Consider the following 57671-nt stretch of genomic DNA (forward strand, 5'->3'; position numbering starts at 1 on the left):
ACCGCCGACGAGATCCTCAAGTCCCTCGCCGACTACCTCGCCAAGATCAACCCACCCAGCCAGCCATCAAAGAAATATTTACCCTCTATATTTGTGGCGCATCACACTAGGTCTGGGACCGGGCCGGGTTCCGGGACCGGGCCGGCCCGGGAGCCGCGCTTGGAGAGTGCCCGCACGACAGGTCGCCGGCCGGGCCTTCTCCTCTTCTCCGAGGCGGCTTCGTCACCGTCACCGGGCGAGTCTGGCGAGCATGTCGGGTAGTTCCGCTTCGTGCACCACGGCAAGGCGCCTGGTGGCTCGGGTGATCGCCACGTAGAGATCGTGACCCCCCTTGGGCGACTGGGCGAGGATCTCGTCAGGGGCCACGACCACGACGGCGTCGAACTCCAGCCCCTTGGACTGGGTCACGGTGAGTACCACCACCGGCGTCTCGAGATCGACCTCGGCGAACCCGGTACGACGCGCGTCAGGAACGATGACGGCCAACCGCCCTTCGCCGATCGCGGCGAGCTCGGACTCCACGACGTCCGCGAACCCGAGTGACGTCCGGCGGACGGCGCGAGGCGGAGTCCCGCCGGTACGGACCGACCGCGGGGGGATCTGGTCAGGAGCCACGACGCTCAGGACGTCGGCGGCCACGTCCATGATCTCGGCCGGGGTCCGATAATTGATCATCAGTCGCTCCTCGCGCCAGCGGCCCTCGGCATAGGGTGCCAGCACCTCTTCCCAGGTGCGGGCGCCCGCCGCCGATCCCGTCTGGGCGATGTCGCCGACGACGGTCAGCGAGCGGGTCGGGATGCGCCGCATGACCGAACGCCAGGCCATCGCCGACAGCTCCTGGGCCTCGTCGAGGATCACGTGACCGTAGACCCACGTCCGGTCGGCGGCCGCGCGCTGGGCGGTGGTCAGCGCCGGGCCGCGGTCGTGGTGGCGTTCGGCCAGGGTGCCGACGTCCAGCAGGTCACCGAGCCGCGCCCCGGCCTCGTCCAGGATCTCGAAGTCGTCGTTGTAGGTCAGCACGTCCTGGGCGTAGGCCCGCTCGTCGCGCCGCTCGGCGGCGCCGGCCCGGTCCCGTTCCGGATCGCCGGTCAGGTCGGAGCCGAGCAGCTCGGCGGCCTCGTCGAGCAGCGGCACGTCGCCCACGGTCCACGGCGCGTCCGACGGACGCAGCAGCTCCCCGGCCTCACCGGCGTCCAGACCCGCCGAGAGCATCGCCTCCCAGTCGGCCAGCAACTCGCCGACCAGTCGCTCCGGGGTGAGGACCGGCCACAGCTCGTCCACCGCCCGCCGTACCGCCGGCTGCTCCCACAGCACCCGGCACGCCTCCCGCAGCGTCTCCTCCTCCTCGACCCGCATCTCCTCCTCGTCCGGCGGCAGCTCCAGCCACGAGTCGCCGTCGTCGGGCAGTACCACCCCCAGCTCCTCCTCATCCGTCAGCCACTCGTACTGCTCGGCCTCAGCGGTGGCCAGCGCCCGCAGCATGTCGAGGACGAACACGTGCCGGGCCTCGTTGTGCGGGCTGCGCAGCGCACGGGCGCGGTCGCGGGCGACGACACAGGTGCCGTGGTCCACGCGGAGCGTCGTCCAGTCGACCACGACCTCCTCGCCGCCGCGCACCGAGGTCCGAGCGGGGATCCTGACCTCGAGGTCCCCTTCGGGAACTCGCTGCCGATCCCGTACGGCTCTCGCCATCACCTCGGCCATCCGCAGGTCACCCTTGATCAGAGCCTGGGACGGGCCGTCCTCCGCCGTCGCCACGATGCCCGGATAGAGCCGTCCGAGCGTGGTCATCACCATGTCGCTCTCGCCGAGGGAGGGCAGCACCTGCTCGATGTAGCGGGAGAACAGGTCGTTGGGCCCGATGATCAGGACACCCCTGCGCTCCAGGACGTCCCTGTGCGTATAGAGCAGGTAGGCGGCCCGGTGCAGCGCGGCAACCGTCTTACCGGTGCCGGGACCGCCCTGGACCACGAGGATCCCGTGCAGGCCCGAGCGGATCACGCGGTCCTGCTCGGTCTGGATGGTGGCCACCACCTCGCTCATCCTGCCGGTCCTCGCCCGGCGCAGCGTCGCCAGGAGCGCCGCCTCCCCGACCAGCGACCGGCGGTCGGCGTCGCTCATCCGATCGAGGTCGAACACCTCGTCGTCGACGCCGATCACGGTCCGGTCGCGAGTGTGCAGGTGGCGGCGCCGTACCAGTGAACCCGGGTTGCCGGGCGTGGCGGTGTAGAACGGGCGGGCGGCGGGCGCCCGCCAGTCGATCAGGACCGGCTCGCCGTCGCCGTCGCGCAACCCGATCCTGCCGACGTAGAGGGTCTCACCGCCGGAGTCGTCGATCCTGCCGAAGCACAGGCCGTGCTCCACCCCGTTGAGCCTGGCGAGGCGCCTGGCGTACTCGCCGGAGAACACCTCCCGCTCGACCATGCCCCGGGCGGTGCCGGCCCCGGGACTCCGGTGCGCCTCCTTCAGAGAGGTCTCGGCCCGCTCACGCGCCTCGTCGAGGTGGCAGTACAGCATGGTGACGTAGGACTGCTCGGCCTCGATCTGGGGGCTTGACACTTGACGGCTCGACATTTCCTTGGTACGCTCCTCTTAGTTGGGGACGTGTTTTCTTTTTCATGTGAGAGCGCTAAGAAAACGAGTATAGACCGTCCCGTACGCCGACGCATCGATCTGACGCCGCCCGCCGTACAGCCACCGGCCTCGGGCCGCGAACCACCCCACCGGGCGCGCCGCCCACCCTGTCGGGCGATGACCGGCGGGATGATGGGGCGGCGCAGCCGTTCGCAGTGTCCCCCGTGGTCAGGGGCTCGGCCGACACACCCGGACCTCGCCCGTGCGACGACCCGGGGTCGCCGGTGTGCCACCGGTTTGACCCTCACGCGACGTCAGTCCGTACGGTCGGCGTCATGAGTGACAGGAAGATCAGGTCCCCGCTCAGCGACGAGGAGAAGCGCGAGGTCTGGGGCGAGTTCGCCGACCGGGAGGACGAGTACCTCGCCGAGGTGGAGCGGCGATGGGGGGACTCCGGCGCGTACGCGCAGTCCGCGAAGCGCGTCGCGGCCTACGGAAAGGACCAGTGGGAGCGGATCAACCGCGACAACGCGGCGATCGAGGCGCGGATCCGCGAGCTGATGGACGCCGGCGCGGCCCCGTCGAGCGAGGCGGCGATGGACGTGGCCGAGGCGCAGCGGCGGCACATCGCCCGCTGGTTCTACGACATGACGCACGAGTTCCACGTGCGAAAGAGCCACCTGTACGTGGAGGACCCGCGTTTCCGGGCGGGCATCGAGACGAACACCCGGCCGGGCGCGGCGGAGTGGCTGCGGGAGGCGATCGTGGCCAACGCCTCGCGCGCGGTCGGCGCGCCGCCCGAGGCCGGGTGACCGGCCCGTTCGGGGTGTGGGGCGTCCGGCGGTTCGCCTCCCCCGCCCGAGGCCGCGCGGCGACCTTCCCGGGGACCGGGGGTGTGGGCTGGCCAGGCCGGGAGCCGCGATAGCGTTCCCCGCGTGATTCAGAACGACGAAGCCGAAGGAACCGAACGGGCGGCGATCGAGGAGTCTCCCGGACGGCCGGGAGACTCCTTCCGCGTGACCTTGAGTCCGATCACCGGCGACGACCGGGAGGAGTTCCTCGGCCTGGTCCGCGCCAGCGCCGGCCTGCACCATCCGTGGATGTCCCTGCCCGGCACGGCCGAGGAGTTCCAGGCTCTCCTCACCCGCTATGCCCGGCCCGACGAGGAATGCCTGCTGGTCCGCCTGCGCGACACCGGGGCCATCGCCGGCGTGATCAACATCAACAACATCATCCGCGGACGCTTCCAGTGCGGAGCCCTCGCCTACGCGGCCTTCGCCCCCACCGCCGGCCAGGGCTACATGTCCGAAGGTCTCGAACTGGTGCTGAGACACGCCTTCGAAGACCTGCGGCTCCACCGCCTGGAAGCCCAGGTCCAGCCCGGCAACAAGGCATCCCTCAAGCTCCTCGAACGACACGGCTTCAGGAAGGAGGGCTACTCGCCCGAACTCCTGTTCATCGACGGCGCCTGGCGGGACCACGAACGATGGGCCATCACCGCGCGGATGACCGACACCCGGCCGACGCCTCCGCACCACACCCGGCCGGCCCACTGAACCGCCGCGGCCCCCGCCGCCCCGGCACCACCCGGCCACTTTCCGTCGAACAGGCGCCACTCCGTGTGATCCCGACACGCCCGTGAGCCCGGCGACGACGACCGCCAACGGGACCGGTCGCGGCATGAGCCACCCCCGCTTTGCATGACCATGCGCCGTAATGCATAATCTTGTTTCATGTCCAAGGTTCTCACCTCCCTGCCCATCGGCGAGCGGGTCGGCATCGCCTTCTCAGGCGGCCTCGACACCTCGGTCGCCGTCGCGTGGATGCGCGACAAGGGTGCCGTTCCGTGCACCTACACCGCCGACATCGGCCAGTACGACGAGCCCGACATCGCCTCGGTGCCCGGCCGCGCGCTGACGTACGGTGCCGAGATCGCGCGACTGGTCGACTGCCGCGCGGCGCTGGTCGAGGAGGGCCTGGCCGCGCTCACCTGCGGCGCGTTCCACATCCGCTCGGCAGGGCGCCCCTACTTCAACACCACGCCGCTCGGCCGTGCCGTCACGGGGACCCTGCTGGTCCGGACGATGATCGAGGACGACGTGCAGATCTGGGGCGACGGCTCGACGTTCAAGGGCAACGACATCGAACGGTTCTACCGGTACGGCCTGCTCGCCAATCCCCACCTGCGCATCTACAAGCCCTGGCTGGACGCGGACTTCGTGTCCGAGCTCGGCGGCCGCAAGGAGATGTCGGAGTGGCTGCTCGCCCACGGCCTGCCCTACCGCGACAGCACCGAGAAGGCCTACTCGACCGACGCCAACATCTGGGGCGCCACCCACGAGGCCAAGACCCTGGAGCACCTCGACACCGGCATCGAGACCGTGGACCCGATCATGGGCGTGCGGTTCTGGGATCCCGAGGTCGAGATCGCCGCCGAGATCGTGACCATCGGCTTCGAGCAGGGCCGCCCGGTGACGATCAACGGCAAGGAGTTCGCCACCCCGGTCGACCTGGTGATGGAGGCGAACACGATCGGCGGACGGCACGGCATGGGCATGTCGGACCAGATCGAGAACCGGGTGATCGAGGCCAAGAGCCGCGGCATCTACGAGGCGCCCGGGATGGCGTTGCTGCACGCGGCGTACGAGCGGCTGGTCAACGCGATCCACAACGAGGACACCCTGGCGAGCTACCACAACGAGGGACGGCGCCTCGGCCGGCTGATGTACGAGGGCCGCTGGCTCGACCCGCAGGCGCTGATGCTGCGCGAGTCGCTGCAGCGCTGGGTGGGCACGGCGATCACCGGCGAGGTGACGCTGCGGCTGCGGCGCGGTGAGGACTACTCGATCCTGGACACCTCGGGCCCTGCCTTCAGCTACCACCCGGACAAGCTGTCGATGGAGCGCACCGAGGACTCGGCGTTCGGCCCGGTGGACCGGATCGGCCAGCTCACCATGCGCAACCTCGACATCGCCGACTCGCGCGCCAAGCTCGAGCAGTACGCCGGCCTCGGCATGGTCGGCACCACCCACCCCGCGCTCATCGGCGCCGCCCAGGCGGCCTCGACCGGGCTGATCGGCGCGATGCCGCGGGGCGGCGCCGAGGCCATCGCCTCCCGCGGCGAGGTCTCCGGCGACGACGAGATGCTCGACCGCGCCGCGATGGAGTTCGGCACCGACTGACCGTGGAGATCTCTCTCGCGGTGGTGCCTGACCGCGCCGGCACCACCGCGACGGCGGGGAGGACCAGGAGAGGACCGGAGGAAGACCACCCGGCGCGCCGGCCACGGTCGCGGCGCTGAAACTTTCAGAACCCCGAGGTCCGCGGACGGGCCGCGGGGCCGGCGCCGCGGGCGGCGCCGGGACGCCGGGAAGACGCAGGTCGCGCGCGGCCGGCCTCCGGTGGGAGCAGACCGGGAAAGCCGCGCGGGACGCCGGCCCCGCGCGCCGGGCCCGCCGGGGATCCCGCCCGCGCTTGACCGCCCCGAGACCGCTGCCGACACTTGGCACACATTTGCCTTCATGCCTGTGAAGAGCCCGACATCCAGCGGAAATGTTAACGCTAACAGCAGCCGTCGCGCGTTCGTGGAGCATCGTCCGCAACGAGAGGCACCCCCCTGTGAACAGACTCGCAAGCCCTCCCCCGCGAGGCGTCCGCCGCCATGCCGGAGCCGTTCTCGCGGCAGCCGTCCTGGTCCTGCTCGCGGTGTGCCAGTCGCTCGTGGCCGCCGGACCGGCCGCCGCCGCGACGATCGACACCAACGCCTGGTACGTCCTGGTGAACCGGCACAGCGGCAAGGCCGTCGACGTCCTCGATCTCGCCACCGGCGACGGCGCCCCCATCGCCCAGTGGTCCCGCAACGACGGCGCCTGGCAGCAGTGGCAGTTCGTCGACTCCGGCGGCGGTTACTACCGGCTGCGCTCACGTCACAGCGGCAAGGTCCTCGACATCTACAACCACTCCACCGCCGACGGCGCCCAGGTCGTCCAGTACACCGACCTCAACGGCGGCAACCAGCAGTTCCGCGTCGTCGACACCGACGGCGGCCACATCAAGCTGATCAACCGCACCAGCGGCAAGGCCCTGGAGGTGTGGGAGCGGTCCACCGCCGACGGCGCCCGCGTGTCGCAGTACACCGACCTCAACGGCGCCAACCAGCAGTGGCAGCTCGTGAAGCTCGGCGGCACCGACCCGGTCCCCGGCGACGCCAAGCAGATGGAGGACCTGGACCGCGGCCTGATCAGCGTGCGCTCCGGCAGCGGCAACCTGGTGTCCTGGCGCCTGCTGGGCACCGAGTCCCGCGACACCACGTTCAACGTCTACCGGGGCGGCACCCTGGTCGCCGGTGTCACGAACTCCACCAACTACCTGGACTCCGGCGCCGCGGCCGACGCCTCGTACACGGTGCGCGCCGTGGCCGGCGGCAGCGAGCAGGCCGACTCGGGGACCGCGTTGCGCTTCGGCAACGGCTACCTGGACGTGCCGATCAGCCCGCCCAGCGGCAACCACACCGCCAGCGACGCGAGCACGGGCGACCTGGACGGGGACGGCAGGCTGGACCTGGTGCTCAAGTGGGAGCCCAACGACGCCAAGGACAACTCCCAGTCCGGGGTCACCAGCCCGGTCTACGTCGACGGGATCAGGCTCGACGGCACCCGGCTGTGGCGGATCAACCTGGGCCGCAACATCCGCGCCGGCGCCCACTACACCCAGTTCCAGGTGTACGACTACGACGGCGACGGCCGGGCCGAGGTGGCGATGAAGACCGCCGACGGCACGGTCGACGGCCGCGGCACCACCATCGGCAACGCGAGCGCCAACCACGTCAACTCCTCCGGCTACATCCTGGCCGGGCCGGAGTACCTGACGATGTTCAACGGCCAGACCGGCGCCGCGATGTCGACCGTCGGCTACGAGCCGCCGCGCGGCACCGTCTCCTCCTGGGGTGACAACTACGGCAACCGGGTGGACCGGTTCCTGGCGGGCACCGCCTACCTGGACGGCCAGCGGCCGAGCCTGATCATGGCACGCGGCTACTACACGCGGGCGGTCATCGTCGCCTGGGACTTCCGCAACGGCTCGCTGACCCGCCGCTGGACGTTCGACTCCAACTCCTCGGGCAACAGCGGCTACGCCGGCCAGGGCAACCACCAGCTGTCCATCGCCGACGTGGACGCCGACGGCAGGCAGGAGATCGTCTACGGCGCGGCCACGATCGACGACAACGGCGCCGGCATGTACCGCACCGGCTTCGGGCACGGCGACGCGCTGCACGTCGGCGACCTGATCCCGGGCCGGTCTGGCCTGGAGGTGTTCACCATCCACGAGGCGGGCAACCAGCCCGCGGCCGACGTGCACGACGCCCGCACCGGGCAGGTCGTCTGGCAGCGGCCGAACAACGGCGGCGCGGAGGGACCCGGCCGCGGCGTGGCCGCCGACATCTACGCCGGCAGCCCGGGAGCGGAGTTCTGGGGCGCGGGGACCAACATGGGCAACCTGTACAACTCCTCCGGGGCCTCGGTCGGCCGCAACCCCTCCTCGGCCAACTTCCTGGCCTGGTGGGACGGCGACCCGGTGCGCGAGCTGCTGGACCAGACCCGGATCGACAAGTACGGCACCGGCGGGGAGACCCGGCTGCTGACCGCCTCCGGGGTGCACTCCAACAACGGCACCAAGGCCACCCCGTCCCTGTCGGGCGACATCCTCGGCGACTGGCGCGAGGAGGTCATCTGGCCCACCACCGACAACCGGGCCCTGCGGATCTACTCCACGCCGACCGCGACCACCACGAAGATCCACACGCTGCTGCACGACCCGCAGTACCGGGTGGCCCTGGCCTGGCAGAACACCGCCTACAACCAGCCGCCCCACCCGAGCTTCTTCATCGGCGACGGCATGGCCACCCCGCCCCAGCCGAAGATCTACCTGCCCTGATCCCTCGCGCACGGTCCCCGGCACCCCCCGGTGCCGGGGACCGTGCGCGAGGGCCACGGAAATGCCGAGGGCCCTCCCCCACCGCCCTCACCGGTCGTCAAGGATCACTTCGGGTCCTTCCACCCGGAGAGGATGTCGGTGGCCTCCCCCTTCCCCGAGCCGCCGTCCCGGTTCGCGGCGTCGATCAGGCGGCCGAAGTCCTTGCGCGACATGAGCTCGTCCGGAGTGGTGGTCACCCGCTTCCCGGTCTCCGGATGGGACGGGCCGGCGCACTCGGCGTGCTCCGGGGTGCACATGCCGTACGCGCCCATCTGGTCCAGGGGCCCGTCCCAGGCCTTGCGCCTGGCGTCCTCCGCCCTGGCCCGCAACATCACCCCGTAGGCGATCAGGCCTCTCGCCGCGTCCTTCGCGCCGTCGTCGTCGTGGTCCATCGCGTTGGCCGCCACCATCCCGGGGGCCTCGTAGGTGAGGCCGTCCGCGCTGGTGTAGGTGGTGACGTCGGCGCCGGTCAGCAACCCCCCGGTGCCGAAGATGCCGACCTCGGCCTTGACCTGCCAGGTGCCGCCGCTCTCCGCGTCCGGGATGGCGGGTCCGTACACGGTCACCAGCATGGCCTCGGCGGAGTTCCCGTCGGCGACGGAGGTCTCCAGGTGGCCGACGTCCAGTTGCGCGGAGGTGCCCCAGGTCCGGCGGCCCGCGGAGATCTCGGCGTTGGTGGCGTTGACCTCGACGTGCATGAGGGTGCCGACGCCACCGCCGTTGTAGTGGGTCTGTCTGGCGAAGGTGGAACCGTTCACCGGCCGGTCCTCCAGGCCGTCCGGGTCGACCAGGCCGACCGGGTTGTTGCGGGTGTAGGTGTAGAGGTTCGCCCGCCGCGGGTCCGCGGTGTCCGGTGTGAAGCGGTACTTCGGGTCGGTGGAGGTCCACTGCAGGGCCAGCGGGTCGTAGTAGCGGTATCCGTAGTAGTGCAGCCCCGCGGTGGCGTCGCGGTCCTTTCCGTTGAACTCCCGGGAGTACTTCCCCGCCGGGGTGCCCGCGGCGAGCGTCTCGGTGAGCAGCTCGCCGAAGGCACCGTAGGAGGCGGTCCGCAGCACCGGGGCCTGGCCGGTGGCGTCGGGCGCCGCGCCGAGGGTGAGGACCTGGTGGCCCTGCACCGAGCCGACGTGGTGCTCGACGGTGCCGGTGGCGTGGTCGCCGTCGACGCGGGCCACGGCGTCGCCGCCGATCCGCACGAGGTGGCGGTACTCGGCGGCCGCGCCGGGCCGGTAGCGGGCCTCCAGGTCGCCGAACCAGCGGCGGACCTCGGCGAGGGTGCCGTCGGCGTCGTGCCGGACCGCGGCGATCCGGGTGTTGCCGTCGTAGAAGAAGGTCTCCTTCTCCCCGTCCGGCCGGGTCACCCTGCGCAGCCGGTAGCCGTCCCAGCGCTGGCCGACCACGGTGCCGTCGGGCAGCGCGCGGGTGAGCGTGTTGCCCGCCTCGTCGTAGGCGTAAACGGCCAGGTCGGTCCCGTCGGCCCTGCGCAGCGCGACCAGCCGCTGCGGGTCGCCGCCCGCCCGCGGGTCCTGGTAGACGTGGGTGACGTCACGGGCCACCGGCCGGGCCGCACCGGTCGCGGAGACGTCGGCCGCCGCCATCCGGCCGCCCGGGGTGTACCGGAAGGTGCCCCGGTAGCCGGTGCCGCCGGACTGCGCGGCGCCGGTGAGCTGGTGGCGGTGATCGTAGCTGTAGGTGGTGGTGCGGACCGGCTCGCCGGTGCCGCCGAGCTGCTCGGCGATCTCCTCGACCTCGCCGTTGTCGTGGTAGCCCAGCGTCTGCCGGTACCGCTGGGTGCCGCCGGCCTTGCCCATGACCTGCAGCGAGGTGGCGCGGCCGAATCTGTCGTGGCCGTGGAACACGACCGGGCGGGCGAACCCGGCGGTGGCGTCCTGGTTGGTGGACCTGACGGTGACCAGGCCGAGCCGGTTGCGGAAGGACTGGATCGTCATGCTCCTGCCGCCGACGGTGAACCGCGCCTCGGAGGGCACGCCGTCGTGGTCGTAGCCGGTGTGCACCGACGGCCCCTCGTAGGTGACCGTTCCGTGCGCCAGCACCGCGGAGTACGTGCCGCGCTCCTCGTTGCCGGCCGCGTCCCGCTGGTGGTCGACCGCCAGGTCGTCCGCCGTGACCAGTCCGGACAGCGCCGGCACGATCTGCCGGGCGCCGGCCAGGTGGCCGTACGGGGTGTAGCGGTTGACCACGGTGACCGACGGCGAGCCGGTGTACGACAACCGGCCGACCTGGTTCGCGGCCTGGACGGCGGGGAGCGAGGAGTGCGCCCGGTCGTAGCCGTACTCCTTCGGGCCGAGCTTGAACTCCTCCCGCTCCGCGGCGGTCAGGTCGCGCACCGCCGGGATCTCCTTGACGACCCGGTTCAGGTCGTCGTACTCGGTGGTGTGGGTGTAGGCCGCGGCCTGCGCGCCGGCCGGCAGCGGCTCGGTGATCGACGTCATGTTGCCGTTGGCGTCGTAGCCGTACGACCAGGTGCGGCCCGCGCTGGTGATCGACCGGCGGTTGCCGGAGTGGTCGTGCACCAGCGTGGTGGTCACGCCGTCGGAGTCCGACACCGAGGCCGTGCGGCCCGCGCCGTCGTAGGCGTGGAAGGTGGTGGCCCAGAGCGGGAGGTTCTCGCCGTCGGAGTCGCGGGTGCCACGCCGCTCGTCGATCGTGGAGACCTGCCCGGCCGCGTCCCGCCGGGTGATCGTCTGGGACGGCGGCGAGCCGTCGGCGGTCTGCTGCGACACGGTGTGCGCGAGCCCGTCGTAGGTGTGCAGTTCGAAGACCTGCGACCCCGACCCGGTCTCCTGGACCCTGACCGGCCGGTCCAGCGCGTCGTAGGTCGTGCGCACGCCCACCGAGCCGGACTCGCCGTCGCCGCGCGGCACGAACACCTGGTACGCCCGGCCCGCGGCGTCGTAGTCGTAGCTCGTCGTGAAGTCCTGCTGGGTCCGCTGCCGCACGACGCTGCGGAGGGTGCGGCCCAGGCCGTCGAGCTCCGTCGTCGTGCTGCTGAACAGGCCGTCCCCGACCAGTTCCCGCGTCACGCGCGACACCGGCGCGCCACCGGCGGGCGCGTCGTCGTAGGTGGCGCGGGCCACCTCGACGCCGGTCGCCCCGCCCGCGCCGGCGGCGTGCCGCAGGGTCTGCAGCGGCCGGCCGAACCCGTCGATCCTGACGACGGTGCGCTCCCGGAACTCGGCGTCGCCGAACGCGCACGCGGTCGCCGGGTCCGGCTCGCCGCCGGCGTCCGGCCCGTCCGGGCAGACGTAGTCCGGGCCCGCCACGTCGAGCGCGACCCCGGTGCCGAGGTCCACGACGGACGTCGTCACGTGGCCGGCCGGGTTGGTCGTACGGACCACGTGCACGCCGTGGGCGTCGTAGGCGTACTCGGTGAACCCGGCCGCGTCGTTGGTGTTGCCGTACCTGGCGACCTGCGCCGGCTGCCACGTCCGGTACGGCAGGCCGCGGTGGGCGCCGTCGCCGCCGTGGTACTGGTACCGGGTGGTCCGGTCGGGCACGCCCGCCATGGCGTCGTCCACCGTGACGTTCTTCGGGTAGTGGAAGTCGCCGTCGTGGTAGGAGGTGCGGGTCACCCCGAGCGGGGTGGTCACACCGTCGAGCACGCGCTCCTCGACGGTGGTGTCCGGCGCCACCCGGTACACCGCGCTCGTCCAGGCCACCTTGTGGGACGGCGAGGCGCGCCGGATCTCCTGCCTGCCCTGCCCGTCGACGAAGCGGGTCTCGACCTTGCTCGGCAGGTCCGCGACGAACGTCCCGCCGACGCTGTTCCCCGCCCAGCCGGTCTCGACGACCAGCGACGGCGCCGACGCGACGCACGCGTCCGCGGTCTGCCCGAGGGCCCCGGTGCAGGTACGGGTGGTCGTCGCCCTCGGCAGCACCACCCGCGGCGAGAAGCCCGCCACCATGCCGGGCGCGCGCAGCCAGAGTTCCCGCACGTGGTAGGTCTCGTCCACCACCCGCATCACGCCCGTCTGGCCGGCCGGGTCGAACGCCGGGGCCGCGGTGAACGCCGTGTCGCCGCGGACCGTCGCGGTGCGCCGGGGCAGCCCGCGGTGGTCCTGGTCGAAGGCGTACAGCCGGACCGTGGTCAGGTCGTCGCCGGCGTCACCCGGGTCGCCGGCCCGCAGCGTCCGCACCTCGGCGAACCCGCGGAACCGGGACTGCCCGTACGGGCCGGGCGTGAAGGCGGGCAGCCGGAAGTGGTGCCGGGTGGTCATCTCCGGCTCGCCCTGCCCGGGACGCACGGTGACCCGCGTGGCCGTCCACTTGCCGGCGACCGGGTCGTAGCCGTACGACACCAGGGACGTGGCACCGTAGCCGTTGCTCACCGTGCGCAGCAGCCGCGCCGGGGCGTTGTGGTTCTCGCCGGTGTCCAGGATCGCCTTGGCGTACCGTACCGTCACCGAGCCGTCGCCGTCGCCGTCCTCGACCAGGTCCAGCAGGCCGTCGGCGTTCACGTCGGCCGCCTTGTGCGCGTAGGTGTGCAGGTAGTCGGCGCGGTCCACGAACTGGTTCCGCATGGCCCCGCCGGTGACCCGGCCGCCGAGCCGGTCGGCGAGGGCGGCGTCCACGCCGGTGGCCCTCACCCAGGCGGCGCCGCCGCCCAGGTACAGCTTGGCCGCGGTGCCGGCGTTGTGGAACAGCGCGTCCGGCACGCCGTCGTAGTCCAGGTCCACCAGCCGGGTCCTCACGTACCGGGTGCTCGCGGTCGGGTAACCCTGCCAGTCGTGGGAGTCCTCCACCAGCCGGAACGACTCCAGCCGCCTGGTGTCGGCCGCGCCCTCGCTGAACATCGCCTGGCCGCCGCCGGCCGCGGTGCCGAAGCCGAACCCGGTGTTGTAGGTCACCCGGGTGCCGCCGTCTCGCACCTCGATCCGGTCGGGCAGCCCGTCGGCGTTGACGTCCGGCTCGACGCCGCCCCGCATGTAGCCGGTGTAGGTCTCCAGGCAGCCGGGGCAGCCGGAGCCCTCGGCCCGGTCCCTGCCCGGCGCGAAGTCGGCGTTCTGCGCCCCGTCCGGCAACTTGATCGGGTCGCCGAAACCACCGCCCTTCGTGCCGGGCAGCACGTAGCCGCTGTCCACCGCGAAGTCGCCGTAGCCGTCGCCGGTGATGTCGGTCAGCGTGCCGAGGACCTGCTTCGGGCCTTCGAGGGAGGCGTACGGCGCGTGGAAGGCGCCCACGAACCCCGGTTCGGGCACCGTGACGATCCGCTCGTTCAGCCGGGTGTCGGTGGTCCGGCCCGCCGGGACCTTCGCCGGGGTCGCCTCGAAGCCGGTGCCGGTGTTGCGGTACACGTACCAGTACGCCTGGCGCGCCGTCACCTGGACGGGGTCGATCGACGAGTTCGGGATGCGGAATTTGAACTCGGTCCGCCAGTGCGGGTCCGCGGGCACGCCGTCCCGCTCCGGGTCGTCCCAGAGCGGCGCGGGCACGCCGTGCGTGCTCGCGTACGGGCAGTGCACCGAGGCGATCGGCTGGGAGACCAGATCGGGGCGGCGGTCGCCGTCCACGTCGTAGAAGCCGTGCCGCACCTGCTGCATGGAGCCCCAGCCGGCGCGCGCCCCCCAGTTCGCCACCGTGTGACACGGTTTGGACGCGTCGCCCTGCCAGCCCGCCGAGGTGGAGCTGAACGAGCGGTTCAGCGAGCACAGCAGCTCGCCCACCCCGCTGTCGCCCGCGCCCGCGCTCACCGGCACGTCCGCCATGGCCTTGGCCAGGCTGAACGACGCGAAGAGGGCGTCGTTCCTGGCGAAGCCCGCGTCGCCCCGGTTCACGTACACCTCGACGTGGCAGCCGCCGGTGAACGGGCCGTCCGTGCTTGCCCGCGACAGGTTCATGTCGCCGGACTCGCCCGAACGCCTCAGCAGGTCCACCCGGCCGTCACCGTTGATGTCCAGCCACATCCGGGTGACGCTCTCCCCGGACGCCTGCGCCGCCGACGCCTGCCAGGACAGGTGGTAGGAACTCGGCAGGTTCGCCGTGCCGTCGCCCGGCACCGCGCAGAACCTCGCGTCGCAGGACCGGAAGCCCGACGTGGGCGCGAACAGCCCGGCCGTGTCGCCGAACTGGTCGACCGTGTTGGTGTCGACCGACTCCGGCATCCTCAGGTTCGCCACCGTCACCGCGGGCTGGTAGTGCTCCTCCCTGGTGTACGCGGCCGCCTTGCCGTACGTGAACCGGGTGGCGGGCAGCACCGTCGTGCCGCCCGTCCCCGAGCCGATGTTCGGCGAGTACGCGGTCTGCTGGACGCTCGCCAGCTCGCGGAACGGCGCGGCCGTCCCCGCCGCGCAGTCGTCGGTGCCCGAGTAGCCGAGCTGGTACTGGCGCACGTGGAAGAACCCGGTGCCGTTCAGGTTCTTGCGCTGCGTGATGATCCGGTCCAGCTTGCGGGTGCCGGACAGCAGTCCCGTCCCGTACCGGTAGTCGAGCCTGCTGCCGACCGGCAGCAGGTCCGAGGTGTCCGGATTGCCGCAGAAGACCGGGTCCAGGTGGTCGAACACCACCCGGGCGTACGGCTGGTCGCCGCCGGCCTGGGACGAGCCGGGCGACCAGTAGTCGATGCTCGACAGCAGGAACTCCCGCGGGTGCCCGGCCGCGGGCGCGGCCGTGGTGCGCCCCACCACGGTGTAGTTGTACCTGAGCTGATGGCCGGTGTGGTCGGTCTCGCTGACCAGCGGCGCGTACCCGTACGGGTGCTGGCTCTTCACCCCGAACCGCTGCACCGTGCCGTCGCCGCGGAACGCCTTCCACCAGTACGGCTCGGAGGCGACCTCGCCGAGATATTCGAACCGGGTGTAGCCGGTGTCGTTGAGCGCCCTGTACCCCACCCCGCCGGGCGAGACCGGCAGGCTCTGGTCCGGCACCATCGGGCTGCCGTCCGGTCCGGCGAAGTTGCGCGGATCGGCCGTGCCGCCGCCGTCCGGCCGCTCCGGGCGGAACGTCCCGGCCTCCGGGTCCACCGTGACCGCCCGCACCGGCAGGCTCCACCCCGCGGCCACCCCGCCGTGCACCGGCGCCGACGACGCGTACCGCAACGCCACCGCCGGGCTCTGCCCCCGCCGTCCCGGCGGGACCTCGATCGGGTACGAGTACGTGAAGTCACCGTCCGGGGCGGTCTGCCCGGATCCCCCCGCCTGCGCCGTCGCCTCCGGCGCCTTGTTCGCCCCCGCCATCAGGGCGGCCGCGTTTCCCGGCCGCCGCGCGTCCGCGCGCGCGGGCGCGCTCGTCACCAGCCCGCCCGCCAGTACGGCCACCGCGGCGACCACCGCGACCGGACCCCCGGCCCGTCTTCGTAACACGTGGAACTCCTTGGACAAGAAGAGGAGGGCCTGCCGTCAGGACAGCACCCTCATGTCCACAGAAGTTTGTTCTACGACGCCCGCGACCAGGAGGCAGCAATACGCACAGCGAGCGCGTATTACTGCACATTCCCCTTCCCGTCGAAGCCCGCGCCGCCGAACCCGTCGCCGGCCCGCCACGGGCCACGGTTCCCCGGCACGCGGTCAGCGCGCGCGAACACCTGACGGGCCTGCTTCGGCCCGTCCCGGAAGTTGTGCTCGCCCCCATGCGGAAGCGGCCAGGCGGTGCCCTTGTGCCAGACGTGGTCGGGCGGCCGGAACAGCTACGTCGTCACGCCGCCGAGGATGCGGATCGGATGGACGCAGGGCTTGGGCGACTCCGGCACGGGGGTGCGGGGCCGGTGGACGCAGGTGAACGGCTCGACGTCACCGGCGCCGACGGTGACCGACCGGTCGAGCGCGCGGCAGGCCTGGAGGGTCACGTGGTCCTCCCCTTCCAGGGAGCGCCGGTCCCGTCCATGCGCAGCGCGAACGGGCTGTCGGGGGTGACCTGTCCGGCGCGTACGCGCTCGCCGGTGAAGGCGGAGGCGTACAGGGCGGCGATGAACTCCATGGTCCGCCTGGCGTCCTGGCTGGTCACCGGGGGTGCCTGGCCCTGGTCCAGGGCGTCGAGCACGGCGGCGAACCAGTCCTGGTGACCGCTTCGCGCACCGCCGCCTCCGCCGTCCCACAGGGGGGTCACGTCCTCGTGGCCGGGGGCGGGGGTGAGGATCCAGTCGTCGTCGGTGTAGCCGTAGAGGTGTTCCACCTCGACGGTGGCGCGCTCGTAGTCGAACCGCAGCGCGCTGGTCTGGCGCGGTGAGAGCACCGAGTTGACCACGGTGGCGAGCGCGCCGTCCTCGAACGTGACGATCGCCATCGACACGTCCTCGGTGTCGATGGAGCGGGCCCGGCGGGCGGCGACGGCGGTGACCTCGGCCCACGGGCCGAGCACCGACAGCAGCAGGTCGAACTGGTGGATGCCGTGCCCCATGGTCGGCCCGCCGCCCTCCGACTCCCAGGCCCCGCGCCAGGGCACCGCGTAGTAGGCCTCGTCGCGGTACCACCGGGTCTCGCAGGTCGCCAGCAGCGCCCGTCCCAGCGCGCCGTCCTCGGCCAGGCGGCGCAGCCGCAGCGCGCCCGCGCCGAAGCGGTGCTGCAGGACGGTCGCCACGTGTGCCGTCGAGCGGCGCTCGGCCTCGGCCAGGGCGTCGAACTCGGCCAGCGAGAGCGTGGCCGGCTTCTCCACCAGAGCCGTCACGCCCGCCTCCAGGCACTCCAGCGCCAGCAGCGCGTGCAGTGCCGGCGGGGTGCACAGGTGCACCAGGTCCACCTCGTGCTCGCGCAGCAGTTCGGTCAGGCCGCCGTGGGCCGCCGGGACGTTCCAGGTGCCGGCGAAATCCCTGGCCCGGCCGAGGTCCACGTCGGCCACGGCTACGAGCGAGGCCCGGCCGCCCGCGCCGGTTACGGCACGGGCATGGGCGTCGGCGATCGCACCGGTACCGACGATCGCGGCCCGGTGGTTGCGTTCGGACATGAGTTCCTTCACTAGGGGGTCAGGCACCGTCGATCTCGGCCTGCGGTTCCTTGGCGAACGACGCGGCCGCCCGGTCCGGCGCCACCTTCCGCCCACTCGGCGCTTTCGCCGCCGCTCCGGGTCGGCTCGCCCTCGGCCATGAGCTCAGCACCGTACAAGCACTCGGCGAAATCGTCACGCGATGTATGGAAGCTGCTCCGGCTGCACCCGTCCCAGCAGCGGTGTGCCATTGAGGAACCGGCTCACCTCGGCCACGGCGAACTCGCCGAGACGCCGCATCTCACGGCCCTGCGCCCCCGCCAGGTGCGGGGTGATCAGGACGTTGGGCAGGCCGAAGAGGGGGTGCCCGGGCGGCAGCGGCTCGGGGTCGGTGACATCGAGGACGGCGGAGATCCGGCCGGTGGCGCAGAGCCGGGTCAGTGCCTCGGTGTCGATCAGGGCTCCGCGAGCGGTGTTGATGACGGTCGCTCCGTCGGGCAGGAGGTCCAGCCTGCGGCCGTCGAGCATGTGGCGGGTTTCCGGGAGAGCGGGGGCGTGCACGGTGACGAGGTCGCTGCGGCGGCAGAGGTCGTCCACGTCGACCGCCTCGGCACCGAGGCGGGAGGCTTCGGTGGCGGTCAGGTACGGGTCGTAGAGCAGGACCTCGACGTCGAACTCCCGCAGCCGCCGCAGCACGAGACGGCCCACCCGGGAGGCTCCGATCACGCCCACGGTGCAGCCGTGCAGGCCGGTGCCGTCGCCGGAGAGCCAGTCCACGGGCCCGCCCTCGACGGCGGTGGCGTAGCGCCTGGCGCGGCCGAACACCTGCTTGGCGCCCAGGACGAGCATGGCCATGGTGTAGTCGGCGACGGGGACGGCATTGGCCTCCGCGGCGGTGGACACGAGGAGCCCGCGCTCGAACACGACGGGGTCGACGGAGGTCTTGACGGTGCCGGCGGCGTGCACGAGGGCACGCAGCCGCGGCGCGGCCTCCAGCACGGTGGCGTCGATGCGCGGGCACCCCCATCCGGTGAGCAGGATGTCCGCGCGCGCCAGGACCGCGGCGGCGGACGGCCCTTCGAAGGAGGTGAACGTCATCGCCGGATCGATGTCGACCAGGTGTCGCAGTCGAGTGACGAGGTCGGCCGGGAAGACTCCGCCGAACGCCCAGGGGGCGATGGCGAAAGCCGCGACGGGTCGCCGTGGCACGGAGTGGACTCCTATCGGTAGATCGGCGGGGAGAACGAATGTAAACGGTTCCACAAACAGAGCAACCTTACGCTCCGGATGCACTGCCCACAACGGTTCGCTACGAGGATAACCACTGCAGAAACGTGGAGATTTGCCATGCTCCGGGGAGTCGCCGAGCTATTGACGCGATTATGTAAACGTTTTATGTTGATGAACATTCTGTTTCGGCTCGGTACCGCACGAAGGGCGTTGGACGTGAGCATGACGCGGGTCCGCGGCGACGCTGGTGGCACCAGCCCACCCATTGAGAAGGCACCGGCCTCGTCTCCCGCCGACGGCTCCCCCGCCGGTCGCCTGCGGCGCGTCCGGGCCGACCGCGTGCTGCTGGTCATCGCGGTACCGGGCCTGGTGTACTTCCTGTTCTTCCACTACGGCGCGCTGTTCGGCAACGTCCTGGCCTTCAAGAACTACATCCCGTTCCTCGGTGTCTCGGGCAGCGAGTGGGTGGGCCTGGCGCACTTCGAGCGCATGTTCGGCGATCCGGCGTTCTGGAACGCGGTGGAGAACACGCTGATCATCGCCGCCCTGCAGCTGGTGTTCTTCTTCCCCGCCCCGCTGGCCCTGGCGCTGCTGCTGAACAGCCTGGTGGGCGACACCGTCCGGCGGTTCGTGCAGAGCGTGATCTACCTGCCGCACTTCCTGTCGTGGGTGATCGTCATCGCGCTCTTCCAGCAGATGCTGGGCGGCGCGGGCGTGGTCAACGGCTGGCTGTCGAACCTGGGCGCGGGCATCTCGATCATCGGCAACCCCGACGCCTACGGGCCGCTGGTGATCGCGCAGCTCATCTGGAAGGAGTGCGGCTGGGCCACGATCATCTTCCTGGCGGCGCTGTCTCAGGTCGACGAGCAGCAGTACGAGGCGGCGGCGCTGGACGGCGCCGGCTGGGGACGGCGGCTGTGGCACGTCACGCTGCCCGCGATCAGGCCCGTCATCGTGCTGCTGCTGGTGCTGCGGCTGGGCGAGTTCCTGTCGATCGGGTTCGAGCAGTTCTTCCTGCAGCGCCAGTCGGTGGGACCGGAGACCGGCGAGGTGCTGGAGACGTTCGTCTACTTCACCGGCTTCGCGGGCGGCGACTTCGGTTACGCCGCCGCGGTCGGGCTGTTCAAGGGCCTGATCGGCGTGGTGCTCATCTACACCGCTAACAAGGTGGCACACCGGCTGGGCGAGCAGGGGGTTTACAAGGCATGAGCGTGACAGCCGCACCCGCCTGGAAGGGCCGCCCCGGCCCGGCCGTGCGCGCCGCCAAGGCCGTGGCGCTGACCGTGGTGGTCTCGTTGGTGGTCTTTCCGCTGTGGACGGTCCTGGCCACCAGCCTGGCCAGTCCGCAGAACGTCATCGAGAACGGCGGCTGGGTGATCTGGCCGACTGAGTTCTCACTGGACGCCTACGCCGACATCCTGGAAGGCGGGATCATCACCCGCGCGCTGCTGGTCAGCACGGGCGTCACCCTGGTGGGCACGGCGCTGAGCCTGGCGTGCACCATCGGCCTTGCCTACACGCTGAGCAGGCCGCGGGTCTACGGCGGCAAGCCGATGCTGCTGCTGGTGCTGTTCACGTTCCTGTTCCCGCCGGGAATGGTGCCGCTGTTCCTGGTGGTGCAGGGCGCCGGGCTGTTCGACCAGTACGCCGCGCTGGTCCTGCCCTTCCTGATCAACGTGTTCAACCTGGTCGTGATGCGCGGCTTCTTCCAGGCCATCCCGCAGGAACTGCTCGACGCCGCGCGGATGGACGGCGCCGGTGAGCTGGCGATCCTGCGCAAGGTCGTCCTTCCGCTGTCCAAGGCGGTCATCGCGGTGATCGGCCTGTTCTACGCGGTCGCGTACTGGAACCGCTTCTTCGAGGCCATCATCTACTTCAACGACCAGACCAAGTGGCCGATCGGCACCGTCCTGCGGCAGTACGTCACCGGAGGAGCCTCCCTGTCCGAGAGCGCGGGCGAGCTGGCGGCCACCTCACCGCAGTCGGTCCAGATGGCCGTCGTCATGCTCGCGACGCTGCCCATCGTGTGCGTGTACCCGTTCCTGCAGCGCTACTTCGCCAAGGGCGTCCTGACCGGCGCGCTGAAAGCCTGACCGGCATTCTGGCCGGTGCCCCGAAGGCTCGAACCCCCATGAGAAACACTCCTTTCGGCGCGATGCCGAGAGAGGAACCCTTGCCATGGATCACCGCATCGACCGCCGTTCCCTGCTGCGCCTGGCCGGCACCGGCGCGCTCGGACTGGCCGCCACGCCCCTGCTGTCCGCGTGCGCTGGCCAGAGCCCGTCAGGAGGCGGAGGCGTCTCCAACGCGGGCAAGAGCCTGGCCCCCTGGCCGGCCTACGTGCCGTTCACCGGACCCGCGCCGGACCTTCCCGGCGACGCCTCCGGCGTGCAGCCGCTCTACTTGAAGTACCCGGAAAAGCTCGTACGGTCGGTGAACGACACCGTCGGCGACGGCTCCGAGGTCAGGGCCATGGTCGTGTCGTTCGGCGCCCCGCCGAAGCCGGTCGGCCGGAACGAGTACTGGCAGGCGCTCAACAAGGCGCTCAACGTCAATCTGAACGTCACCGTCGTGCCCGACCCGGAGTACGCGCAGAAGATGGCCACGCTGATGGCCGCCGGCGACGACCTGCCGGACATCATCATGTTCAACAACCTGGCGCTTCCGCACGCGGCCGAGTTCATCCAGGCCCGCTGCGCCGACCTGTCGGAGTTCGTCGGCGGGGACGCGGTCAAGCAGTTCCCGAACCTCGCCAACCTCCCGACCTACGCCTGGCAGGGCATGGGCAGGATCGGCGGCAGAATCTACGGGGTCCCGCTGGAGCGGCCGAAGCCGGCCAACAGCCTGTTCGTCAACCGCTCGGCCATGGACGCGGCCGGCGTTCCCAAGGACTGGACGACCGAGCAGTACCTGGACGCCATGAAGGAGCTGACCGGCGACCGCAAGTGGGGCGTGGGCTGGTTCAAGACGCTGTTCGGCGGCCTGGGCGGGATCACCTACCACGCCGGCTCGCTGGGCGCGCCCAACACCTGGTCGGCGTCGGGCGGCACGTTCTCGCACACCGTCACCACACCGCAGTTCGAGCAGGCCCTGGAGATCATGCGCAAGCTGGCCGAGGCCAAGACGCACTACCCCGACAGCCTCACCGTCAGCTCCACCGACATGCAGAGCTACTTCCACAACGGCACGGTCGCCTCGATCAACGACGGCTTCGGTTCGGTGAACCTGGGCTTCATAACGAAGATCAACGACCGGTTCGACCTCGACCTCGGGCGGCCGTACGGGGAGAACCCCACACCCTGGCAGAGCCCCGGCATGTTCGGCTACGTCGCCTTCAAGAAGGCCTCCCCCGAGCGGATCAAGCTGCTGCTGCGCATCTGCGACTACCTCAGCGCGCCGTTCGGAACCAGCGAGTACGAGCTGGCCAACTACGGCGTCGAGGGCAGGCACTTCACCAAGGACGCCGACGGCATCAAGACCACCGAGCTGTACACCCAGGAGAACAACACCCTCCTGCCCGTCAAGTTCCTCGGCGCACCCCCCTCCGTCCTCTACCTGCCGGGCTATTCCGACGTGGCCAAGTCCGTGTACGAGTGGCAGAAGGCGACCCTGCCCGACAGCGTCCGCAACCCCGCCGTCGGCCTGCGCTCGGCCACCGAGGCGAGCAAGGGCGCCCAGCTCGGCCAGATCCTCGGGGACGGGATCACCGCTGTCACGTTCGGGCGCAAGCCTCTGTCGGCGTGGAAGGACGTCGTCACCCAGTGGCGGCAGGCGGGCGGTGACCAGGTCGCCGCGGAGCTGGCCAAGGAGCACGCGGCCAACCAGTAGACCGGGAGCGCACCGCGAATCGGCTGGCCGACCCCTCCCGGGGCGTTCGGGGCAATCCTCTCCCCTGCCGGTTCCCCGGCACGTCGCCGTCCGCACCCGCGTGGCCGCGAAGGTCCCGGACACCACCTCAGGCGCGGGGCCCCGGCCGTTCGCAGGTGGGAACGCCGTCCAGACGCACGGTCACCGTCTCTGCGCCGGGCAACGTCAGGACGACCAGGTCGCCCCGCACCCGCACGTCCGGTGCGGGCGGCCGCTGTCGCGTCACCGCCAGGTGCACGAGGCTGACGTAGACCGCGGTGCCGCCGGGGTGGGCGTCGGCGACGGCGTACGGCGTGATCGAGTACTCGCCGAAGGCGTTGGTACCCTGCCCCGTCACCATGCCTGTTCCCGTGTAGCCGTGCAGGGCGTACACGGCGCTGCTCAACCCGTCCGGGCGCCGGGCCAGTGCCACCCCTTCCCCCACGCTCGGCTCCGGGGGAACCACCGCGGCCAGGGCGTGGCCGCCGTCTCGGACCCGGTATCCGGCGGGGGCCGTGACCCGGTGAATCCTGATCTCCGCCGGGCCGTCGACGACCGAGGCCGTCACCACGTGGACCGGGCCGTCCTGGTAGGCGGAGGCGGCGAACCGGTCGGAGACGGCCAGGGGCTGGATGCGCCGCCTGAGGGAAGGCGTCCCGTCGGGCGCGATGACGGCCAGGTGGTTGTCCACCCCCTGCGCCTTCTCCCCCAGCTCGGGGCCGGTGTGACTGGTGTAGGCGAACTTCAGGTAGTGCGGGTCGGGCGGCCCGTCCGGGTCCTGGACGCGGTCACGGTCGCTGCCGTGGTTGACGAGCCGCACGACGCCGTCCGCCCGGGTGGCGTGCAGCAGCCAGCCGGGCGCGGGCATGGCCACCGTCTGGTCGGCCAGGTCGACGGGCGCGGCCTCCTCGGCGTCCGTCCAGACCGGGTGCTCGGGCGGCAGCAGCAGGCCGAGGAAGGCCTTACTGGCCCAGTAGGGTGACGCCGGCCCCGAGTAGTCCTGCGCGATGGGCGGGAACGGGTCGTACCAGCCCAGGGTGAGCAGGCCGCGCTCGTCGGGCGCGCCGCGCTCGGCGAAGTGGCTCAGGACGCCGCTGGCGATGCGCCGGGTGCGGCCGGGCGGAAGGGGCGAGGCGCCGGTCAGCGCTCCCAGCCACAGCGGCGCGACCGTCGCGAACCGGTAGGTCAGCGAGCGCCCCTGGTTCACCGGCCCGCCGTCGGCGGCGAAGAAGTGCTGGTACTGGCCCAGGAAGCGGTGAAGCCGCGCCGCGTAGAGTTCCTGGCGGGCGGTGTCGCCGGCCATCCTCGCCCACAGCGACGGGTACAGGTGCATCGCCCAGCCGCAGTAGTAGTCGAAGTTCTTGCCCCTGCCGTCGGAGTACCAGCCGTCGCCGGCGTACCACTCCTCGATCCGTTCCAGCCCGCCGGTGATCTCCGCCGGTTCGTGCGGCCCGCCCACTTCGGCCAGGAACTGCTCGACGACCACCTGGAACAGCACCCAGTTGTTGTCCGGTGTACGCCGCCCGGCGAATCCGGCCAGCCAGGCCACCACCCGCTCCTGCTCGGCCGGCGACAGCCGGTCGAACAGCCACGGCCGGGTCTCGTGCAGCGCCAGCGCCACCGAGGCCGCCTCGACGAGCTGCTGGGACATGTCGGTCAGTGCGGGCCAGGCGTACGGGTGGGCCGGGTCGGTCCCGGCCGTCAGGCCACCGGCGTAGCGCTCCAGCAGCGCGGGCGGCACCGCGCCGCCCGCTCCGGCGATCCTGAAGGCGGCGAGCAGGAACGTGCGGGCGAAGCCCTCCAGCCCGTCGCTCACCGGCCCCGACCGGCTCGCCCTGCCGGGCAGGCGGAACTGGGCGAAGCCCTCCGTCGCGTACGGCACCACGGAGGCCAGCAGGCGATCGGCAGCGGCCTCCCAGTGCGCCCGGGTCCAGCCGGTGTGGCCGGACAGTTCTTCGTCGGACGATGAGAGGCCGCGTATTGACATAAAACGGATACTACTGTTTTTACATGCGTTTTATCAGAGGTATTCCGGCTATCACAGTAAGCGTTTTAACTTTGGTGTCTAGCCGCCCGCGTAGCTGATGCTCGGCCTGGGCGGCGTGGTCATGCCGTTGCCGAGGAAGTAGTCGAGGTGGTGGGACTGCATGTAGCCCTTGAGGGTCATCGCGTTGCGGTAGGCGGGGTTGTGCGCCAGCGTGTACAGCCGGGTGCCGGTGGGCCGGTTGGTAGTGAAGATGATGAGCTCGTTGTGGCTCGCGTTGGTGTAGACGACCTCTTCCCGCCAGTCGCCGAGAAGGTCGCCGACCAGGGTGGGGTTCACGCCCTGGGCCGCGCTGACCGCACCGTACTGTGAGATGTTCAGCAGCCGGGGGACCCGGTTGGTGGCGGTGGGGTTGTTCGGGTCCCACTTTTCGAACTTGCCGTCGTTGAGCAGTTCCATGGTGAGGTCGCCGTCCCACCACAGGCCCATCTGCGGCCAGGGCCGCAGCGAGGTGTTCGGTTCGGCGAGCCGGTTGGCGGGCGCGTTGTACAGGCCGGAGAAGGACCAGACCTCCATGCCGGGATGGCGGGGGTCGATGTCACCGGCCATGCCGCGCCCGACGTCGGCGGTGCCGGACTCCACGTGCCGCCAGATGATGCTGCCGTTTCGGGCGTCGTAGTAGTACTCGCGCAGGCCGCTGGGGTTGACCTGCTGCACGCCGTAACCCTGCAGGCCCGGACGGGAGGGGTCCATCTTCGCGATGTGGAAGCGGTCGCCGTGCACGACGCCCGCGGGCCCCAGCGAGTAGCGCAGGGTGCCGTCGCCGTTGAGCACGAACCCGATCTCGGCGACCTCGTCCCTGCCGTCACCGTCGACGTCGATGATGCGGGTGTTGTGCCCGTCAGGGGCGTTCTGGTTGCCACGCAGCCATTTCCACTGCTGGGTCAGGGTGCTGCCGTCGAACCTCCAGGCGGCCATCATGAGGTTGAAGGCCCCGCTGCCGATCCGGTTCTTCATGAAGGCCACCAGGCTCGGCGTGGTGCCGTCGAGGTAGCCCACCCCGAAGCGCGCGTACATCGGGCCGTCGGACAGATAGTCGGTCGGCACCGGGGCCGTGGCCCGGGCCGCTCCGGTCTGGCCGTCGAGAATGGCGATGAACTGGCGGTTGTCGTCGCTGTTGGTGAACCTCGTCCCGTTGCCGAAGGTCACGCCGTTGGCGATGCGCACGGCGACCTCGGCCCGGCCGTCACTGTCGAGATCCTGGACGGTGACCCCGTCGTTGTGGCCGACGTCGATCGTGGACGACCCGCCCTCGATGTTGTTCTGGTTGGTGCTGTTGGGCCCCATGTCGACCTGCCACAGGAAGCGCCCGTCGCTGCGGTAGGCCTCGATCTTCTGGGGGGAGGTCTGTCGGTCGAGCACGTAGTCGTACTCGCCGTCGCCGTCGAGATCACCGGCCCAGACGAACTTCACCGCACCGCCGGCGCGCAGCGGCACGCGGACCACCGGCTCGGTGGCGTGGTTGGCGGTCAATGTGAACGCCGCGCTGGGCGCCTGCTCCGTACCGCCGGTCACCGGCCGCACCTGGTAGCTGTTGGACCGCGTCAGGTCGGCCGTGGAGTCGACGTAGTTGGTGCCGCCGGTCAACACGCCGGAGTTGAGCTTGACGTACGAGCCGCCGGCGGTGGAACGGTAGACGTTGAAACCGATGCCGTCCGGGTCCAGTCCCAGCAACCGCCAGCTGACTAGGACGTCTCTGCTGCTGGAGCGCACGGCCACCACGCCACGACCCAGATTCTCCATCGGACGGACGGGAGCGAGCGCCGAGGCGCCGGTCGAGGCGGTGGTCGCGGAGGTGGGACCGGCGACCAGCGCCGTCGTGGCCATCACGATCGCCGAGGCGATGACGGCCGGCCGGCGAGCGGCTCGCCATCGACGCATGACACGCATGAAGATCTCCTTCACTGTGGGGGGTGGGATTACGCGGGAAGCCGATCTCCGATCAGGGCGAGGCACTGGATGGCGGCCAGACCGTACTGCGCGGAGGCGTTGACCGAGGCGAAGGCGGCCTCGTCGACCGGTTTGAGCACCTTCGAGCCCTCCAGCCGCGCCGACGTGAACTCCAGGGTCCGCGGGTACCCGGCGTGGCCGGTGTCGAATTCCTGCCACGCCCGGGTGGCGAGGCCCGCGTCGCCGAGCTTGACGGCGGCGTAGGCGGTGAGGCGGGAGTGGGCCTGACGCAGGTTCTGGTTGCCGAACGACTGGCCGGCCTCGGCCTGCTGCTCGGCGGCGGTGCCGTTGTACAGGCGGCAGTACTGCAGCCACGCCCCGGTGAACGCCTCGTCGCCGGTGAGGGAGATGAGTTCGCTGCACAGCTCGACCAGGCCGAACACCGCGCCGAGCGAGCCGACGCTGACCGCGGTGGCAGTGGGCTTGAAGGTGCCGTCGTCGAGGTCGTACAGGCCGCTGCCGCGGATGAACCCGTTGGGCATCGCGGCGATGGTGCGCATGCCGTTCAGCAGTTTCTCGCGGGCGATCGGCGCGCCGCCGCGCTCCCATTCGGTCAGCCAGGCGAGCGCGAGGCCGCTCCAGTCGGTCCCGGTGCTGACACCGAGCGCGTGCGGGTCCGGCTCGTACGGCCCTGTGCGGATCTTGCGGATGGGGTCCAGGACGAGGAACGTCCTGTCGACGTCCACGAGGTCGCGCAGCAGGTCGCCGATACGCTCGTCGGCGGTGAGGAAGTAGAGGAAACGCCGGTAACCGGCGTTGCTGATGCGGGCTTGCTTGGCACTGTCGGCCCAGTGCTGGACGCCGTGCCGCGTCCCCAGATCCCGCCATTTGCCCAGATGGTAGACATCGACCTCTCCGGTGTGCCGGGTCATCGCCTCGGCGAACCTGAACGCCTCGGCCTTGCCGGTGCGCAGGTAGTGGTACCAGAGCCACAGGTCGGTCGACAGCTCGGAGTTGTCCCAGGCGTAGCCGCCGACGTCATAGCGCCACACGTGCCGGTCGGCGTCGTAGCTGTGCATGATGTCGCCGTAGTCCCAGAAGCCGTACCAGGAGCGCTGGTCGACCTGTTCGCGGTGGTAGTCGAACAGGAAGTCCAACCGGTCCTCGATCCGCTTCCTGGCCGGGGTCGAGCGGTCGACCGGCGACCAGTCGCCGAACACCCCGGCCGCGTGCAGGTGCGCCGGTGGCGCGACGATCAGCGGCGGCGTCCGCACGGCCTGGGTCAGCTCCGCCACCCGCTCCGCGGCCGGGGTGGACTCCAGCGCCCAGAACATCAGCTCCGTGGTGCGCGCGATTCCGTACGGGGTGCCGAAGCCCGGCTCGTAGTCCTCGTAGGTGATCTCCAACCCTTCGAGCTGCTCGGGGTAGGTGTCCTGGCCGAGCCCGTCGTGGTAGAAACGCAGGTCCATCGGCCCGGCCTCGGGCGACCACAGCCACACGGTGACCTCGGCCCTGTCGCCGGCGGCGCGCCGTACGTCGAGCTGGGTGGGGTGCAGCTGCCAGAAGTTGCGCATGCCGAAGGCGAATCCTCCGCCGGGGCCGCCGACGTAGCCGAGCCCGCCGGCCCGGCCGCCGGAGTCGACGGGGATCCAGCCGTGGCCGGCCTTGGTGCGCTTGCGGATCTGGAAGCCGTCGGCGCTGATCTGGCGCAGCGAGTAGTCGCCGAAGGCCGGGATGAGGTGCAGCCGGGAGGAGACCCGGGTGTCCCAGGTCGCCACCGGCGGGGTGGCCTGCCCGGTGACCTGTGCCTGGCGGACCGCCGCGCCCGGGTCGCGGCGCAGGCCGGTGATGCCGCGCACCGCCTCGGACAGCACGCCGTCGCCCTGCCCGGCGAAGCGCACGTGCCGGTCGTGGAGCTCACCGCGCATCGGCACCTCGAAACGGATGCCGAGGCCGCTGATGAAGTCCTTCTTCTCGTCGCCGTCGAACACGAAGCTGTGCACCGCGCGGATGCCGTCGCTGCCGGTGTAGAAGTACAGGCGTACGGTGAACGGCAGCCAGGATCTCCCGCCGCGCCGGTGTTCCCCCTCGATTCTGATCACTGCGCGGACCGGGCCCGACTGCTCGACCGTCACCTTCTCGGTGCGGCCCTCGAACCTCTCCCGCTTGACCGTGCCGCCCTCGTCGTCTCCTGGCTCGTCCTGCCGCAGGCAGATCAGCCTGCCGTCGCGGGCGATCTCCAGATCGCCCCGCGTGATGGAGCGCACCAGCCGGTCGCCCTTCTTCGGGATCAGACACCGGATGACACCGGTGCTCACCTCGACCTGGTCCCGGCCGTCCTTGACCGTCACGGCCGCCGCCGGTGCGGCGGGCCGGCCCGCGGTGAGGAGGTAGTGCTCGGCCGGGGCGACGTCGGCGCCGATGGCGTGCGCGGTCCACTTCAGCGACCCGTCGGGCCAGTAGGCGGTGGCCCACGTCTGGACGGGCACCTGCTGCCCGGCGGCGGTGCGCAACGCGAAGTCCTGGCCCTTGGGAACGGCACCCTTCGGCCACGGCACGCCCCACGTGGACCCCGCGGCCAGCCGGCCGGGAGCGCCGCCCTCCAGCCAGTGGAGTCGAACGCCGTCGTCGAGCACGTCGCGCGCCGCCACCGGCCGGGCGGCCGCGGCGCGCGCCGATCCCGGAGGCAGACCGATCTGACCGGCTGCGGCCGCCGCCGCGGCGCTGAGGAGCAGTTTGCGTCGGGACATCATCGCCATGAGGGGGGCTCCACTGGGGTTGGCGTTCATACCGATGAAACGGTCACGTGTTTAACCGTTTACATTCGCAGATGGCAACATGGACGTCGGGAGCTGTCAAGGGGTCCGCCACACCGCAGCGGAGAATCTCCCAGCGTGTCGGCGGCGACAGCCGTTTGATTTCTTCTTCCGCGACGGAGGGGCAGGCGCGGGCGGGCGGCGATTTGACAGCGAGCGAGACAGGAGGAAGCATCACGCGTAAGCGGTTTACCAACGGTTTTCGCTTCAGGTGGAGGTTGGATGGTCCGGCGTGCGGCGTCCCACGAGGAAGGGCGGCGGCCGACGACGATCCGGGACGTGGCCGCGCACGCGGGCGTGTCCGTCGCCACGGTGTCACGGATCCTGTCCGGCACGTACCCCAGCGCACCCGCCACCCGCAGCAAGGTCATGCGGGCGGTGCGCGAGCTGGACTACGTGGCCAACGCCAACGCGCGGGGGCTGGCGGGGGCGAGCAGCCGGAGCGTCGCCATCATCGTCACCTCCGTGATCTCGCCGCACTACGCCCACGTCGCCCAGGGCGTGCAGGCCCAGGCCGCGCTGGAGGGCAAGCTCTGCATCGTCGGCACCACCGGCGGCGACCCGGAACGCGAGCTCGCCACGGTGCAGTTGATGCGCCAGGAGCAGGCCGAATGCGTGATCCTCGTCGGCAACGTGGTGGACGACGCGGCCTACCGCGAGCGGATGGGCGAGTACGCCCGCGCGCTGGCGCTCGCCGGCTCGCAGCTCGTCCTGTGCGGACGCCCGACGCTGGGCCCCGATGTGCCCGCCCTCGTCGTCGAGTACGACAACGCCGCCGGCGCGTACGCCATCACCAGCCATCTGCTCTCGGCGGGTCACCGGCGCGTGCTGTTCCTCGGCCGGCGCGACGGCTACACGACCCAGGACAGCCGCCTCGCCGGCTACCGCGACGCCCTTGCCGACCACCGCGTGCCCCACGACCCCGGCCTTGAGGTCGAGGGCACGATGGAGCGGCAGGAGGGCTACCGCATGATCCGCGAACGGCTGGGCTCCGGGCCACGTGACTTCACCGCCGTCTTCGCCTGCAACGACCTCATCGCGGCGGGCGCCCGCCAGGCCCTGCGCGAGCACGGGCTGCGCGTCCCCGACGACGTCTCCATGGTCGGCTTCGACGACCTGCCCCCGGCCGCCGACATCGACCTCACCACGGTCCACGTGCCGCACGAGGAGCTCGGCCGCACCGCGGTACGCCTCGCCCTCGAACACCGGCAGAACACCTCGGGATCGGCCGGGCAGGTCATGCTCGGCACCCACATCATCGTCCGCGACTCGGTCCGGACCTTCAGAGGCGACCACCCCCCGGCTCCCTGAGGACCTCGTTCACGCCCGCGGCCACGGCGTCCCGGAGGGCGTCCGGCCATGGCGGGGCGGTCACGAGGTCGCTCGCCCGAAGACACGCCACCCGTAGGCGCCGATGGTGTCACCGGCCTCGCTGGCCGCCTCCGGCCGGCCTCCGAAGGACGAAGGCGGCGTGAAGGGCTGTCCGGAGTGGTTGATGACGAACAGACGCCCATCGCGCACAACGGCCTCGACGTGCTGCGGCAGCCGGTCCACGGGCGGACGGACGCCGGCGTCGGCGAAGATCCGCGCGGTGACCGCGCGCATGCCGTCCTCGTCGGGGACGGTGGCCAGGTAGTAGGCCGTTCCCGAACCGCTCGTCCGCGAGGTGAAGGCGGGGTGCCCCTGGAGCCTGCCGTCGCGGAAGTCACCGATGACCGTCGCGTCGATCAGGTCGAGTTCCTCGGCGAACAGGCGGCCGGTCATCGAGGCGTCTCCGAGGGACACGGTCACCGTGGTGCGATCGTGCGCGTCGATGGGAAGGGCACCGAAATCCCTCACCCTGAGGCCGAGTGTGGCTCCCAGCCGTGTGGTGAAGCCCCCGGTGGCGAACCTGTCGTGCTCGTCGACCACGTCGCTGAACGCCGACAGCAGCAACGTCCCGCCGCCGGCGACGTAGGCCGCGATGTTGGCCGCCGACGCGTCGGTCAGCAGGTAGAGCTGTGGTGCGATGACGACGGCGTACTTCGACAGGTCGTCGTCCGGGTGGCGGATGTCGGCGGTGACGTGCTGTCGATGGATCGCCGCGTGCCACTGCCGCACGACCGCGAGGTAGTCGAAGCGCACCGGATGGTCGGAGTTCTCCACCGCCCATCGGTTCTGCCAGTCGTAGATCAGCGCCACGGGCGCGTCGACCTCCGCCGAGAGCCGAGGGAGCCCGGCCAGGTTCTGCCCGAGCTCGACGATCTCCCTCCAGGTGCGGGTGCCGGTTCCCGCGTGCGGCACCATCGCCGAGTGGAACTTCTCCGAACCTGATCGGGACTGGCGCCACTGGAAGAACATCACCCCGTCGGCACCTCGCGCGACGGCCTGCACGCTGAGGGCCGCCATCTGTCCCGGCGCCTTCGGCGAATTGCTCGCACGCCAGTTGACCGCGTCCGGGGCCTGCTCCATGAGGACCCACGGAACCCCCGGTTTGAGGGATCGCATCAGGTCCCGGGTGAAGGCGGCCTCCCGGAACGACTCCGGGTCCGCCGGATCGGGGTAGCTGTCGTCGGCGACCAGGTCCAGGTCCGCCGCCCACGAGCGGTAGTCGATCGGCTCGAACGCGCCCATGAAGTTCGTGGTGATGGGCTGGGTGCCCCCCGCCGCGCGGATGATCGACCTTTCCATGCGGTAGAGCTCGAGCAGCGCGTCGGAGGTGAAGCGTTTGAAGTCCAGGAGGCCGGAGGGGTTGACGCTGTAGGGCGCGAGCCGGGGCGGGACGACCTCCTCGAAATCGCCGTAGCGCTGCGACCAGAAGGCGGTGCCCCAGGCGTCGTTCAACGCCTCGATGTCGCCGTACCGCCCGCGCAGCCAGGCGCGGAACGCGACCGCGGCGTTGTCGGAGTAGTCGGCGTGCACATGGCAGCCGTACTCGTTGTTGACGTGCCACATCACCACCGCGGGATGGGAGGCGTAGCGTTCCGCGATCGCTCCGGCGAGTTCGGCCGCCAGGCGCCGGTACACCGGCGACGTGGGAGCGTACGCCTGCCGGCTACCGTGCCAGTAGGTGGCTCCCGAGGCGTCCTTCGGCAGGATCTCGGGGTAGGCCCGGCTCGCCCACGGTGGCGGGGAGGCGGTGGCCGTGGCGAGATTCACCCCGATTCCACCCGCGTGCAGCTTGTCGAGGATCCGGTCGAGCCAGCCGAAGTCGAACTCGCCCTCGGCGCGCTGGATGCGCGCCCACGCGAACACCCCCAGGCTGACCAGATTCACACCCGCCGCCCGCATCAGCCGGATGTCGTCGTCCCATACTGATTCGGGCCACTGTTCCGGGTTGTAGTCGCCGCCGTAGTACACCTGAGGTGCTCTCCTGCCAGTGGGTCGTGTCCGGGCGCGTACGCCGACGCCGCCGGGCCGCTGGGCGGCACGTGCTCGTCACCGGAATTAAAACGTTTCTACCGAAGGGGTGCAAGCCCTTGGTGAGCACCCGCGGGCTCGGGGCGGTGTATGCCGCGCGGCCGGTAGCCGAGCGCGTCGGCAACGCCGGCCAGCTCGGCGAGCAGCCACACGATCGCCAGCCACATCTCGGTGCCCTGCAGTCCCGGTGCGGTCGCCGCGGTGCCGGCCGTGGACGGGTGCGGCGCCTGGAAGCCGAAGCCCTGGTGGTCGGTCCAGTGCCCGAGCGCGTCGGGCAGCAGGTTCCGGGTCAGGGCCGTCACCTCTTCGGCGCGGTAGTCGGTAGAACCCGTTCACGATCTGCAGCAGCCCGTCGGCCTGGCGAGGTGATCCCCACATCCCGGTGCCGGGGTCGGCGCGCGCGAGCAGCCACCCGAACACGGCCTCCAGGGCGCCGGGCCGTCCCGGCTCGTCCAGTCGGCGGTTGAACAGGAACGCGGTGCCCAGCACGTCCGTCCAGTGTCCCGCGTGCCAGGCGTGCTCCGCCCAGGGCTGGCGTTGCAGGCCGGTGACGATCTCGGCCGCGTCGCATTGGGCTCGCACCGTGTGGGGCGCACCGGGCCTGTCGGCGAACATCCCACCGGAGAAACAGCGGGTCAGGACCTCCTCGGCCTGCCGGCGCGCGGTCTCGGCGAACGCGGCCACCGCGGCGGCCAGGTCGCCGACGGCCGCGGCATCGGCGGACGGCCGCAGGCCGGGCACCCGCCAGCGCAGGACCTTCGCCGGGTTGCCCCCGACGATCGCCCCGGCCGGCACGTCCTTGGTGACCACGGCCCCGGCGCCGATCACCGCGCGGTCGCCCACGGTCGCCCCGTCCAGGACCACCACGTGAGACCCGATCCAGACGTCGTTCCCGACACGGATGCCGCGGGAGCCGATCGGCTGCCGGAACACCTCGGTATCGGGATCGGACACGGTGTGGTTGAACGCCAGCAGCGAGGTGTGCGCGCCGATCCGGACCGCGTCACCGAGCTCGATGTCACCGCGGACGACGGTGTAAGGGTTGATCGTGCAGTCCCGGCCGGTCAGCAGCGATCCCGTCAGGTACGCGCCCGCGGCGATGTAGCTGCGCGAGCCGAGCCGCAGGACGTCGTTCTGCACCGCCGCGAGCTCGGAGACGAAGCACGACTCGGCGAACTCGGAGCCAGGATGGTTCTCGATGAGCCGGCCCTGCAGGTCGAGCTGCCGAGCATGCTCATCCGCACCGGCCTCGGACCAGAAGGACCAGGGTGAGTAGCCGAAGTGGCGACGAGCCGACGTTGCGTCGGCCTCGGGATGAGTTTCGGTCACGATGATCCATTCTGGGGTGGCGCCCCCTGCGGCCCGGCCCTGTGGGGCGATTCCAGTCTCGTAGGAATGATGAAAACGTTTACTATATCGTGAGCTAAAACCGTATGCCGACGCTCCCCTTCCCGCAAGGGGAGTCGGGCGGGGACGCCCACCGGCCGCAGGGTGCGACCCGGTTCGACCATCTCGGCACACTGCCTGAATCACCTGCTGGACATGGCTTCCGATAAATGCCGGACGCCCTTTCCCCGATGCGGCGCCTCTTGACAGAGGATCTGGGGGCGTGATGCCATCGGTCCTTGGTAAACGCTTTAACAATAAGTCGTTTCGACGGGTCACGCCTCCCTGAACGGAGTGCCCACGGCCGCGATGTCCCGCCGGGATCTGCTCTCAAGCGCGGCGGCGGTGCCGCAGGACAGCCCGGCATGAACGCCGGACCCGCGCGGCCGAGGCCACGTACGAGGCCGTTGCGATGGTGTGTGGCCCGCTCGTGGACGGAGCCCCGCCGAAGTGACCGAAGGGCGGCGCGCCCGCGTTCCCATCACCAGAGAAGGAAATCGATGATGACAGGAAATCGACGCGGCGGCACGCGCCGCCTGAGGGCACTGGCGCTCTGCGCCCTGACCGGCCTGACGGTCGGCGCGGCGACGGTGCCGGCGGCGTCCGCCCCGGTACCGGCACAGGCCCAGACCGCCGGTCACGGCGTGGGTCCGCGGCTCATGGAACGGCTCGATCGCGGCGTGGTGGCCGTACGGTCGGGCGAGAAGGAGGTGCTGGTCAGCTGGCGCCTGCTCGGACTCGACCCCAAGGGCGTCGGCTTCGACGTCGAGCGGTCCACCGACGGCGGGCCCTACCGCAAGCTCAACCGCGGGGTCCTCACCAAGGGCACCAACTACGTCGACGCCACCGCCGACCTGAGCAGGTCCAACCGCTACCGGGTGCGGCCGGTGGCCGACCGCCGGCCGCAGCCGCCGAGCCGGCCGTTCTCCTTGTCGGCGGGCCACGCGATCGAGCCGGTGGTGCGCGTCCCGCTGCGCGAGGGCGGGCCGATCAAGTTCGTCTGGGCCGGCGATCTCGACGGTGACGGCGTCTACGACTACGTTCTGGACCGCCAGACCACTCCGCAGAAGCTCGAGGCCTACCGCGGCGACGGCACGCTGCTGTGGGAGGTGGACCTGGGCCCCAACAGCACCGACCAGAACAACATCGAGGGCGGCTCGTCCACCATCGACGTCGGCCACAACGACGGTGTCACGGTCTACGACCTCGACGGTGACGGCCGGGCCGAGGTGGCCGTCAGGGTCGCCGACGGCGTCACCTTCGGCGACGGCACCGAGCACACCGAGACCGACGACGTCCGTCAGTCCATCGCCGTCCTCGACGGCCGCACCGGCGCCCCCAGGGCGACCGCCCCCGTTCCGGACGACTACCTCGCCGACGGCCCCATGTACGCCCGCTTCGGCGTCGGCCACCTGGACGGCCGTACCCCCAGCCTCGTGGCGTACATGAAGAACCGCGTCGGCAACGGCGGCTTCAATCTCATGTACAGCGCCTGGAGATTCGACGGCCGCTCGCTGAACCGGCAGTGGAAGTTCCTGCGCGGCGGGCAGGATCTCCCCGACGGGCACAACACCCGCATCGTGGACGTCGACGGCGACGGCCGCGACGAGGTCGGCGAGATCGGGTTCCTGCTCAACGGCGACGGCACCCTGCGCTACAGCCTCGCCCCGCAGGGGATCATCCACGGTGACCGATGGTTCATCGCGGACATCGACCCCGCCAGGCCGGGGCTGGAGGGGTACGGCATCCAGCAGGACCATCCCGGCGGGCTGCTCGATTACTACTACGACGCCGCCACCGGCGCCATGATCTGGAAGCACACCGCCGGAAGCCCGGGCGCCGACGCGGGCCGCGGCATGGTCGCCGACATCGACCCCCGCTTCCCCGGCATGGAGGTCTGGTCCATCAACGGCGAGGTGAACTACGAACAGGGCAAGCCCACCGGCCTCTACAACACCGCGACCAACCGGCTCGTCGAACCCGACACCACCAAGCAGCCCTGGCCGCACATGGGCGTGTGGTGGGACGGTGACCCGCTGAGGGAGCTGTTCAACTCCGACCCCTTCCCCGAGCGGCGTGACGCCAGGATCGAGAAGTGGGACCCGTCCAACCCGGCCCCGCCCCCCGCGCTGCCCAGGCTGGTGACCACCTCGCGGTACGGCGCCGTCACCGCTTCGGGCAGCGCGGTCTACCCGCACCTGGTCGGCGACATCTTCGGAGACTGGCGCGAGGAGGTGGTGCTGACCAGCCCCGAGTTCGACGAGCTCGTCATCTTCACCACCGACCGGCCGACCGACACGCGCCTCTACACGCTGGCGCACAACCCCGCCTACCGCAACGGCATGACCCTCAAGGGTTACCTGCAGTCCAGCAACGTCGACTACTTCCTGGGCCAGGGCATGACCACACCGCCCCAGCCGAACATCGGGTACGCCGGCCCGCCCCGTGGCGAGTGACCCCGACGGATCAGCCCGGTCCGACGCGATCGCGGCGGATGCCCGCGCTCGCCTGACCGGCGGATTCGTCTCAGGCGCGTCCTCATCACCTGTGACCACGCTCAGTCACCGCCGAAAGTGAAACAGAACCGTTTTTCCACAGTCCCCGATCCTGGCTCGCCAACGAGATCCGTCGACGACGGACAACGTCGGTGGCGGTCCCTCGCCCGATCGACGCCGCCTTCGCGACGTGGAGGCGAGGGGCCCGACACTGCTCGGACCGGTGTGCCGCCGCGTTGCCCGGTACAGCCGGTGTCGTCCTGCATCCATTCGCGTCGGGGGGCGCACCGTGGTACGCCCGTTCGATATCGAGGAGATCTTCCCCGAGGTCGCCGCTGGACCACGGCGGCGGTCGGGCGGCTCGGCCCAGGAGCTGGCGGTGACCCTGATCGCCGACTACACCCTGCGTACCCGGGCCTGGCTTGGTCACCACCGGAAGTGAGCCGGAGCCGTTTTTCCACAGTCCCGCGCCGCATGCCTTCGATCCACGCCTCACCCTCTCGACAGACCAAGGCGCATGCCCCGTCGCCGACCCAGATGAGGTGCGGTCAACAGGGAGGCCGAGGAACTCCTCCCGTCCCTCGTCGGTGGTGCCCGGTATTCCTCGCCGGGGCGCGGGCTCGGCGGTGGGCGATGAGGGCGCGGTGGCCCTTGATCGCTACAGCGTGCTGCACTGTCCTGACTTCGGGCCCGTCACGGCGTTGGTGAATCCGTTGTTCACCGGCGGTGCGGCGTTGTCGCTGCACGACAACGGGCCGTTGATCTCGTTCCCGGCGATCACGTTCCACCGTTGTGTCCCGGTCACCGCCAGCCGGCCGATGATCGTGTTGCGGGCACAACCCAGTCGTGGGTTGCCGAACGTCACCGACGATGTCCCGGACACGCTCACCGGGCCGAAGACCTCGGTGTCGCAGACCACGACGGTACCGGCGCCTTCCGCGTTCACCGGGCCTCTGATCACCGCGTCGTTCACCTGCAGTGAGGCTCCGGCGCGCACCGACACCGGGCCCGAGATCGTCGCTCGGTCCAGGCATGTCACGCCGCCGGTCACTGTCAGCTGCCCGGAGTGCCAGCCGGTGATCGTCCGGTCGCAGTTAAGGGCGACGTACGCGTCGACCACGTCGACCACCGCCGTCACCGATCCGAACGTGGTGGAACCGCGGATCGCGAACCGGCCGGCCGCGCCGGTTCCGCCGTCCGGTACCGCGTCCCACACCACCGGGGCCGGCGTGGTCGAACCATCCGCCGTGGTCAGCACCCGCACCGAATCCGGTAAGGCGATTTCGCCGCCGACCCGTACGGCCGAGTACACGGTGTCCTCCACCACGTGCGACGCGTGACTCTTACTGAAGACGTCGATCGACGCGTTCGGCTCGTACGTGCGCGTCATTCCGGGAACGGCGCGGAACAGGGATTCCCATCTCGCCGGTTCCCACGCCAGCACGCCCAGTCCCCGGTTGTTCGGGATGTCGTTGACGATCTGGAACACGCGCTGCAGGGCGTCCGCCTGCCCCTGGATGGTCCGCGGATACGGTGAGTTGGGAAGCGGGGTCCCGTTCCCGCCCGAGGCGGGGTACGACGTCTCGGCAACTTCGATCTTGTACTTGGGGTGCGCTGCCGCCACGGCGTTGACGATGGACTCGTAGTACTCCGGCGACCCGTGCCACTGCGGGTAGTACGAGTGGGCGATGACGTCCGTGTCGGCGCCCTTGGCCTTGATCCGGGTCAGGTACTGGTTCCAGAACTCGAGCGTTTTGCCTTCGATGCCGCTGGTGATGACGTGCGTCTCGACCTTGATGTCCTTGCCGTGGGCGGCCGACACATCCCGGACCGCGCGGATGCCGGCCGCGGAGAGCGTGGCGAAGCGGTCCCACGCCTCGTCGTACAGCCGACGCTGGTCCGGGTCGGTGGAGCGCCAGTAGTTCCAGAGCAGGCCGCCACCGGGTTTCGACTGGTAGATCTCCGGCTGGTCCCGGAAATACGCCGGGCTGGTCACACCGGCCAGCGCGGCCTCACTGCCGAACATGAAGCCGTTTGCGATCTCGTTGCCGACGGCCACCTTGTCGGGTGTCGTGCCCTGCTCGATCAGCCGCTCGATATAGGCGTAGGTGTAGTCGTACACCGCTTTGGTCAGATCGCCGAACTCGAGCTGGGCCCAGGCCCGCGGCTTGGGTTGCTTCGACGGATCGGCCCACGAGTCCGCGTAGTGGAAGTCGACGCCCAAGCCCATGTTCCGTGCCGCGACCCACTTGGCCACCCCCGCCGATCGTTCCGGGCCCTGGTACGGCGTGGCCAGCAGACCGCCCGTGTCCTCGCTGCGAGGTTCGTTGAAGATGCGCAGCCGGGTGTATTCGAAGCCACGATCCTTGAGCACGTCGAGCAGGTGGGGTCCCGCGCCCCGGTCCGCCTCCAAGGGGTTCACCCAGTAGTTGCGCCCTTCGGCGACGTCGTTGTCGACCCAGGAGGCGTCGGAGCCGAGCACCAGCTCCTCGCGCAGGTAGTTGTAAACGCCGAGTTCACTGATTCCCACGGTCGCGCCGGGTGACGCTCCCGTGATCCTCACCCGTACGTATCTCGTCGCCGACTGGGTGAAGAGGTCGACCGATCCGCGGCCTGGCCGGTGGTTGGCCGAATGGTCGGCGATGACGCGCCAGTCGGCGCCGTTCGCCGACGACTCGATCACGTACTGGTAGACCGCTCCCGCGTCCGGGAAGACGACCCTGACCTTCCTCACGTTGTCGTAGGCCCCGCCGAGATCAAGAGTCAGCCATTGGCGCGAAGGCGTGCCCCCGGCGATCCACGCGGTCTGCTCGTCCTGGTCGATCGCCAGGTCGACGGTGGACGCCCCGCTGCCGGCCTTGACGCTCGCCCATGCTTTGGCGCTGATATTGCTCTCGATCGGCTTGATCTGCGCATCGCCGTGGAGCGCGGAGGCCGGGAGGGCCGGCCCCAATGTCGCCGCGCCACAGATCAGCGAGATTGTGGTGGTGATGCCTAATATCGTGCGAAGGGGATGCCTGCGCGTCATTTCCTGTTTCCCGTCTCTGCCCGAGCTTGTGACCGGTGAACACGGCGTCCTGGGCGGCCGCGTGTGGCGGATGCGGTCTCCGCACGGCATCGAAGCCGGGGCGTCCCGCTTTCGGACGTCCCCGGCGTCTCAGCGGCGGATCATCGGATCCTGGGTACGGGGACCTTGGCCCAGTCGAGGTCGGCGGCCAGGTAGAAGCCGGGGTAGGCGGGCTGGTTGTAGCCCGTCTGCTGCCTGGCCACCTCGACCCGGTACTGCGGGTCGTGCATGAGGGTGTAGAGCTTGCGGTCGGTCACCTCGGTGCTGAGGTGGACGCGGGCGGCGGTGCTGTCGGTGGTGCGCATCACCAGTTCCTCGCGCCAGTCGCCGAGGATGTCGGCGACCAGGCCCGGATTGCCCTTGGTCCCGTTGTTGGCGAGGGTGCCGGTGGCTGTCAGCAGCGTGCCGCGCTTGAAGTCGTCGACGGTGGGTGTCTGCGGCACCGTGGTGGCGGTGCCGTTGACCAGCTGGGTGGTCATGTCGGCTGCCCAGCGGATGCTCTGGTTGGTGCCGGGCGTGATCACGCCCAGGTGCTCGCCGCGCGCGGACCACAGGCCGGCCTGGATCTCCTGGTTGGGCGGCATCGCCGACCAGGCTTCCATGCCGCGGACGGCCGGGTCGATGTCGCCGACCATGCCCCGGCCGGTGTCGCGGCCGCTGTAGCCGCCGAACAGGACCCGGCCGGTGGCGGCGTCGCGCATGGCCCAGCCGTACGGCGCCCACGTCCCGCCCTCGTGCACGGTCCAGATCTCCAGACCGGGCCGGTCGGGGTCGAGGTCGCCGACGTGCATGGCGTCGCCGTGGCCGAGCCGGACGTTCTGGCCGGGCACGCTGCTGTTCGGCGGGGCCACGTCGAAGGAGGAGTACAGCAGGCTGCCGTCGTCGTCGATGGTGGCCGCGCCGTACACGATCTCCTGCCTGCCGTCGGCGTCGACGTCGGCGACGCTCATCGAGTGGAACCCCTGGGTGGTCAGGGTGGCGAAGGCGGGATTGCTGCCGTCGACGCCGTGTGGGGAGGCGTTGAAGGGGTTGGCCATCGGGGCGTGGCCGCTGTCGACGAACCAGCGCTCCTTGAGCGTGCGGCCGTTCCAGTCGTAGGCGACCAGGGTGGTGCGGGTGTAGTAGCCGCGGGCGAAGACCGCTGAAGGGCGCTTGCCGTCGAGGTAGGCCACCGAGGACAGGAAACGGTCGACGCGGTTGCCCGGCTCGATGCGGGCCATCGCGTAGTCACCCCACAGCAGGCCGTCGTCTCCCCGGCCGGGCTTGTAGTCGACGGTCTGCAGTTCCCTGCCGGTGGCGCCGTCGAAGACCGACAGGTATTCGGGGCCCTTGACGACGAAGCCGGCGAACTCCCGCAGGCGGTTGTTGCCGCTGCGCGAGGGCGCGTAGACGTCGACGAAGTGGGTGGCCAGCTCGGTCGCCGCCTGGCGGGAGAGCGGGTAGGTATGCGTCGGCGTGATGCCGAAGGCCTGCTCCAGCGTCGCGGGCCAGCGCCCGGTGACCACCTCGGGGTGCTCGTGCCACGTCATGAACATGTCCACGAGGTGGTCGAAGTAGCCCGCGGCGCTCAGGCGGTAGTCGTCGGTGTGCGAGTAGCCGGGCCGCGGCATGGTGACGAACCGCTCCTTCTGGGGATTCCCGGCGGTGTCGTAGCGGATGACCTTGGTGCCCGGCGCGGTCTTCAGCATCACCTCCGAGCGGCCGTCGCCGTCGAAGTCGTAGACCAGGAACTGGGTGTAGTGCGCGCCGGACCTGATGTTGACGCCCAGGTCCAGCCGCCACAGCAGCCTGCCGTCGAGCGTGTAGGTGTCGAGGTAGGTCGGGCCGGTGTAGCCACGCTGGGAGACGTCCTTGGCGTTGGAGGGCTCCCACTTGACCACCAGCTCGTAGCGGCCGTCGCCGTCCACGTCGCCGACGCTCATGTCGTTGGCCGCGTAGGTGTACGTCTCCCCCACCGGGGTCACGCCGTCGGCGGGCTTGCGAAGCGGCACATCGTAAAACGATTCACTCCAGGGCCGGACGACAGCACTCTTTCTGCCCTCCCTGCCCCTTGTGATCGGGGCGACCGCGTACCTGGAGGCGGGCGTGCCCGCGACGTCCCGGTAGTTGGTGCTGTCGGTGACCGTGGCGATCGGGCGGCCGTCCCGGTAAAGGCGGAAGTCGGCGCCGAGCATGCCGCTCCGGCCCGTCCCGGTCACCTCAGTACCCAATAAACGCCAGCTCAGGAAGATACCGTTCGGGGTGGTCGTGGCGACGAGACCGCGGTCGAGGCGCTCCATCCGGATGCGCGGATCAGCGGCGGCGGGGGTGACCGTGAGGACGCACACGAGTGCGGCCAGGATCGTGAAGGCTGAGCGGGCGGCGCGCATGACGGAGCTCCTGGGGGGTCGGAGCGGTTAAAACGATATACCTGCTGGAGATTATGAGCGTTAACATCGGCAGTCAAGACTTCGCTCTCTCCGGTATTCGGAGTTCGCTCCCCGGCCTCTCCGCCTCGTCGCCCCCGTACTTCGCGACACGGTCGAGCTCCATCCGCGGCTCATACCGCACCCGACCTGGACGGCTTCACAACGAGACCATCCGCAGCATTCGACGTCCGCGCCGCCGTTGATCCCGACCCTTCACAGGCAGTGATGAAGGGAAAGCATGAAACCTTCACGCCGCCGCCGGGGAGTGCCAAGGGCTCTGGGAGCGCTCACAGGGCAAAAAAAGGCCTTGTCGCCACCAGGGGCGATCACATCCTCGTCGGCTGGGCTTTCAGCTCGGACTTCAAATGGGCACTTTCCGGGCGTCAAGTTGTGCGTTACTGTGCACGTTCACAGAGCCCCATCAAGCCTGTGAGAAGAACGCGTGGCCTTACCCCCTACCCTGACCTGCGGCTTCGCACCCGATCCCCCGTCACCCCTGCCGCAGAACCTGCGGCGACACACCCTCCGCCTGATCGCGACCGTCGGCACCGCCGTCCGGCGCAACGACACCAGGACGGCTCAAGCGGACTGACCGCCCACTCGAGCCCCAAGACGCGAGCGCCAGCGGGTCTTTCTGTCACGCCTGTCCACAGACGGCCTTGGCCGGCGGCACCGGCCCCATGCACGACCGGCCGCGCCGCCTGCTTCGGCAACTGCTGTGATCCCCGTTTCTGATCTCCGCCCTGACCATCGGAGGACTCCATGAAAAGGATCTTGGTGGCATGCGCCGCCGTGACCGTCTCCGCCGGGCAACCGGCCCACGCCGCCGCATCGCTCAGCGTACTCTCGGCGCAGACATCTGCTCCTTGCGGCGCGCGCTGGATCTGGGCGCGAAGTACTCCGACGCCGGTGACGTGCAGTGAGATTCGCCGGACATCCTCAAGGAGGTCGGCATCGACCACGCCCGCCTGCGGATAAGGACAAGGTGCTGCAGCATGCCGGAACGGTCAAGGCCAAAGGGCTGAAGCAGATGGTGGACTTCCACTACTGCGGCGCCTGAGCCGACCCCAGCAAGTAGTACAAGCCGACCGCCTGGCCCAGGCAACCGCAGATCGACGTCTATCGCGAGCAGCGGTGACGAGCGGACAACATGGCCGCCTTCGACAGGACCGGCCACATCGATCCTCATGTTCAGTGGACACCGTAAGCCTGAGCCACCGTACCCGCCGAGCACCCTGCTCCCGGCAGGGCCAGGGCCCGTGCCACCCGGGACGCCGGCCCGTAAGAAGCCGATGGTCCGTCGTGCAGACGACGCCGTACCAGTGCAAGCCTCACGAGAAAGCGCGGAATCACATGGGTTCTCCTCGGTCGGATGGCCGCGTGCTCGGCCCGCCGGGCTCTTCGAGAGTCGTCGTTCTCACCGTCCTCGCCTTCCTGGCGACCATGCTGTCCGTACCACTCGCGGCTCCGGCCGGGGCGGTGACGGATCTGGCGCTGGGCAAGGCCGCCAGCACCGACTCCAGCCAGTCCGGGCGTGGCGCGTCTCTGGCCAACGACGGTGACACCACGACCCGCTGGTGCGCCGCCGACGGCGGGACCGGCCATTGGTGGCAGGTCGACCTCGGAAGCGCGGCGACACTGACCGGCACGCAGGTGCGCTGGGAGTTCGCCCGCGCCTACAGATACCACGTCTCGGTCTCCACCGACGGCTCGACCTGGACGCGGGTGGCCGATCGGACGGCGAGCACGTCCACCGCCCAGGTGCAGGGCGACACCTTCTCCGCGACCGCCCGGTATGTGCGGATCACGGTGACCGGCCTCGCCGCGTCAACGTGGGCGAGCATCGCCGACTTCAAGGTCTTCGGCACCGACACCGGTCCCCCGCCGGGGCCGGAGCCGGATCCGGCACTGCGCTCCAGGTGCACCGGCGCCTCGCCGATCATCTGCCACTTCGACGTCCAGCCGGGCAACTACGACGTGACCGTGATCCTGGGCGATGCGGCCACCCCGGGCGTGACAAGCGTGCAGGCGGAGGCTCGGCGTACGGTGTTGCCCTCCGTGCCGACGGCGGCGGGTTCGTACGCGCGGTATTCGTTCACGCTGAACGTGCGCCAGCCCGAGGGCCAGCCGACAGGACAGGGCGGCACCGGGAGGTCTGGTCTTGACCTGGTCTTCTCCGGGACGGCCCCGAAGTTGAACGGGATCGGGCTGGCCCCTTCGAGCGGGCCCGTGCTGTATCTGGCGGGCGACTCGACCGTCTGCGACCAACCGGTCGCGCCGTACACCGGGTGGGGGCAGCAGCTCCCGCAGTACTTCAAGCTGGGCCTGTCGGTGGCCAACTACGGCGACTCGGGCGAGAGCTCGGGCAGCTTCCTGTCCAACTCGGCGCTGTTCCCCGCGATGAGGCCGCTGATCCGGAGCGGCGACACGGTGCTGATCCAGTTCGGGCACAACGACAAGTCGACGACCGCCTCGGCGTTCGCCTCGAACCTCACCAGCCTGATAACCCAGGTGCGGTCGCGAGGCGGAACGCCGGTGCTGGTCACGCCACCGGTGCGGCGGCTGTTCTCGGCCGACGGCACGCTTAACTCGACGGCGCTGCACGTCAACGGCGTGGGCGTGAACCTCCCGGCCACGATGCGGCAGGTGGCGGCGACGCAGAACGCGCCGCTGATCGACCTGACCGCCGCGAGCGAGGCGCTGGTGGAAGGGCTCGGCCCAAACGGCTCGGCCGCGCTCTACCTGCCGGAGCTGAACGACAACACGCACTTCTCCTCGAACGGAGCGAACGAGATGGCCAAGCTCGTCGTGCAGCGCATGCGCGAGCTGAACCTGTCGTCGTTTCCTTACCTGCGATAACCCACCCCCCACCCACCCGTTGGAGTTTTCATGTCCTTACGCAGACCACGCACCGCACTGCTGTCCGCCGGCGTCGCGCTGACGGTGGCCACCACCGGTGTCGCCATCGCCGCGGAAGCCTCCGCGGCGACCCGCTACGAGGCGGAGAGCGCGCCGGCCACGTGCGCCGGTCTCATCGAGTCCAACCACGCCGGGTTCTCCGGCAGCGGATTCTGCAACGCCGACAACGCGGCGGGCGCGGCGGCGCAGTTCACCGTGACCGCGCCCGCCGCCGGCACGGCCACCATCAACATCCGCTACGCCAACGGCGGGACCTCCAACCGTCCCGCCGACGTGCTGGTCAACGGCACGGTCGCGCACACCGGCAGCGCGTTCGACCCCACCGGCGCCTGGACCACCTGGATCACCAAGACACTGACCGTGTCGCTGAACGCCGGCGACAACACCATCCGGCTGAACCCCACCACCGCCGGCGGCCTGGCCAACATCGACTACCTGGAGACCGACCAGGGCGGTCCGAACCCGAACCCGACCGGCCGCCAGATGGAGGACCTCAACCGCGGCCTGATCAGCGTGCGCTCGGGAAGCGGCAACCTGGTCTCGTGGCGGCTGCTCGGCACCGAGAGCATGAGCACCGGGTTCAACCTCTACCGCGGCTCGACCAAGCTGAACTCCTCACCTCTCACCGGCGCCACCAACCATTTGGACAGCGGCGCCCCGGCCGACGCCTCCTACACCATCCGCGCGGTGGTGAACGGGGTGGAGCAGGCGGCGTCCGAGCCCTCGCTGCGCTTCGCCGGCGGCAACTACCTGGACGTGCCGATCTCCAGGCCGGGAAGCAACTACACCGCCGGGGACGCGAGCGTCGGTGACGTGGACGGCGACGGACAGTACGAGATCTTCCTCAAGTGGGATCCGAGCGACCAGAAGGACAACTCCCAGTCCGGGGTCACCAGCAACGTCTACATCGACGCCTACCGGCTCAACGGCCAGCGGCTGTGGCGCGTCGACCTGGGCCGTAACATCCGGGCGGGCGCGCACTACACGCAGTTCCAGGTCTACGACTACGACGGAGACGGCCGGGCCGAGCTGGCGGTCAAGACCGGCGACGGCACCGTGTCCGGCACCGGGCAGGTGATCGGCAACGCCGGCGCCCTGCACCGCAACTCCGACGGCTACATCCTCACCGGCCCCGAGTACCTGACCGTGTTCAACGGGCTGACCGGCGCGGCCATGTCCACGGTGAACTTCGATCCGGCCCGCGGCAACATCAACGACTGGGGGGACAACTACGGCAACCGCGGCGACCGGTTCCTGGCCGGCACGGCCTACCTGGACGGCCAGCGGCCGAGCATCATCATGGGCCGCGGCTACTACGCCAAGAGCACGATCGCGGCCTGGGACTTCCGCGACGGCCAGCTGACCCGGCGCTGGAAGTTCGACTCCGGCAGCGCCGGCAGCCAGTGGACGGGCCGCGGCGCGCACTCGCTGTCCATCGCCGACGTCGACGGCAACGGCACCGACGAGATCATCTACGGCGGCATGACCATCAACGCCAACGGCACCGGCCGCTACACCACCGGCTTCTACGCCCACGGCGACGCCCTGCACGTCGGAGACTTCGTGCCCGGCCGTGCCGGCAAGGAGATCTGGATGATCCACGAGCAGAGCTCCGGCGCCGCCGCCACGCTGCGCGACGCCGGCAACGGCTCGGTCATCATGCAGAAGAACAACACCTGCAACTGCGAGGGCCCGGCCCGCGGTGTGGCCGCCGACATTCACGCTGGTAACGCCGGCGGAGAGTTCTGGGGAACCGGCACCGGCCTGGGCAATCTCTTCAACGCCTCCGGCGGCAATGTCGGGCGTAACCCCAGCAGCTACAACTTCCTGGCCTGGTGGGACGGCGACCCGGTGCGGGAGCTGCTGGACGGCAACCATGTCGACAAGTACGGCACCGGCGGCGACACCCGCCTGCTCACCGCCTCCGGAGCGCACTCGGTCAACGGCACCAAATCCACCCCGTCCCTGTCCGGCGACCTGTTCGGCGACTGGCGTGAAGAGATCATCCTGCCCCGTGACGACAACGCCGCGCTGCGCATCTACGCCACACCCGTCCAGACCGACCGGCGGATCTACACGCTGATGCACGACGCCCAGTACCGCGTCGCCGTCGCCTGGCAGAACACCGCCTACAACCAGCCGCCGCACCCCAGCTTCTTCCTCGGTGACGGCATGAGCACCCCGCCGCAGCCCAACATCTACCTCCGCTGAAACATCCGGCGCTCCGGCGGCCCGGCACCCACCGGGCCGCCGGGCCGCCGGGCCGCCGGGCCGTGACCCGGGCCGATGGCGAGTCGCCCCCCAGCCTCCCCTCGCTCCCCAGGAGCCTCGATGAAATGGCTACCGAAGATCTCGTTACTCGCGGCGATGACGATGGCACTGGCCGGTGCTCCCATGGCGTTCGCGACAGGCGCGCACGCCGCGACGACCCGGTATGAGGCAGAGTCGGCACCCGCCGTGTGCGGCGGTGTCATAGCCTCCGACCACTCCGGCTACTCCGGTGGCGGTTTCTGCGACACCACCAACGCGGTCGGCAGCTCCGCGCAGCTCACCGTGAGCGCACCGGCCGCGGGCACCGCCACCCTGGTCATCCACTACGCCAACGGCACCACGACGAACCGTCCGGCGGACATCGGCGTCAACGGGACGACGGTGCGGTCCGGGCTCGCCTTCGAGGGCACCGGCGCGTGGACCACCTGGGCGACCAGGAGCCTGCCCGTGCAACTGAACGCGGGAACCACCACCGTACGGCTCGCCGCGACCACCGCCGGCGGACTCGGGAACATCGACTACGTCGAGGTCACGACGGGCGGCGGGGACGGCTCGCCCACCGACTCGAACATCCGTTTCGTCGGCCGCTGGGACACCCGCGACAGCGGCGCCTACGTCCCCGGCTGGGCCGGCGCCTATCTCACCACGAAGTTCACCGGCACCACCGTCAAACTGAGGCAGCGCAACGCCATCGACCTCTACTACAGCATCGACGGCGGCCCCGACGTCTACCTGCAGAACGTGCGAGGCACCGTCAACCTCACCCCGGCACCGCTGGCGGCGGGCACCCACAGCCTGCGCGTGTCCTACCGGGTGGTGGCCGGCTCCTACCACGGCGACGCGGTGTTCCAGGGGCTGGTGCTCGACCCGGGCGCGCGGACACTGCCCGCCGAGCCGTCCCGCGGCATGGTGGAGTTCGTCGGGGACTCCATCACGGTCGGCACCACCACCTCGAAGAACGCGCTCACCGCCTACGGATGGCTGGTCGGCGAGCAGCTCGGCCTGGATCACATGCAGGTCGCCCAGGGCGGCGCCTGCCTGGTGAGCGCCACCGACGGCTGTGTCGGCCTGGACCGGCGGTTCGTGAAGGTGAGCGCCGCCGACGGGGCGGTCGACCATGACTTCACGCGTTACCAGGCGGACGTGGTCGTGATCAACCTGGGCACCAACGACACCGGTCACGGAGTGTCCACCACCCAGTTCCAGACCTCCTACACCGAGCTGCTGCGCACGATCCGCGCCAGGTACCCGGAGGCCGCGATCCTGGCCCTGGAGACCTTCCGCGGACGGTTCGTGCCGCAGACCCAGGCCGCGGTGCAGACCGTCAACGACGCCGGGGACCACAACGTCTTCTTCGTCGACACCGGCGGCTGGGTGCCCGCGGACGGCCTGACCGACGCCGTCCACCCCAACGACATCGGGCACCGCGCGATCGCGGCGAGGCTGGCACCGATCGTGGCCGCCCACCTCGCACCGAGCGGCGCGTCCACGTCCACGTCGAGCAGCGCGTCCTACACCTGCAACCCGGCTCCTGCCCCGGATGCCTCCGCGCCCGTGGACTTCTCCGGCGCGGAAAACGGCGCCGGATGCGCACCCGGCTGACCCGCCTGCCGCCGCTGCCGTACCCGCGATGACCCGGCCCCACCCACCTGCTGGAGTTCCCGATGTCCTTACGAAGAAGGCTGTCCGTCGCCGTCGCGCTGACGGTGGCCACCACCGGTGTCGCCATCGCCGCGGAAGCCTCCGCGGCGACCCGCTACGAGGCGGAGAGCGCGCCGGCCACGTGCGCCGGTCTCATCGAGTCCAACCACGCCGGGTTCTCCGGCAGCGGATTCTGCAACGCCGACAACGCGGCGGGCGCGGCGGCGCAGTTCACCGTGACCGCGCCCGCCGCCGGCACGGCCACCATCAACATCCGCTACGCCAACGGCGGGACCTCCAACCGTCCCGCCGACGTGCTGGTCAACGGCACGGTCGCGCACACCGGCAGCGCGTTCGACCCCACCCGCGGATTCCTGACCGAGACCTTCGACGTCGGCCGGGCCACCGGCGTCCCGGTCATCGACCTCCACAAACTGAGCTACACCCTCTACAACACCCTGCGCTTCTGCCCCTTCAACGGCGACTACTCCTCCGGCCCCGTCGGCGCGTTCTTCGCCGACGACCACACCCACTTCGAGGCGGCGGGCGCCCGCCAGATCGCGGGCCTGGTCACCACGGCGGTACGCGACCAGCAACTCGCCCTCTCGGCGTACCTGAGGTGACACTCGGCCCGCCCCGGGAGTCCCGATGAAATTCGTCGGAGATCTCAGTTGTCACGGTCGCCCAAGGCGATCCACTGGACATCTCCAAGAGCGCCGACGCGGACCACGACCACCACAGTCATCCCCGCATCCAAGGAGTCATCCATGACCATGCAACGACGGACATTTCTCAGCGCGAGCGCGGCCGGAGCGGCGGGCCTCGGCCTGTCCCTGCTCGGCGCGGGGCAGGCGCTCGCCGGCGTCGGGTCGCTGGACCCGGCACCGACCACGCCGTTCGCGGTCGGCGTGCGCCGGTATGACTGGACCCGTGGCAGCCGCCCGTGCACCACCTACGTCTACTACCCCGCCACCGGCACCCCCGGCGGCAACCCGGTGACGAACGCCTCGGTCGCCAACGGTGTCTTCCCCGTCTACAACTTCACCCACGGCTTCCAGAGCAGCCCGCAGAACTCCCTGTTCATCATCCGGGCCCTGGCCGCGGCGGGCTTCATCGTCCCCGCCCCGCATTTCAACCACAACTTCACCGACGTCAGGAACGGCGAGACCTCCAAGGACGTCTCGCAGGTCCTCACCCAGACCCTCGCCCTCAACGCGAGCGGACCGCTGGCCGGGCACATCGACATCGGCATCGGCGTCGGAGTCTCGGGCCACTCCCTGGGCGGCATGATCACCCATGGCCTGCTGACCTCCTGGCCCGACAGCCGGATCGTCTCCGCCAACCCGCAGTCCTGCGAGGACATGGGCAACCCCGCCGCCTCGGTCTCCGCCAAGGTCCTGTTCGTCCACGGCGACCGGGACTCGACCACGCAGTACGCCTCGGCCCGGCAGGCGTACACGGAGATGACCTGGCCCAAGGCGTTCCTCACCTTCGTCGGCGGCAGCCACACCAGCTTCTGGAGCGACAACCGCTTCCCGAACACCGTCGTCGACTGGGCCCGCTGGACCATGTACGGCGACACCGCCGCACGCGACCGCCTCCCGGCCGACGCGGCCGGGTCCAACACCAGGTGGGAGGCCCAACTGGGTGACTCGCCCGGCGGCCCGGCCGCCTACACCCTGGTGGCCCAGCACAGCGGCAAGGCCGCCGACGTCGACGGGGCCTCCACCGTCGCCGGCGCACGGCTCATCCAGTGGGCCACCGGCAATCGCCCCAACCAGCAGTTCGAGTTCGTGGACTCCGGCGACGGTCACGTCCGCCTCAAGGCCCGGCACAGCGGCCTGTTCCTCCAGCCCACGGGCACCGCGACCGGCGCGGACGTCGTCCAACGGGCCGACACCGGCGCCATCGGCCAGCAGTGGCGCGTGGTCGACCACGGCGGTGAGGTGATCAGCCTCGTCAACCGGGAGTCCGGCCTGGCCATGGACGTCTGGGAACAATCCACCTCCGACGGCGCCCGCATCTCCCAGTGGACCTACAACGGCAGCCCCAACCAGCGCTTCACCCGGCGCCGCGTCTGACACGAGACCTGCCGGGTCACCGCTCGGGCAACAGGGCGGGCGGTGCCCCGGCATGACGCGAACACCCCTTCACAACCACCCTGGACGGCTTCGATGACACAGCCCTTCCACAATCGGACCTCACCGCGACGCCCGTACAGACGTCGCACCATATTCGTCCTCGTCGGCGCGCTGATCGCGAGCGCCGCCGCACTGGTCACGGGACCGTCGGCGAACGCGGCCGTGATCGACCCGTTGGCGTACTACCAGATCGTCTCGCGGCACAGCGGCAAGGCGGTCGAGATCGCCGGCCAGTCGACCGCCGACGGCGCCGCCGTCCAGCAACGGACCCGCGCCGACCAGGCGGGCCAGCAGTTCCAGTTCGCCGACGCCGGCGGCGGCTACTACAAGCTCCGTGCCCGGCACAGCGGCAAGGTGGTGGACATCTCCTCGGCGTCCACGGCGAACGGCGCGAACGTCGTCCAGTGGGCCGACAACGGCGGCACCAACCAGCAGTTCCGGGTCGTGGACACCGACAGCGGATACGTCAAGCTCGTCAACCGCAACAGCGGCAAGGCCCTCGACGTCTGGGAGCAGTCCACCGCCGACGGTGCGCGGATCTCCCAGTACACCGACACGGGCGCCGCCAACCAGCAGTGGCAACTGGTCCGGGTCGGCACGGCACCGGCCCCGAAGTACGCCGGCTACCTGTTCAGCCACTTCACCGGCGAGGGCACCTCCGCCGGCGAGCAGGTCTACTTCGCGCTCAGCCAGGGCAACGATCCGACCCGGTGGCGCCAGCTCAACGGCGGACAGCCCGTGCTGACCTCGGCCGTGGGGACCCGCGGCGTGCGCGACCCGTTCATCATCCGTTCACCGCAGGGCGACAGGTTCTACCAGATCGCCACCGACCTGCGGATCTACGGTAACGGCAACTGGGACCAGGCCCAGCGGACGGGCAGCAAGTCCATCGTGGTCTGGGAGTCGACCGACCTGGTGAACTGGAGCGCGCCGCGCCTGGTCCGCGTCTCGCCGGACACGGCCGGCAACACGTGGGCCCCGGAGGCGTACTACGACGAGACACTCGGCCAGTACGTCGTGTTCTGGGCGTCGAAGCTGTACTCCGCCGGCGACCCGAACCACACCGGCACCACCTACAACCGGATGATGTACGCCACGACATCCGACTTCCGGACCTTCAGCGCCCCGCAGGTCTGGGTCGACAAGGGCTACTCGACGATCGACTCGACGCTCGTCAAGCACAACGGCACCTACCACCGCTTCACGAAGGACGAGCGGAGCGCGTCGCAGACCGCGTGCGGCAAGTTCATCCTCGCGGAGAAGTCGACGACCGTGCTCAACCGCGACTACTCGTTCGTCGCGGACTGCATCGGGAACAACGCGATCAACCAGGGCGAGGGTCCGCTGGTCTTCAAGTCGAACACCGAAGAGCGCTGGTACATGTTCATCGACGAGTACGGAGGCAGGGGTTACGTACCGTTCACGACCACCGACCTGAACACCCGGCAGTGGTCGCCCGTCTCCGGCTACACCATGCCCGGCCGGCCGCGCCACGGTACCGTCCTGCCGATCACCCAGGCCGAGTACGACCGGCTGCTGCAGCACTGGGGCTGAGCCGCCCTGTGGTGGAGCCGCCGGCCGCTCGACACGCCGAGCGGCCGGCGGCCCACCCGTGTGATCACCGGTCGAGGTCGCGCCTTGCCAGTTCTGCGGCTTTGCCTTTTTTCGCCGTACAGCCGGCAGAACCTCGGCGTGCTTGCCGGCCGACTCGCTGGTCATGGTCGTGTGAACGAAGGGGTAGTACTGTTTCCACGCTCTCGGACAGGAAGAGGATAGAGGCGGTGCTGCGACTCAGCGTTCCGGAACACTTCGGGCCACCTCGTACGGGACATCTGGCGATGGGCGACGAGCCTGGCCGGCCGGATGCCATCACGGTGAACTCTCGTCACCTGAGCAGGGGCGGGGCGCCCTGGTTCCCCATCATGGGCGAGTACCACTTCAGCCGCTACCCCGCCGCCGAGTGGCGGGAGGAGTTGCTGAAGATGCGGGCCGGCGGGGTGGGCGTCGTCGCCGCGTACGTCTTCTGGAACATCCACGAGGAGGTGCGTGGCCGTTATCTCTGGAGCGGCGACCACGATCTGCGCCGGTTCCTCCAGCTGTGCTCGGAGGTGGGGCTCGACGTGGTGGTGCGCATCGGGCCTTGGGGGCACGGTGAGTCCCGTTACGGCGGCTTTCCCGACTGGTTGATGGCGGCCGACTGCGAGCCGCGTACCGACGACCCCCGTTATCTCGCCTTGGTCCGTCCTTGGTTCGAGCAGATCGGTGCTCAGCTTCGGGGGCTCACCCGCGCCGGCGGCGGGCCGATCGTCGCGGTCCAGGTGGAGAACGAGCTGTACGACCAGCCCGGTCATCTCCTGACGATCAAGCGGCTCGCCCGGGAGTGCGGCATCGACGCTCCCTTGTGGACGGCGACCGGATGGGGGCACGCCCAGCTGCCGCCCGGTGAGGTGCTGCCCGTCTTCGGCGGCTACTCGGAGGCGGCGTGGGACACCGCGCACGACGGATGGCCCGCCCAGAGCCGGGCGCACTACTTCTTCGGGCCCGGCCGGGACGACGACTCCATCGGGGCCGACCTGCGTGAGACGGGCACCGCTCCCGGAGAAGCCACGGGCCGGCCCGCTTCGGCGTCCGGCGGGGAGGAACACCTGGCCGACTACCCGTTCGCCACCTGTGAGCTGGGCGGCGGCATGTACACCTCCTACCACCGGCGCGCGATCGTCGCGGCCCGTGATCTGGCGGCGCTCGCCATGGTGAAGCTGGGCAGCGGTTCCTCGTGGCAGGGCTACTACCTCTACCACGGCGCCTCGCAGAAGATCGGTGAGCTGTCGACGCTGCAGGAGTCGCACGCCACGGGCTATCCCAACGACTGCCCGGTGGTGAACTACGACTTCCAGGCCCCCCTCGGCGAGTACGGCCAGTTTCGCGACTCCTACCGGCACCTGCGCCTGCAGCACCTGTGGCTGGCTACCGACGGGGCCGCTCTGGCGACGATGAGCCTGGTCATGCCGGATGACGCGCCGTCCGACACCGCTGACCGCGCGTCACTGCGCTGGGCGGTGCGCTCCGACGGGGAATCCGGTTTCCTGTTCGTCAACAACCACCAGCCGGTCGAGACGTTGCCCGCACACGATGACGTCCGGTTCGCGATCACGATCGGCGGACGGGAACTGCTCGTGCCGTCGCGGCCGGTGTCGATTCCCTCCGGCGGCTACTTCGCGTGGCCGCTGAACCGGCCCCTCGGCGGCACGCTGCTGCGCTGGGCCAGCGCACAGGTGGTCTGCGTCCTGGACGGTCCGGAGCCGGTGCTCGTGCTGACGCAGACGGCGGGCCTGCCGGTCGAGCTGGCACTGGACGCGGCGACGGTCACCTCCGTCGACGGCCCCGCGACGGCGGCCCGCCTCGGTGACGACGTCGTCCTGTCGGCTCTCGTCCCCGGCCTCGACTGCCTGCTGCGGGTCGCCGCGCCGGACGGGACGACCACACGCGTCCTGATCCTCGACGAGGAAACGGCGCTGGCGGCGGTCCGCGCGCACGTCGCGGGCCAGGACCGGCTGGTGGTGTGCGACAGTCCCGTGGTGCCCGACGGAGACCATCTGGTCGTGTACGGTGACGCCCCCCTCCGGGTCTTCCCGCCCCTGCCCGTTCCCCTGGGAACGGGCAGGACCCGCCCGCCGGCCCCGGCCGAGGTCACCCACCTCGCCAAGGCCGGCCCGCCGCGGGCACCGGTGATCGACGAGGCGGCCGGGCGCGCGTCCGCGCCGGTGGACGCGGACTTCGACAACGCCGCCGTGCATCACCTCACCGTCCCCGAGGAGGCGTTCGACGGCGACGAGGAACTGCTCCTGCGCCTGGACTGGACCGGCGACGTCGGCCGCGCCTATGTCGACGGACGGCTCGTGGCCGACCAGTTCTGGTACGGCCCCGTGTGGGAGATCGGCCTGCGCCGCTTCCGCGACGAGGTCGTCCAGCACGGACTGGAACTGCGGCTGTTGCCGCTGGGGCCGGACGCACCCGTCTACCTCTCCCCCGAGGTCCGCCGGAATGTCGGCCCCGGCGGGCTGGTGGAACTACGCTCGGCCACGCTGGTCCCGGTGACACGCACCGTCCTCACCGCGGCGCAGGCATGATGAGCATTCTCGCCCGCGCGTGAGGCGGGCGGGCCTTCCTGCGGACGGTACGGGCACCACTGCCGGATATCCCGCTCATACCCACCGGAGGAACGGACACGGCGGATGTGCCCACCGGCCTGCTGATGCGCCACCGGCGCGTCGCCGGGCGAACCACCGTGACCTACCACCGCCACGGCCAGGCCGGATCCCGTCTGGCGCCGGGCGACCTACCGGGATCGCGGCCGGGTTCCGCACGCCTGCCGCACCTCACCGGCATCACGCCGACGCTCGGCGAGACGGTGACGGCCTTCGACGGCCGGCGGGACGTCACGGTGGAGCGCGGACGGGTTTTTCCGGTCGGCGGAGAAGTGGTCGCACTTCTCATCCTGCCGCGGAAAGACCCGCCCCCTCCTCCAGACCCCACCGGCTCTCACCAGCGTCGTGACCCGCGGCGGCCGGCTGTGGCTAACCGGCCGCGGCGTTGACGTCGAGGTGGTCGATGTTGGGCAGTCCGGCCGCCGTGGTCGGGTCCAGCCGGACGGTGTTGCCGCCGGCGTTCAGGGAGACGGTCAGAGCCTCGGTGGACCAGGCCGTCCACGTCCCGGTGGATCCGAACGAGACCGTCCCCACCGTGGATCCGTTGACGATCAGGTTCGCCGGCCGTGCGCTGCCGCTACTGGCGCCGTTGGCGAACCGGATCCCGAGTGTCGCCGTGCCGGCCGCCGAGGCGTTCACCGTGAACTGGGCGTAAGCGCCCACGGCGGCGTTGCCGTTGCAGAACCCGCTGCCGGAGAAGCCCGCCTGGTTGGAGTCGATCGTGCCCTGGCACACCGCCGGCGCGGTCTCCACCTCGTACCGCTGTCCCGGCGGCGTGCCACCGGAGGTCCTGACGAGTGCGAGGTCGTCGACGAAAAGGTATCCGTTGCCGCTCGCCGCTCGGACGGTGACGGTGGCGGTACCGGCCGCCAGCTGGATGCCGGCGAGTTCACGACGGGTCCAGCCGCTTGAGGCCGGGACGTTGAGCGTGCGCGAGTTACCGCCGGCGTCGGTGACCGTCACCTGCGCGGCGCTGAGCGAACCGGTGGTCCTGGCGAACAGCGACAGCCCGTAGGTGCCCGCCGGTACGGTGATCTGCTGCCGCACGCCACCGGCGTAGGCCTGCGAGGCCCCGATCTGCAGCGCGAAGCGAGATCCGTTGGCACCGCCGTTGGCGTTGGTCACGATCGAGCTCGGCCCGGACTCGCGGAAGTTCGTCCATCCCTGCACCTGGGGGACGATGATGCGGTCGGCCTGGAAGGCGGGGTTGAGAATGTAGTTGTTCGCGGGCCCGACACGCCACTCTCCGGTCGTGGCGTTGAACTGCCACTGGCTCACGGAGTGGAACTGCGGCCGGGCGCCGGTCCTGGTCACCGGCATCCACTGGTTGTAGCCGATGCCGTTCCAGGCGAAGTCGGCCCAGCGGTCACCGGCAAAGATCACCGTGTTCTGCTTGGTTCCCTTGACGGTGACGAAGAACCCGGTCTGGGTCACGTGGCTGTAGTCCATCTCGGTGCCCGCGAGCGTGTACTCGCCGGTGTAGGCGCCCTGGATGTTGCCGGTGGTCGACTCCAGGACGTGGGTGACCGAGGTGTTCCAGCCGTGCAGGTCCGACGCGGCGTGGTAGTACTTGCCGTCGAGCTTGAACATGGCGTTGCCCTCGCGCCCGGCGGAGTTCTGGCCGATCTGCACCCCGGGCTCGATCCGCAGCGAGTCGGACTCCCTCAGCTTGGAGACGAAGGCGCGGGAGCGTCCCTCCCGGTTGGAGAAGATCAGGTAGTCCTTGCCGTCGTCGTCGGTGAAGACGGTCTGGTCTCCGGTGCCCGTCGTGGGAGAGTTGACGATCTGGATCTGGAAGTGGGCGTAGTCGAAGGTGTCGGTGGGCGAGTCACCCCGGAGGATCAGAACCCCGTTACCGCCCATCGACGGGAGGTACGCCTGCACGAGGAGCACGTACTTGCCGGTGTTCTCGTTGTAGGAGACGCCAAGACGTCCCACCCAGCCCGCCTGGCCGAGGTTGGCCCCGCCGCCGAGACCCGTGGAGCGGGTGGCGACGCGGTTCTCGAACTTCCAGTTCACCAGGTCCTTCGACGAGTACACCGGGATCGACACGAACGAGACGTCGCCGTCGTACTTCCTCGTGGGATTGGCCCGATAGAGCTCGGCGCCCGTGTAGTGCACGCCGTACCAGTAGTAGGTGTCGCCGAACTTGAAGACGCCCCCGCCTTGGGAGTAGATGGGGTTGCCGCTGGTGTCGTTCCAGAAGGTGTCGTTGGTGATGGTCTGGAACGTCCCCTCGTCGGCGGCCTCCAGATCACCGGCGGCGGTCACCAGCGCCGTCTTCGCGGCGGCGACCTCCGAGGCGGTCGCCGAGGCATCGGCGACGACACCGGTCGCGGTGGTCAACGCCCTGGCGAAGGGTGCCCAGGAGGCGCCGGTGTACCTGCTCGCGGAGCGGGTCCGGTAGTCCGCGACCAGCCTTTTGAGGCCGCGAACCATCACCAGGCCGTCAGCGGCGCTCTGGAGCTTCGCGCGTGCGGTCGCGTCCTCGCTTC

The 57671-nt window shown here is 70.4% G+C and carries 30 protein-coding genes and 1 pseudogene (1 of these 31 running past the window's edge); 18 read left to right on the forward strand and 13 right to left on the reverse strand.

Features of this window, described 5'->3' with window-relative positions; genetic code table 11:
* Nucleotides 1-228 precede the first annotated feature (228 nt).
* Complete coding sequence (locus ACVCAG_RS42085) at nucleotides 229-2574, reverse strand: ATP-binding domain-containing protein (protein ID WP_440088867.1); 2346 nt, start codon at nucleotides 2572-2574, stop codon at nucleotides 229-231.
* Between the two features lie 335 nt (nucleotides 2575-2909).
* Here ACVCAG_RS42085 and ACVCAG_RS42090 point away from each other — a divergent pair, with 335 nt between their 5' ends.
* From ACVCAG_RS42090 to ACVCAG_RS42105, 4 genes are all read left to right on the forward strand, one after another.
* Nucleotides 2910-3386 (forward strand): TipAS antibiotic-recognition domain-containing protein, encoded by a 477-nt coding sequence (locus tag ACVCAG_RS42090; RefSeq protein WP_440088869.1) that lies wholly within the window; start codon nucleotides 2910-2912, stop codon nucleotides 3384-3386.
* Nucleotides 3387-3509: 123 nt separating this feature from the next.
* Nucleotides 3510-4130, forward strand: coding sequence for a GNAT family N-acetyltransferase (locus tag ACVCAG_RS42095; protein WP_440088871.1), 621 nt, complete (start codon nucleotides 3510-3512; stop codon nucleotides 4128-4130).
* A gap of 177 nt (nucleotides 4131-4307) precedes the next feature.
* Nucleotides 4308-5756, forward strand: coding sequence for an argininosuccinate synthase (gene argG, locus ACVCAG_RS42100; protein ID WP_440088872.1), 1449 nt, complete (start codon nucleotides 4308-4310; stop codon nucleotides 5754-5756).
* Between the two features lie 436 nt (nucleotides 5757-6192).
* Nucleotides 6193-8508 (forward strand): rhamnogalacturonan lyase family protein, encoded by a 2316-nt coding sequence (locus tag ACVCAG_RS42105; RefSeq protein WP_440088874.1) that lies wholly within the window; start codon nucleotides 6193-6195, stop codon nucleotides 8506-8508.
* A 104-nt stretch (nucleotides 8509-8612) separates the two neighbouring features.
* Here the strand turns inward: ACVCAG_RS42105 and ACVCAG_RS42110 are convergent, their stop codons facing one another.
* From ACVCAG_RS42110 to ACVCAG_RS42125, 4 genes are all read right to left on the reverse strand, one after another.
* Nucleotides 8613-15863, reverse strand: a complete 7251-nt coding sequence (locus ACVCAG_RS42110) for an RHS repeat-associated core domain-containing protein (protein ID WP_440088875.1) — start codon at nucleotides 15861-15863, stop codon at nucleotides 8613-8615.
* Nucleotides 15864-16186: 323 nt separating this feature from the next.
* Entirely contained in the window at nucleotides 16187-16345 is a 159-nt protein-coding gene (locus ACVCAG_RS42115; RefSeq protein ID WP_447191476.1) for a hypothetical protein, read from the reverse strand.
* Nucleotides 16342-17439, reverse strand: a complete 1098-nt coding sequence (locus ACVCAG_RS42120; protein WP_447191477.1) for a Gfo/Idh/MocA family protein — start codon at nucleotides 17437-17439, stop codon at nucleotides 16342-16344. Before ACVCAG_RS42120 ends, ACVCAG_RS42115 begins: the two co-directional genes overlap by 4 nt.
* A 174-nt stretch (nucleotides 17440-17613) precedes the next feature.
* Complete coding sequence (locus tag ACVCAG_RS42125) at nucleotides 17614-18627, reverse strand: hydroxyacid dehydrogenase (protein WP_447191478.1); 1014 nt, start codon at nucleotides 18625-18627, stop codon at nucleotides 17614-17616.
* Between the two features lie 243 nt (nucleotides 18628-18870).
* On the opposite strand from ACVCAG_RS42125, the gene ACVCAG_RS42130 reads away from it, so the two are divergent.
* The 3 genes from ACVCAG_RS42130 to ACVCAG_RS42140 all read left to right on the forward strand — a co-directional run bounded on the left by ACVCAG_RS42130 (nucleotide 18871) and on the right by ACVCAG_RS42140 (nucleotide 22476).
* Nucleotides 18871-19857, forward strand: coding sequence for an ABC transporter permease (locus ACVCAG_RS42130; RefSeq protein ID WP_447191489.1), 987 nt, complete (start codon nucleotides 18871-18873; stop codon nucleotides 19855-19857).
* Complete coding sequence (locus ACVCAG_RS42135; protein ID WP_447191479.1) at nucleotides 19854-20741, forward strand: carbohydrate ABC transporter permease; 888 nt, start codon at nucleotides 19854-19856, stop codon at nucleotides 20739-20741. Before ACVCAG_RS42130 ends, ACVCAG_RS42135 begins: the two co-directional genes overlap by 4 nt.
* A gap of 85 nt (nucleotides 20742-20826) precedes the next feature.
* Complete coding sequence (locus tag ACVCAG_RS42140; RefSeq protein ID WP_447191480.1) at nucleotides 20827-22476, forward strand: extracellular solute-binding protein; 1650 nt, start codon at nucleotides 20827-20829, stop codon at nucleotides 22474-22476.
* A gap of 127 nt (nucleotides 22477-22603) precedes the next feature.
* Here the strand turns inward: ACVCAG_RS42140 and ACVCAG_RS42145 are convergent, their stop codons facing one another.
* The 3 genes from ACVCAG_RS42145 to ACVCAG_RS42155 form a co-directional block, all read right to left on the reverse strand.
* Nucleotides 22604-24481, reverse strand: coding sequence for a DUF2264 domain-containing protein (locus ACVCAG_RS42145; protein WP_440088885.1), 1878 nt, complete (start codon nucleotides 24479-24481; stop codon nucleotides 22604-22606).
* A gap of 78 nt (nucleotides 24482-24559) precedes the next feature.
* Nucleotides 24560-26428 carry a rhamnogalacturonan lyase family protein gene (locus ACVCAG_RS42150; RefSeq protein ID WP_440088887.1) on the reverse strand — a complete coding sequence of 623 codons (1869 nt, stop codon included), beginning with the start codon at nucleotides 26426-26428 and terminating at the stop codon, nucleotides 24560-24562.
* Between the two features lie 29 nt (nucleotides 26429-26457).
* Nucleotides 26458-29187 (reverse strand): exo-rhamnogalacturonan lyase family protein, encoded by a 2730-nt coding sequence (locus tag ACVCAG_RS42155; RefSeq protein WP_440088889.1) that lies wholly within the window; start codon nucleotides 29185-29187, stop codon nucleotides 26458-26460.
* 279 nt (nucleotides 29188-29466) lie between these two features.
* Here ACVCAG_RS42155 and ACVCAG_RS42160 point away from each other — a divergent pair, with 279 nt between their 5' ends.
* Nucleotides 29467-30555 carry a substrate-binding domain-containing protein gene (locus tag ACVCAG_RS42160; protein WP_440088890.1) on the forward strand — a complete coding sequence of 363 codons (1089 nt, stop codon included), beginning with the start codon at nucleotides 29467-29469 and terminating at the stop codon, nucleotides 30553-30555.
* 60 nt (nucleotides 30556-30615) lie between these two features.
* Here the strand turns inward: ACVCAG_RS42160 and ACVCAG_RS42165 are convergent, their stop codons facing one another.
* Nucleotides 30616-32583 (reverse strand): beta-galactosidase, encoded by a 1968-nt coding sequence (locus ACVCAG_RS42165; RefSeq protein ID WP_440088892.1) that lies wholly within the window; start codon nucleotides 32581-32583, stop codon nucleotides 30616-30618.
* Nucleotides 32584-33384: 801 nt separating this feature from the next.
* Nucleotides 33385-33540: pseudogene (locus tag ACVCAG_RS42170) on the reverse strand (DapH/DapD/GlmU-related protein); the annotation flags it as partial.
* Nucleotides 33541-34532: 992 nt separating this feature from the next.
* On the opposite strand from ACVCAG_RS42170, the gene ACVCAG_RS42175 reads away from it, so the two are divergent.
* Nucleotides 34533-36485 carry a rhamnogalacturonan lyase family protein gene (locus ACVCAG_RS42175; protein WP_440088893.1) on the forward strand — a complete coding sequence of 651 codons (1953 nt, stop codon included), beginning with the start codon at nucleotides 34533-34535 and terminating at the stop codon, nucleotides 36483-36485.
* 328 nt (nucleotides 36486-36813) lie between these two features.
* Nucleotides 36814-36966 carry a hypothetical protein gene (locus ACVCAG_RS42180; protein WP_440088894.1) on the forward strand — a complete coding sequence of 51 codons (153 nt, stop codon included), beginning with the start codon at nucleotides 36814-36816 and terminating at the stop codon, nucleotides 36964-36966.
* 216 nt (nucleotides 36967-37182) lie between these two features.
* On the opposite strand, the gene ACVCAG_RS42185 is transcribed toward ACVCAG_RS42180, so the two are convergent.
* Together ACVCAG_RS42185 and ACVCAG_RS42190 are read right to left on the reverse strand one after the other, a co-directional pair.
* The gene (locus tag ACVCAG_RS42185; protein WP_440088895.1) at nucleotides 37183-39552 is read right to left on the reverse strand and encodes a glycosyl hydrolase 53 family protein; all 2370 of its coding nucleotides are present in this window, start codon (nucleotides 39550-39552) and stop codon (nucleotides 37183-37185) included.
* Between the two features lie 140 nt (nucleotides 39553-39692).
* Nucleotides 39693-41960: a rhamnogalacturonan lyase gene (locus ACVCAG_RS42190; protein ID WP_440088897.1), complete on the reverse strand. Its 2268-nt coding sequence runs from the start codon at nucleotides 41958-41960 to the stop codon at nucleotides 39693-39695.
* Between the two features lie 481 nt (nucleotides 41961-42441).
* On the opposite strand from ACVCAG_RS42190, the gene ACVCAG_RS42195 reads away from it, so the two are divergent.
* The 8 genes from ACVCAG_RS42195 (at nucleotide 42442) to ACVCAG_RS42230 (ending at nucleotide 55098) form a co-directional block, all read left to right on the forward strand.
* Nucleotides 42442-42591, forward strand: a complete 150-nt coding sequence (locus ACVCAG_RS42195) for a hypothetical protein (RefSeq protein ID WP_440088899.1) — start codon at nucleotides 42442-42444, stop codon at nucleotides 42589-42591.
* A gap of 788 nt (nucleotides 42592-43379) precedes the next feature.
* The gene (locus ACVCAG_RS42200) at nucleotides 43380-44858 is read left to right on the forward strand and encodes a discoidin domain-containing protein (protein WP_440088901.1); all 1479 of its coding nucleotides are present in this window, start codon (nucleotides 43380-43382) and stop codon (nucleotides 44856-44858) included.
* A 30-nt stretch (nucleotides 44859-44888) separates the two neighbouring features.
* A complete protein-coding gene (locus tag ACVCAG_RS42205) occupies nucleotides 44889-47129 on the forward strand; it encodes a rhamnogalacturonan lyase family protein (RefSeq protein ID WP_447191481.1) in 2241 nt (746 codons plus the stop codon).
* Nucleotides 47130-47249: 120 nt separating this feature from the next.
* The gene (locus ACVCAG_RS42210; protein ID WP_447191482.1) at nucleotides 47250-48791 is read left to right on the forward strand and encodes a GDSL-type esterase/lipase family protein; all 1542 of its coding nucleotides are present in this window, start codon (nucleotides 47250-47252) and stop codon (nucleotides 48789-48791) included.
* Nucleotides 48792-48853: 62 nt separating this feature from the next.
* Nucleotides 48854-49453 (forward strand): CBM35 domain-containing protein, encoded by a 600-nt coding sequence (locus ACVCAG_RS42215; RefSeq protein WP_447191483.1) that lies wholly within the window; start codon nucleotides 48854-48856, stop codon nucleotides 49451-49453.
* A gap of 144 nt (nucleotides 49454-49597) precedes the next feature.
* Nucleotides 49598-50911 (forward strand): RICIN domain-containing protein, encoded by a 1314-nt coding sequence (locus tag ACVCAG_RS42220; RefSeq protein WP_447191484.1) that lies wholly within the window; start codon nucleotides 49598-49600, stop codon nucleotides 50909-50911.
* Between the two features lie 93 nt (nucleotides 50912-51004).
* Complete coding sequence (locus tag ACVCAG_RS42225) at nucleotides 51005-52525, forward strand: RICIN domain-containing protein (protein ID WP_447191485.1); 1521 nt, start codon at nucleotides 51005-51007, stop codon at nucleotides 52523-52525.
* 320 nt (nucleotides 52526-52845) lie between these two features.
* Nucleotides 52846-55098: a beta-galactosidase gene (locus tag ACVCAG_RS42230; RefSeq protein ID WP_447191486.1), complete on the forward strand. Its 2253-nt coding sequence runs from the start codon at nucleotides 52846-52848 to the stop codon at nucleotides 55096-55098.
* 447 nt (nucleotides 55099-55545) lie between these two features.
* Here ACVCAG_RS42230 and ACVCAG_RS42235 read toward each other — a convergent pair whose 3' ends face one another.
* On the reverse strand, nucleotides 55546-57671 hold the 3' portion of the coding sequence (locus ACVCAG_RS42235) for a family 43 glycosylhydrolase (RefSeq protein ID WP_447191487.1). Its footprint extends 211 nt past the window's final position; the window shows 2126 of its 2337 coding nt (coding positions 212-2337); its start codon lies off the right edge, out of view; the stop codon is at nucleotides 55546-55548.

Source organism: Streptosporangium sp. G12, from assembly GCF_052983175.1.

What these genes read in the sequence shown, in the direction of transcription:
- ACVCAG_RS42175 (WP_440088893.1), top strand. Translation starts at nt 34,533, where the DNA reads ATGACAGGAAATCGACGCGGCGGCACGCGCCGCCTGAGGGCACTGGCG.
- ACVCAG_RS42085 (WP_440088867.1), bottom strand. Translation starts at nt 2,574, where the DNA reads ATGTCGAGCCGTCAAGTGTCAAGCCCCCAGATCGAGGCCGAGCAGTCC.
- ACVCAG_RS42205 (WP_447191481.1), top strand. Translation starts at nt 44,889, where the DNA reads ATGTCCTTACGCAGACCACGCACCGCACTGCTGTCCGCCGGCGTCGCG.
- ACVCAG_RS42160 (WP_440088890.1), top strand. Translation starts at nt 29,467, where the DNA reads ATGGTCCGGCGTGCGGCGTCCCACGAGGAAGGGCGGCGGCCGACGACG.
- ACVCAG_RS42150 (WP_440088887.1), bottom strand. Translation starts at nt 26,428, where the DNA reads ATGCGTGTCATGCGTCGATGGCGAGCCGCTCGCCGGCCGGCCGTCATC.
- ACVCAG_RS42145 (WP_440088885.1), bottom strand. Translation starts at nt 24,481, where the DNA reads ATGTCAATACGCGGCCTCTCATCGTCCGACGAAGAACTGTCCGGCCAC.
- ACVCAG_RS42210 (WP_447191482.1), top strand. Translation starts at nt 47,250, where the DNA reads ATGAAATGGCTACCGAAGATCTCGTTACTCGCGGCGATGACGATGGCA.
- ACVCAG_RS42190 (WP_440088897.1), bottom strand. Translation starts at nt 41,960, where the DNA reads ATGCGCGCCGCCCGCTCAGCCTTCACGATCCTGGCCGCACTCGTGTGC.
- ACVCAG_RS42090 (WP_440088869.1), top strand. Translation starts at nt 2,910, where the DNA reads ATGAGTGACAGGAAGATCAGGTCCCCGCTCAGCGACGAGGAGAAGCGC.
- ACVCAG_RS42120 (WP_447191477.1), bottom strand. Translation starts at nt 17,439, where the DNA reads ATGTCCGAACGCAACCACCGGGCCGCGATCGTCGGTACCGGTGCGATC.
- ACVCAG_RS42140 (WP_447191480.1), top strand. Translation starts at nt 20,827, where the DNA reads ATGGATCACCGCATCGACCGCCGTTCCCTGCTGCGCCTGGCCGGCACC.
- argG (WP_440088872.1), top strand. Translation starts at nt 4,308, where the DNA reads ATGTCCAAGGTTCTCACCTCCCTGCCCATCGGCGAGCGGGTCGGCATC.
- ACVCAG_RS42225 (WP_447191485.1), top strand. Translation starts at nt 51,005, where the DNA reads ATGACACAGCCCTTCCACAATCGGACCTCACCGCGACGCCCGTACAGA.
- ACVCAG_RS42130 (WP_447191489.1), top strand. Translation starts at nt 18,871, where the DNA reads ATGACGCGGGTCCGCGGCGACGCTGGTGGCACCAGCCCACCCATTGAG.
- ACVCAG_RS42185 (WP_440088895.1), bottom strand. Translation starts at nt 39,552, where the DNA reads ATGACGCGCAGGCATCCCCTTCGCACGATATTAGGCATCACCACCACA.
- ACVCAG_RS42135 (WP_447191479.1), top strand. Translation starts at nt 19,854, where the DNA reads ATGAGCGTGACAGCCGCACCCGCCTGGAAGGGCCGCCCCGGCCCGGCC.
- ACVCAG_RS42220 (WP_447191484.1), top strand. Translation starts at nt 49,598, where the DNA reads ATGACCATGCAACGACGGACATTTCTCAGCGCGAGCGCGGCCGGAGCG.
- ACVCAG_RS42155 (WP_440088889.1), bottom strand. Translation starts at nt 29,187, where the DNA reads ATGGCGATGATGTCCCGACGCAAACTGCTCCTCAGCGCCGCGGCGGCG.
- ACVCAG_RS42215 (WP_447191483.1), top strand. Translation starts at nt 48,854, where the DNA reads ATGTCCTTACGAAGAAGGCTGTCCGTCGCCGTCGCGCTGACGGTGGCC.